This is a genomic window from Arthrobacter sp. SAFR-044 (assembly GCF_051965175.1).
GTDB lineage: Bacteria > Actinomycetota > Actinomycetes > Actinomycetales > Micrococcaceae > Arthrobacter.
The window spans coordinates 1-57,671 of the sequence record NZ_JBQCMK010000002.1 but is presented as its reverse complement, the minus strand read 5'-3'; the positions used below and the strand labels follow the sequence as shown (position 1 = coordinate 57,671).

At 65.1% G+C, this 57,671-nt stretch carries 47 protein-coding genes and 1 pseudogene (1 of these 48 running past the window's edge); 30 read left to right on the top strand and 18 right to left on the bottom strand.

All coding sequences use genetic code 11. From position 1 onward, the window contains the following. The 4 genes from ACTHQS_RS03000 to ACTHQS_RS02985 all read right to left on the bottom strand — a co-directional run. A protein-coding gene (locus ACTHQS_RS03000; RefSeq protein ID WP_440165953.1) for an anti-sigma factor domain-containing protein crosses the window boundary here: on the bottom strand, window positions 1–369 show its 5' portion. Its footprint begins 492 nt before the window's first position; 369 of the gene's 861 nt are visible here — the first part of the coding sequence; its start codon is at window positions 367–369; its stop codon lies beyond the left edge, outside the window. 10 nt (window positions 370–379) lie between these two features. After that, a complete protein-coding gene (locus tag ACTHQS_RS02995; RefSeq protein ID WP_440165950.1) occupies window positions 380–988 on the bottom strand; it encodes a sigma-70 family RNA polymerase sigma factor in 609 nt (202 codons plus the stop codon). A gap of 215 nt (window positions 989–1,203) precedes the next feature. After that, window positions 1,204–1,671, bottom strand: a complete 468-nt coding sequence (locus ACTHQS_RS02990; RefSeq protein WP_440165949.1) for a tRNA (cytidine(34)-2'-O)-methyltransferase — start codon at window positions 1,669–1,671, stop codon at window positions 1,204–1,206. Between the two features lie 22 nt (window positions 1,672–1,693). Continuing rightward, the gene (locus tag ACTHQS_RS02985) at window positions 1,694–2,635 is read right to left on the bottom strand and encodes a J domain-containing protein (protein WP_440165947.1); all 942 of its coding nucleotides are present in this window, start codon (window positions 2,633–2,635) and stop codon (window positions 1,694–1,696) included. A gap of 189 nt (window positions 2,636–2,824) precedes the next feature. On the opposite strand from ACTHQS_RS02985, the gene ACTHQS_RS02980 reads away from it, so the two are divergent. Continuing rightward, the gene (locus tag ACTHQS_RS02980; protein WP_440165945.1) at window positions 2,825–3,526 is read left to right on the top strand and encodes a hypothetical protein; all 702 of its coding nucleotides are present in this window, start codon (window positions 2,825–2,827) and stop codon (window positions 3,524–3,526) included. A gap of 105 nt (window positions 3,527–3,631) precedes the next feature. Here ACTHQS_RS02980 and ACTHQS_RS02975 read toward each other — a convergent pair whose 3' ends face one another. Next, window positions 3,632–4,054: a hypothetical protein gene (locus ACTHQS_RS02975; RefSeq protein WP_440165943.1), complete on the bottom strand. Its 423-nt coding sequence runs from the start codon at window positions 4,052–4,054 to the stop codon at window positions 3,632–3,634. Window positions 4,055–4,143: 89 nt separating this feature from the next. Between ACTHQS_RS02975 and ACTHQS_RS02970 the strand changes: the two genes are divergently transcribed. From ACTHQS_RS02970 to ACTHQS_RS02930, 9 genes are all read left to right on the top strand, one after another. Next, window positions 4,144–4,809 carry a helix-turn-helix transcriptional regulator gene (locus tag ACTHQS_RS02970; RefSeq protein ID WP_440165941.1) on the top strand — a complete coding sequence of 222 codons (666 nt, stop codon included), beginning with the start codon at window positions 4,144–4,146 and terminating at the stop codon, window positions 4,807–4,809. Between the two features lie 47 nt (window positions 4,810–4,856). After that, complete coding sequence (locus tag ACTHQS_RS02965; RefSeq protein ID WP_440165939.1) at window positions 4,857–6,086, top strand: cysteine desulfurase family protein; 1,230 nt, start codon at window positions 4,857–4,859, stop codon at window positions 6,084–6,086. 135 nt (window positions 6,087–6,221) lie between these two features. Further along, complete coding sequence (mnmA, locus tag ACTHQS_RS02960; protein WP_440165937.1) at window positions 6,222–7,352, top strand: tRNA 2-thiouridine(34) synthase MnmA; 1,131 nt, start codon at window positions 6,222–6,224, stop codon at window positions 7,350–7,352. Window positions 7,353–7,601: 249 nt separating this feature from the next. Further along, the gene (locus ACTHQS_RS02955) at window positions 7,602–9,242 is read left to right on the top strand and encodes an ABC transporter substrate-binding protein (protein WP_440165935.1); all 1,641 of its coding nucleotides are present in this window, start codon (window positions 7,602–7,604) and stop codon (window positions 9,240–9,242) included. Between the two features lie 127 nt (window positions 9,243–9,369). Next, complete coding sequence (locus ACTHQS_RS02950) at window positions 9,370–10,461, top strand: ABC transporter permease (RefSeq protein WP_440165933.1); 1,092 nt, start codon at window positions 9,370–9,372, stop codon at window positions 10,459–10,461. 1 nt (window position 10,462) lies between these two features. Then, window positions 10,463–11,482: an ABC transporter permease gene (locus ACTHQS_RS02945; protein WP_440165931.1), complete on the top strand. Its 1,020-nt coding sequence runs from the start codon at window positions 10,463–10,465 to the stop codon at window positions 11,480–11,482. Beyond that, the gene (locus ACTHQS_RS02940; protein ID WP_440165929.1) at window positions 11,479–13,194 is read left to right on the top strand and encodes an ABC transporter ATP-binding protein; all 1,716 of its coding nucleotides are present in this window, start codon (window positions 11,479–11,481) and stop codon (window positions 13,192–13,194) included. The genes ACTHQS_RS02945 and ACTHQS_RS02940 overlap by 4 nt, the downstream gene beginning before the upstream one ends. A gap of 102 nt (window positions 13,195–13,296) precedes the next feature. Next, on the top strand, window positions 13,297–13,704 hold the full coding sequence (locus ACTHQS_RS02935; protein WP_440165927.1) for a chorismate mutase: 408 nt from the start codon (window positions 13,297–13,299) through the stop codon (window positions 13,702–13,704). A gap of 89 nt (window positions 13,705–13,793) precedes the next feature. After that, entirely contained in the window at window positions 13,794–14,786 is a 993-nt protein-coding gene (locus ACTHQS_RS02930; protein WP_440166645.1) for a hypothetical protein, read from the top strand. Here ACTHQS_RS02930 and ACTHQS_RS02925 read toward each other — a convergent pair whose 3' ends face one another. The 6 genes from ACTHQS_RS02925 to ACTHQS_RS02900 are packed head-to-tail and all read right to left on the bottom strand — an operon-like array spanning window position 14,787 to window position 21,322. After that, entirely contained in the window at window positions 14,787–15,500 is a 714-nt protein-coding gene (locus ACTHQS_RS02925) for a DUF4166 domain-containing protein (protein WP_440165925.1), read from the bottom strand. Window positions 15,501–15,546: 46 nt separating this feature from the next. Next, window positions 15,547–16,839, bottom strand: a complete 1,293-nt coding sequence (locus ACTHQS_RS02920) for a DUF58 domain-containing protein (RefSeq protein WP_440165924.1) — start codon at window positions 16,837–16,839, stop codon at window positions 15,547–15,549. After that, a complete protein-coding gene (locus tag ACTHQS_RS02915; RefSeq protein WP_440165922.1) occupies window positions 16,839–17,852 on the bottom strand; it encodes an AAA family ATPase in 1,014 nt (337 codons plus the stop codon). The genes ACTHQS_RS02920 and ACTHQS_RS02915 overlap by 1 nt, the downstream gene beginning before the upstream one ends. Next, window positions 17,849–19,087: a DUF4350 domain-containing protein gene (locus ACTHQS_RS02910; protein WP_440165920.1), complete on the bottom strand. Its 1,239-nt coding sequence runs from the start codon at window positions 19,085–19,087 to the stop codon at window positions 17,849–17,851. Before ACTHQS_RS02910 ends, ACTHQS_RS02915 begins: the two co-directional genes overlap by 4 nt. Further along, window positions 19,084–19,719 (bottom strand): DUF4129 domain-containing protein, encoded by a 636-nt coding sequence (locus tag ACTHQS_RS02905; protein WP_440165918.1) that lies wholly within the window; start codon window positions 19,717–19,719, stop codon window positions 19,084–19,086. Before ACTHQS_RS02905 ends, ACTHQS_RS02910 begins: the two co-directional genes overlap by 4 nt. Further along, window positions 19,709–21,322 (bottom strand): DUF7847 domain-containing protein, encoded by a 1,614-nt coding sequence (locus tag ACTHQS_RS02900; RefSeq protein WP_440165915.1) that lies wholly within the window; start codon window positions 21,320–21,322, stop codon window positions 19,709–19,711. The genes ACTHQS_RS02905 and ACTHQS_RS02900 overlap by 11 nt, the downstream gene beginning before the upstream one ends. A gap of 177 nt (window positions 21,323–21,499) precedes the next feature. Between ACTHQS_RS02900 and mtrA the strand changes: the two genes are divergently transcribed. The 7 genes from mtrA to secA all read left to right on the top strand — a co-directional run bounded on the left by mtrA (window position 21,500) and on the right by secA (window position 31,835). Continuing rightward, window positions 21,500–22,174 carry an MtrAB system response regulator MtrA gene (mtrA, locus tag ACTHQS_RS02895; RefSeq protein ID WP_141159962.1) on the top strand — a complete coding sequence of 225 codons (675 nt, stop codon included), beginning with the start codon at window positions 21,500–21,502 and terminating at the stop codon, window positions 22,172–22,174. A gap of 160 nt (window positions 22,175–22,334) precedes the next feature. Then, window positions 22,335–24,107: an MtrAB system histidine kinase MtrB gene (gene mtrB / locus ACTHQS_RS02890; RefSeq protein ID WP_440166643.1), complete on the top strand. Its 1,773-nt coding sequence runs from the start codon at window positions 22,335–22,337 to the stop codon at window positions 24,105–24,107. Next, entirely contained in the window at window positions 24,104–25,819 is a 1,716-nt protein-coding gene (locus ACTHQS_RS02885; RefSeq protein ID WP_440165913.1) for an LpqB family beta-propeller domain-containing protein, read from the top strand. The genes mtrB and ACTHQS_RS02885 overlap by 4 nt, the downstream gene beginning before the upstream one ends. 134 nt (window positions 25,820–25,953) lie before the next feature. Further along, window positions 25,954–26,883 carry a ComF family protein gene (locus ACTHQS_RS02880; protein ID WP_440165911.1) on the top strand — a complete coding sequence of 310 codons (930 nt, stop codon included), beginning with the start codon at window positions 25,954–25,956 and terminating at the stop codon, window positions 26,881–26,883. Between the two features lie 144 nt (window positions 26,884–27,027). Further along, window positions 27,028–27,753, top strand: a complete 726-nt coding sequence (gene hpf, locus ACTHQS_RS02875) for a ribosome hibernation-promoting factor, HPF/YfiA family (RefSeq protein WP_440165909.1) — start codon at window positions 27,028–27,030, stop codon at window positions 27,751–27,753. A gap of 29 nt (window positions 27,754–27,782) precedes the next feature. Continuing rightward, on the top strand, window positions 27,783–29,051 hold the full coding sequence (locus tag ACTHQS_RS02870) for a winged helix-turn-helix domain-containing protein (protein ID WP_440165907.1): 1,269 nt from the start codon (window positions 27,783–27,785) through the stop codon (window positions 29,049–29,051). 42 nt (window positions 29,052–29,093) lie between these two features. Continuing rightward, window positions 29,094–31,835 (top strand): preprotein translocase subunit SecA, encoded by a 2,742-nt coding sequence (gene secA, locus ACTHQS_RS02865; RefSeq protein WP_440165905.1) that lies wholly within the window; start codon window positions 29,094–29,096, stop codon window positions 31,833–31,835. A 116-nt stretch (window positions 31,836–31,951) separates the two neighbouring features. Here the strand turns inward: secA and ACTHQS_RS02860 are convergent, their stop codons facing one another. Beyond that, window positions 31,952–32,458, bottom strand: coding sequence for an Rv3235 family protein (locus tag ACTHQS_RS02860; protein ID WP_440165903.1), 507 nt, complete (start codon window positions 32,456–32,458; stop codon window positions 31,952–31,954). A gap of 148 nt (window positions 32,459–32,606) precedes the next feature. Beyond that, window positions 32,607–33,488 carry a LysM peptidoglycan-binding domain-containing protein gene (locus ACTHQS_RS02855; protein WP_440165901.1) on the bottom strand — a complete coding sequence of 294 codons (882 nt, stop codon included), beginning with the start codon at window positions 33,486–33,488 and terminating at the stop codon, window positions 32,607–32,609. A 140-nt stretch (window positions 33,489–33,628) separates the two neighbouring features. Here ACTHQS_RS02855 and ACTHQS_RS02850 point away from each other — a divergent pair, with 140 nt between their 5' ends. Then, window positions 33,629–34,198 (top strand): hypothetical protein, encoded by a 570-nt coding sequence (locus tag ACTHQS_RS02850; RefSeq protein ID WP_440165899.1) that lies wholly within the window; start codon window positions 33,629–33,631, stop codon window positions 34,196–34,198. 5 nt (window positions 34,199–34,203) lie between these two features. Here the strand turns inward: ACTHQS_RS02850 and ACTHQS_RS02845 are convergent, their stop codons facing one another. After that, window positions 34,204–34,419, bottom strand: coding sequence for a helix-turn-helix domain-containing protein (locus tag ACTHQS_RS02845; protein WP_440165897.1), 216 nt, complete (start codon window positions 34,417–34,419; stop codon window positions 34,204–34,206). Between the two features lie 152 nt (window positions 34,420–34,571). On the opposite strand from ACTHQS_RS02845, the gene ACTHQS_RS02840 reads away from it, so the two are divergent. From ACTHQS_RS02840 to ACTHQS_RS02825, 4 genes are read left to right on the top strand one after another with little or no spacing between them, the layout of a single operon-like run. Next, window positions 34,572–35,213 (top strand): hypothetical protein, encoded by a 642-nt coding sequence (locus ACTHQS_RS02840; protein ID WP_440165895.1) that lies wholly within the window; start codon window positions 34,572–34,574, stop codon window positions 35,211–35,213. Then, on the top strand, window positions 35,210–36,514 hold the full coding sequence (locus tag ACTHQS_RS02835; protein ID WP_440165893.1) for an AAA family ATPase: 1,305 nt from the start codon (window positions 35,210–35,212) through the stop codon (window positions 36,512–36,514). The genes ACTHQS_RS02840 and ACTHQS_RS02835 overlap by 4 nt, the downstream gene beginning before the upstream one ends. Before the next feature lie 55 nt (window positions 36,515–36,569). Then, on the top strand, window positions 36,570–41,423 hold the full coding sequence (locus ACTHQS_RS02830; protein ID WP_440165891.1) for an NAD-glutamate dehydrogenase: 4,854 nt from the start codon (window positions 36,570–36,572) through the stop codon (window positions 41,421–41,423). 28 nt (window positions 41,424–41,451) lie between these two features. Further along, complete coding sequence (locus ACTHQS_RS02825) at window positions 41,452–42,918, top strand: sensor histidine kinase (RefSeq protein WP_440165889.1); 1,467 nt, start codon at window positions 41,452–41,454, stop codon at window positions 42,916–42,918. A gap of 133 nt (window positions 42,919–43,051) precedes the next feature. Here the strand turns inward: ACTHQS_RS02825 and ACTHQS_RS02820 are convergent, their stop codons facing one another. Beyond that, entirely contained in the window at window positions 43,052–43,300 is a 249-nt protein-coding gene (locus ACTHQS_RS02820) for a WhiB family transcriptional regulator (protein WP_003804966.1), read from the bottom strand. A 229-nt stretch (window positions 43,301–43,529) separates the two neighbouring features. On the opposite strand from ACTHQS_RS02820, the gene ACTHQS_RS02815 reads away from it, so the two are divergent. Further along, the gene (locus ACTHQS_RS02815; protein WP_440165887.1) at window positions 43,530–44,018 is read left to right on the top strand and encodes a hypothetical protein; all 489 of its coding nucleotides are present in this window, start codon (window positions 43,530–43,532) and stop codon (window positions 44,016–44,018) included. 56 nt (window positions 44,019–44,074) lie between these two features. Here the strand turns inward: ACTHQS_RS02815 and ACTHQS_RS02810 are convergent, their stop codons facing one another. After that, window positions 44,075–48,151 carry an FtsK/SpoIIIE domain-containing protein gene (locus ACTHQS_RS02810; protein ID WP_440165885.1) on the bottom strand — a complete coding sequence of 1,359 codons (4,077 nt, stop codon included), beginning with the start codon at window positions 48,149–48,151 and terminating at the stop codon, window positions 44,075–44,077. Between the two features lie 188 nt (window positions 48,152–48,339). On the opposite strand from ACTHQS_RS02810, the gene ACTHQS_RS02805 reads away from it, so the two are divergent. From ACTHQS_RS02805 to ACTHQS_RS02775, 7 genes are all read left to right on the top strand, one after another. Continuing rightward, the gene (locus ACTHQS_RS02805; protein WP_440165883.1) at window positions 48,340–48,918 is read left to right on the top strand and encodes an acyltransferase; all 579 of its coding nucleotides are present in this window, start codon (window positions 48,340–48,342) and stop codon (window positions 48,916–48,918) included. Between the two features lie 124 nt (window positions 48,919–49,042). Further along, window positions 49,043–50,230, top strand: coding sequence for a UDP-galactopyranose mutase (gene glf, locus ACTHQS_RS02800; RefSeq protein ID WP_440165881.1), 1,188 nt, complete (start codon window positions 49,043–49,045; stop codon window positions 50,228–50,230). Continuing rightward, window positions 50,227–52,248, top strand: coding sequence for a glycosyltransferase (locus ACTHQS_RS02795; RefSeq protein WP_440165879.1), 2,022 nt, complete (start codon window positions 50,227–50,229; stop codon window positions 52,246–52,248). Before glf ends, ACTHQS_RS02795 begins: the two co-directional genes overlap by 4 nt. After that, complete coding sequence (locus tag ACTHQS_RS02790) at window positions 52,245–53,126, top strand: ABC transporter permease (RefSeq protein ID WP_440165877.1); 882 nt, start codon at window positions 52,245–52,247, stop codon at window positions 53,124–53,126. The genes ACTHQS_RS02795 and ACTHQS_RS02790 overlap by 4 nt, the downstream gene beginning before the upstream one ends. Continuing rightward, window positions 53,127–53,855: an ABC transporter ATP-binding protein gene (locus ACTHQS_RS02785; protein WP_440165875.1), complete on the top strand. Its 729-nt coding sequence runs from the start codon at window positions 53,127–53,129 to the stop codon at window positions 53,853–53,855. It abuts the gene before it with no gap. Between the two features lie 33 nt (window positions 53,856–53,888). Further along, entirely contained in the window at window positions 53,889–55,862 is a 1,974-nt protein-coding gene (locus ACTHQS_RS02780) for a DUF6541 family protein (RefSeq protein ID WP_440165873.1), read from the top strand. Window positions 55,863–55,962: 100 nt separating this feature from the next. Further along, on the top strand, window positions 55,963–56,292 hold the full coding sequence (locus ACTHQS_RS02775; RefSeq protein ID WP_440165871.1) for a hypothetical protein: 330 nt from the start codon (window positions 55,963–55,965) through the stop codon (window positions 56,290–56,292). Window positions 56,293–56,409: 117 nt separating this feature from the next. Here ACTHQS_RS02775 and istB read toward each other — a convergent pair whose 3' ends face one another. Beyond that, window positions 56,410–57,189: an IS21-like element helper ATPase IstB gene (istB, locus tag ACTHQS_RS02770; protein ID WP_440165869.1), complete on the bottom strand. Its 780-nt coding sequence runs from the start codon at window positions 57,187–57,189 to the stop codon at window positions 56,410–56,412. Then, window positions 57,186–57,671, bottom strand: a pseudogene (locus ACTHQS_RS02765) (IS21 family transposase); the annotation flags it as partial. The pseudogene ACTHQS_RS02765 and the gene istB, both read right to left, overlap by 4 nt.

Here is a 57,671-nt window from a genome sequence, read left to right as displayed (position 1 = left end):
CGATCCCTGCAGGGGAGCCGGTGCCGTGCTTCCGGCCGAGGCCTGCGCGCCTCCACCCGTTATTCCGTCCTTGCCCGGGAGTTGGGCGGGAAGCTGGGCAACAATCCGCTGGAACAGGTCCGACGGCGGTTCCTCCTCTGCACGGAACGTGCGGACCAGTGCCTCCCGGGACTGCCGGACACGCTCAAGGAAAGCCCGGCGTTCGGTTTCCGGGGCCGTCGAGATGTAACGGTCGATGGCGTCGCGTTCCTGCTCCGTCACAGCATCCAGGGCGTAGAGTTCAGCAAGGTCGACGGCGCGGCCGGACGCGAGGTCCATGGCCACGGTGTCCCCGAAGGCCCGCGAGCGGCCGTCGCGGCTTTCATCCATTCCGTTCATCTCAACTCACCCCCAGACAGGTCTTCAATCGGATCAGTCCATCGCGGATGCGGGACTTGATAGTGGGCACTGCGGCATTCAGCCGTTCTGCGACTTCCCGGTAGGTGAGGCCGCCGTAGTAGGCCAGGCGCACGGATTCCTGCTGTGTTTCGGTCAGCGTCCCCAGGCAGCGGACCACCGCCTCGGCCTCCAGCCTGCTGCCCACTTCATCGGAAACGGTGTCGTGGTCGATCTCCTGCGTGCTGGCCCCGTACTTGGCTTCCCTGTCCGTGGAGGACTGTGATGACCGGACCTTGTCCACCGCACGGCGATGGGAGATGGTCATCAGCCAGGACAGCGGGCTCCCTGCCTGCGGATCGAACTTCGCGGCGTTCTGCCAGACCTGGAGGAAGACTTCCTGCGTTGTGTCTTCACTGAGTTCGGGATCGATCAGGACGCGGCGCGCCATGCCAAAGACCCTGCGCGATGTTAGTTGGTAGAACTCGGCGAACGCCGCCTGGTCCCCACGGGCGATGGCCGCCAGAAGGGCCGAGAGGCGTTGGCTGAGGTCTGCAGGTGGGTCAGTCACCGCGGCGGAGCCTTCGGAGTTCGGCGCGTTGGGAGTTTCCATTACGTTCAAGCATAAGTCTCCGGGCGCCGGATCCTCAGCAGTGCCGTGCCGGATGCGGTTGTCCGGCCGGGAAGCTGCCTCCAGTAGAGTCACCTGCCGCTCCTAGCTCCGCTTGAATGTCTTCAAGAGCCATTCGGCGCCGCGGGCAGGGTGGATGGGGTGGCCGGCAAGTTTTTTCATCTCGGGGCGGCCTTAGGCCGGCCGCGGGCGGCGTGCTAGATTTTGGCGCCGGCGAAGCCCTGCTGGCGCCACGCCTCATACACTGCAATGGAGGCGGCATTGGCCAGGTTCAGGGACCGGAGGGCCGGCAACATGGGCAGGCGCACCGTGGCGGTCACGTGGGGATCGGTTTTCAGCTCCGGCGGCAGGCCCACCGATTCGCGGCCGAACAGCAGGACGTCTCCGGGCCGGTAGTCGATATCCGTGTAGCTGGTGGTGCCGTCCGAGGTGAACGCGTAGACGCGTTCGGGCTGCAGCTGCTGCCAAGCGTCCCCGATGGTCTCGTGCACGGTGACGACGGCGAGGTCGTGGTAATCGAGCCCTGCCCGGCGCAGTTTTGCGTCCGAGAAGTCGAAGCCCAGGGGTTCCACGAGGTGCAGTTCGGCGCCGGTGATGGCGGCAAGACGGATGGCATTGCCGGTATTGCCGGGGATTTCTGGTTCATGGAAAAGGATGCGGAACACCTCCCCATCCTAGCCACCGCCGTCAGTGCATGCCGCGCAGCAGCCTGGCCAGGACCGGGACGTTCACGGTATTGGGAGCCGGGCCGGATACCAGGAATTCCTTCAGGCCACGCACCATTCCTGCCGCGTTGACGATCTGGACTGTCTCCAGCGCACCTGCGGGGCGGCGGTGGTGGTCGATCACGGGCTCGTGGAGGTTGCCGTCGGGGCTATGCACCACCGTCCATCCCGTGACGTTGAGCTCGGGAAAGATGTCCTGCATGGCCCATACGACGCGGGCCAGCTGCGGGGGTGCCACCGCGCGGCCTCCGTGGTTGAGGGTCCGGCCGTCCCAGGCGTAGGCGCCCTTGGGCAGGAGCATCGAGTTGACCAGGGCGAGCCGGTAGCCGGAAAGGACAGCGTGGTCGATGTGGCTGTTGTCCGCCGGCGACTGCAGGCCGTTGACCAGCCGCGCGGCGGGGATGGCCGGCAGCACCTGCCTGGTCAGCAGCTGCACCGTGCGCATCTCACGCTGGATGCGCGCCTCTGCCCCGAAAATTCCCCGCTTTCTCGGTATCCCGTGCACCTGCTGCCGCGCTTGTGCCAGGGGGATGAGCGGAGCGTCATTTCCCTCATAGGGCGGAACATAGACGGGCGGGTCCCCGGCTGTATTCCTACCGCTGGCCGGCCTGCGGACGGTGGCGGATGCCCTGCTTCCGGCGGCCGGAGCATCAAAGTGGGCGCCGTCGTCGGACGAGGCGTCCCGGAGCGTGCCCGCGCCATAGGAGCGGTCGTAGGCCTTCCTGCGCTGCGGATCGATCAGGGTCTCATAGGCAGCGGTAACGCGGCGGAAGGTTGCGGCGTCACCCCCGTGGTCCGGATGGGCCTTCCTGGCCGCACGCCGGTAGGCCACCTTGATTTCTTTCTCGGTGGCGGTGACGGCCACCCGAAGGACCTGGTAATGGGAGCTGCTGCTCTCGGTCAAGCAATCTTCCTTCTCTTGGTGCGCGGCTTCCCCGTTTCCGGCCGGAAAGTGGAGTGCCCGCCCAGTCTAGCCAGCATGGATGGTGCGCCTGCGGTGACAACGAACGTCCCGGGCCTGCGGGTTCCCGGGAGCCCGGAGTCTAGACTCGTGCCTGCGCGGCGGAACACCGGCTGAAGGGGATGCAACGGAGTGGAGAAGAAAATGCCGACGACGGCGGGACGGGCCGGCAAGACATGGCGCCGGGGAGTGCCACTCGTGGTTGGCTGCCTGGGCGCCGTGCTCCTGGGCGGATGCAGTGTGGACGTGCGGGATCCTTCCGTCACCGCAGCTCCCGCCGGTACTCCGGTGGTGGCCACGCCAACCATCACTCCCGGCCACGATGCCGCGGCGGTGGCGGGCCGGGATATGCCCTTCGCTGCCGGTGGCGATCTGGCTCCAGGGGTGCCCGTGGGAATCTCGGATGACCTCAAAGGCGCGCCGGGCTGGAAGCTGGTGAAGGACAACGTGGCCGGTGCCAGCCAGTATGCCAAGGCCGATGGCTGCATGGTTGCCGCAAGGGCCAGCACCGGCCAGGCAGCGCTGGTCCGCGGAGACGACCGGGAGTCCACCGTTGCCCTGTTCCAGTACCTTGACGCAACCGTCCAGCCCTCCTACTTGAAGACGGCAACCCTGCAGTGGGGCGGCAGCCCGGATGCTCCCGGCCGGCACGTGGAAGTGCTGGCCCTGGAGCAGGCGGCTCCCGGCGGACGGTCCGTCGCGGTGCTGGCAAGGGTCTTTGGTGCTGCCGGTTCATCGGCTTACGTCTCAGTGTCCTGCCCGGATGCGGCAACACTGGGCGCGGCCCGCCAGGACGTGGTCCGCTACCTGCCCTTGGTGCCGCCGTCTGCCTGAGTCCTGCCAGGTCCTGGAACACCAAAACCGCCGGCGGCTGGAGGGCTCAGCTGCCGGCGGAGATGTTTGGCCGCGGTGTCCACGCGCCCGGTAGTGCCCGTGGAATCACGCGGTGGTTCGGGCCGTTCCCACTGACAGCCGGTTGAGGGCCAGGGCACCCACCAGCAGACCGAAGTCACGCAGTGCGACGTCGTAGAAGCTTCCCAGCAGGAGCAGGTTGACGATGATTCCGGCCAGCCACGCGGCCACGATCAGCGAACCGTATTTTGGCCGTACTGCCACCGCCACGCCTGCAATGATTTCCACGACTCCCACGATGTACATGAAGGTCTGGGGCTGCAGCGGCACGATGGCCGTGGCCTGGGGGGCAAGGTAGACGGTCCAGTGCGTAAGGATATTGGTGAATTTGTCCAGTCCGAAGAGGATCGGTGCGACCGTGAATACGGTCCGCAGCAGCAGGAACGCCTGCCGTGCCGGCGGCACGGTGGCTGGTGCATGCTGGGCCCGCATTGCCGATGCTGATTTCATGGTGTTCTCCTTCTAAAAGTAGGTATGCCAATTTTAGAGACGGCCGAGGTCTATAATCAATAGATCTTGACTTTGGAATTGGAGGCATCATGTACCGACTTCCCTGGGCGGACAGGATTGCTGCCGTTGCGTCGCTGACCGACGCCAAGAGGCTGCAGCTGTTTGAACTGGTCGCTGCTTCGCCCCGGCCCGTGGGGCGCGACGAGGTGGCCGAGGCCGCCGGTATGGCGCGCAGCACCGTTTCCTTCCATCTGGACAGGCTGGTCCAGGACGGGCTGCTGGCGGTGGAGTTCCACAAGCCTGCGGGCAGGACGGGGCCGGGGTCCGGACGCCCCGCCAAGATGTACCGGCCAGTGGGGAGCGAAGTGGGAGCATCCGTGCCGGACCGGAATTACGACCTCGCCGGGGAGCTGATGGCTGCGGCGATTGAGGCCACCCAGGCCGACGGTGCGCCGGTGGGGGAATCGTTGCGCGCCGTCGCTTTCCGGAAAGGCCGGGAACTGGCAGAAGGTTCCGAAGGCCTGGAAGAGTTCCTGGCGGAAGCGGGCTATCAGCCGGAGCCCGACGGGGATGGCGGCTACCTGCTCGCCAACTGCCCCTTCCACCGGCTCTCCCGGGACCATACGGCAGTGGTGTGCGACATGAACGGCGCCTTCCTGCGAGGGGCGGCGGTTGGCTGCGGCGGCCCGGAAGACCGGGTCGTCCCTGCTGCCGGGCCCGGCCACTGCTGCGCGAGGATTACGGCCGGGAGCTGACGGCTCCGCGCCGTGGGCGCGGCAGCCGGCCGCGATAGAATTTGAGGATGCCCGCCTACCTCGACCATGCCGCCACCACGCCGCTTTCCGGTGCCGCGCTCGCCGCCTTGACGCGTGAACTGGCGCGGACCGGCAACCCCTCATCACTGCACGGATCCGGACGAAGGGCGCGCCGTGCCGTCGAGGACGCGCGGGAAACGATTGCCGCGGCGGCAGGCGCCCACCCCTCGGAAGTCATCTTCACCTCCGGAGGTACCGAGGCGGACAACCTCGCCGTGAAGGGCATGTACTGGTCCCGGTTGGCAGAAGACCCAAAGCGGCGCCGCATCCTGTGCTCCGCCGTCGAACACCACGCAGTGCTGGACACCGTGGAGTGGCTCGAACGGCACGAGGGCGCCGAAGTGGCCTGGCTGCCCGTGGACAGCGAAGGTGTTGCGGACCTTGAGGTCCTCGAATCGGAACTCTCCCGCGACCCCGGCACCGTCGCGCTGGTGACTGTCATGTGGGCCAACAACGAGGTTGGCACCATCCAGCCCATCAAGCAGGTCGTGGAACTGGCCCATGCCGCCGGGGTCCCGGTGCACTCCGACGCCGTCCAGGCGTTCGGCTCGGTGCCGGTGCATTTCAAGGATTCCGGCCTGGATGCCATGTCCGTTTCCGGGCACAAAATCGGCGGCCCGGTGGGTGTCGGTGCGCTCCTGCTGGGGCGGGCGGTCAAGCTGACGCCGGTGCAGCACGGCGGCGGGCAGGAGCGTGACGTCCGCTCCGGCACGCTGGACACTGCCTCCATCGCTGCTTTTGCGGCCGCTGCGGAGGCGGTTGCTGCTTCGCTGCCCGTTGAAGCGGCGCGGATCGCTGCCCTGCGCGACCGGCTGATCAACGGTGTCCGCGAACGCGTTGCGGAGGCGGTCCTGCGCGGCGCAACCGGTGACCGCCGGCTTCCGGGCAATGCGCACTTCACCTTCCCGGGCTGCGAAGGGGACTCATTGCTGTTCCTCCTTGACCTGGCCGGCATCGAATCGTCCACCGGTTCGGCGTGCACGGCAGGCGTTCCCCGCCCCTCCCACGTGCTGCTGGCCATGGGCCTGGACGAACAGACAGCGCGCGGCGCCCAGCGGTTCAGCCTGGGTCACGCCTCCACGGAGGCCGACGTCGACGCCCTCCTTGCGGCGCTGCCCGAAGCTTATTCACGGGCGCGCCAAGCCGGCATGGCAGGGCACGAGTCCTCCATCCAGACTGCCGGCACCGAGGCGCGGCGGGCCGTCCGCGGCGCCTGAGGGCCCGTGGCGGCACACTCTGCGGGCGGCGGATTTGCCTGCCGCCGTAGAATGGATAGGCGAAGATCGTTTCCGCCGCCGATGCGCCGAGCACGGCCCCGGAAAGACAGCAACCATCCCCAACAGAAAGCCAGCATGCGAGTACTAGCAGCCATGAGCGGCGGAGTTGACTCCGCCGTTGCCGCCGCCCGGGCGGTGGAGGCCGGACACGACGTCGTCGGCGTCCACCTGGCCCTTTCGCGCATGCCGGGCACACTGCGCACGGGCAGCCGCGGCTGCTGCACCATCGAGGACTCGCGGGACGCCTGGCGGGCCTGCGATGTGCTGGGCATTCCCTACTACGTGTGGGATTTCTCCGAGCGCTTCAAGGAAGACGTCGTCCAGGACTTCATCGACGAATACGCCGCCGGCCGGACGCCCAACCCCTGCATGCGCTGCAACGAACGCATCAAGTTCGCCGCCCTGCTGGAAAAGGCCATTGCCCTTGGCTTCGACGCCGTCTGCACTGGCCACTACGCCAAGGTCATCGAGGACGCCGACGGCAACCGGGAACTGCACCGCGCGGCCGACTGGGCCAAGGACCAGAGCTACGTCCTGGGCGTCCTCACCCACGAACAGCTCAAGCATTCGATGTTCCCACTGGCGGACACCCCCTCCAAGGCCGAGGTGCGGGCCGAAGCGGAGCGGCGCGGCCTCTCCGTCGCCAACAAGCCGGACAGCCACGACATCTGCTTCATTCCCGACGGGGACACCGCGGGCTGGCTCGCTGAAAAGATCGACATGGCCAACGGCGACATCGTGGACGAGACCGGGGCCAAGGTAGGTGAGCACCCTGGAGCCAACGCCTTCACCGTGGGCCAGCGGCGCGGGCTCAAGCTTGGCACGCCTGCTGCCGACGGAAAGCCCCGCTTCGTGCTGGAAATCCGGCCCAAGGAAAACAAGGTTGTAGTGGGTCCGGAGGCGCTGCTGGCCATCGACGAGATCCGCGGCATCAAGGTCTCCTGGGCGGGCCTGCCCATCGCCGAAGTGGAAACCGGAGCCGAATTCGACTGCCATGCACAGGTCCGGGCGCATGGGGATCCGGTTCCCGCCTCTGCCCTTGTGGAGCCCGCAGACGGCACGGCCGGCAGCCGGCTGGTGGTCCGGCTGGTGACGCCGCTGCGCGGCGTGGCCCCGGGCCAGACGATAGTGCTGTACCAGGGCAGCCGGGTGCTGGGCCAGGCGACCATTGACGCCGCCCGCTCACTGCAGCGCGCCGCACTCTGAATCCCCGCTTAAAGCACCGTCCCGGTTGTCGCCGGGGCGGTGTTTTGTTGTGCCCGGTATCCTCCGTGACGGTGCTGCCCGGCCTGCCGGGTAACTTTTAGGAAAAGTTTGTGTTCGAACTCACAGAAACGGCCGTCCCGAGGGCTGACTCTCTGATTCAATCTAGGGATCAGCACTGCACGCCGGCGTCTGGGGCTATGAGCCTGCGACCGCGGGCGTGCGCGTACTCATCGGACAGAAAGTTCACAGATGATCAAGAGCACACAGGCCCTGCACCGCGCCATCGCGCTTGCAGGCATCTCCGCCCTGGCCCTGACGGCCTGCACCGGACCCTCGGGCGGCGGCGGCGGAACGGCCAGCGGCGGCAGCGCCGGTGGCGGTGCCATCACTTTCGGAACGACGGACAAAGTCGTCACCCTCGACCCCGCCGGCTCCTACGACGCAGGATCGTTCCTGGTCATGAACCAGGTCTATCCCTTCCTGATGAACTCCAAGCCCGGTTCCGCCGAGGTCAGCCCGGACATAGCGGAGTCCGCCTCCTTCACGGCGCCCACCGAGTTCACCGTGAAGATGAAGCCCAACCTCAAGTTCGCCAATGGCCATGCCTTGACAGCCTCCGACGTGAAGTTCTCCTACGACCGCGTCGTCAAGATCGACGACCCCAATGGCCCTGCATCCCTGCTGTCCAACCTCAAGTCAGTTGAGGCCAAGGACGACACCACCGTGGTTTTCACGCTCAAGCAGGCCAACGACCAGGTGTTCCCCAGCGTCCTGGGTACCAACACGGGCCCCATCATCGACGAGGAAGTCTTCCCGGCCGACAAGGTGATGAGCGATGAGGACATCGTCGCCGGCAAGCCCTTCGCGGGCCCGTACACCATCGACTCGTACAAGAAGAACGAACTTGTCAGCCTCAAGGCCAACGCGGACTACAACGGGCTGCTGGGCAAGCCGGCCAACGACAGTGCCGTCATCAAGTACTACGCCGACTCCAACAACCTCAAGCTTGACGTCCAGGGCGGCAACATCGACGTTGCCGGCCGCAGCCTGACCGCCACCGACGCCGCGGACCTGGATAAGGACTCGAAGGTCAAGGTCTACAAGGGACCGGGCGGTGAACTCCGGTACATCGTCTTCAACTTCGACACCATGCCGTTCGGTGCCAAGACTCCGGAGGCCAATCCGGCCAAGGCCCTGGCGGTGCGGCAGGCCATGGCCGACATCGTGGACCGCCAGGCCATCTCCGACCAGGTCTACAAGGGCACCTACGTCCCGGCGTACTCCGTGGTGCCGGACGGCCTGCCCGGAGCAACCCAGCCCATGAAGGAGCTGTACGGCGACGGCAACGGCAAGCCGAGCCTGGACAAGGCCAAGAAGGTCCTGGCGGATGCCGGAGTCACCGGGCCGGTCAACGTAAAGCTGCAATACAATCCGGACCACTACGGCAAGTCCTCCGGCGATGAATATGCCATGGTCAAGGAGCAGCTGGAGAAGTCGGGCCTGTTTACCGTGGACCTGCAGTCCACCGAGTGGGTGACCTACTCCAAGGCGCGGACCGCTGACGCCTACCCGGTCTACCAGCTGGGCTGGTTCCCGGATTACTCGGACGCGGACAATTACCTCACGCCGTTCTTCATCCCCGGCAACTTCCTGAAGAACCACTACGAGAACCCGGCTGTCACGGACCTCGTGCAGAAGCAGCTGACCACCCCGGACAAGACCGAGCGCCAGAAGCTGATCGGCGACGTCCAGACGGCTGTTGCCAAGGACCTCTCCACGCTGCCGCTCCTCCAGGGCTCGCAGCTGCTCGTGGCAGGGAAAGACGTCAAGGGTGTCGAGAAGACCCTTGACCCCTCCTTCAAGACCCGCCTTGGCGTCCTGTCCAAGTAAGCACTCCACCCCCATCGGGCTCTGACGGCCCAGAGGCGGGACGCCGCAACGGCGTCCCGCCTTTCGCCCGTCACCAGCCAGCACCGAGGGGAATGCTGGCTCCCGGTCACCACGAATCCAGGTACCGATGACAACTTTGATTGACGCGCCACCCAGTGACGCGGACGCACTCCTTCCGCCCAAGAAAAAGCAGGGAGGCGGAGGGCTGGGCCAGTACATCCTGGTCCGTTTCCTGCTGATCTTCCCCACTATCCTCATCCTCGTCACCATGGTGTTCTTCCTGATGCGGATCACTGGTGACCCCATCACCGCCGCCATGGGCGGCCGGCTCCCTCCTGAACAGCTCCAGGAAAGGATCCATGCCGCCGGTTACGACCGGCCACTGCTCGTGCAGTACTTCGAATACCTGGGCCAGCTGGTCACAGGAAACTTTGGCACCACCCTCTCGGACAACCGCAAGGTCACCGAGATGCTCACCACCTACGGGTCCGCCACGCTGGAGCTGGCCATCAACGCCCTCATCGTGGCGCTGCTGGTTGGCATACCGCTGGGCATGGTCGCGGCCCACCGCCGCGACCACCTGCCGGATGCGGTTCTCCGGATCCTGGCCATCCTGTTCTACGCCACCCCCGTCTTCTTCGCAGGAATGCTGCTCAAGCTGGTGTTCTCCGTGTGGCTGGGCTGGCTTCCGGTGGCAGGCCGCGCGGGCACCAGGACCGAGCTGTCCCTCACCGCGCTCGAGGCCCCCACCGGGATCTACTGGCTGGACGCCCTGCGCAGCGGCAACATGGCCGCCTTCAGCGACGTCATGTCCCACGCGGTCCTTCCCGCCATAGCACTTGGTTTCCTGACGGCCGGCGTCTTCCTGCGCCTGGTCCGGACCAACGTCATCGGCACGCTCGGCAAGGACTACGTGGAAGCCGGCCGCTCACGGGGCGTCAGCGAGTTCCGGCTGGTCACCAAGCACGCCTACAAGCCGGCGCTGATTCCGATCATCACGGTCATGGGCCTGCAGATCGCCGTTCTGCTTGGCGGCGCCGTGCTGACGGAGACCACGTTTGAGTGGAAAGGCCTCGGTTTCCAGCTGGCCAACTACCTCACGGCCCGCGACTTCGTAGCCGTCCAAGGCATCGTGGTGCTGCTGGCCGTCATCGTCGCCGTCACCAACTTCATCGTGGACATCATCGCCGCGCTGATCGACCCCCGCGTGAGGTACTGAAATGTCCGCCAATGCCACTCTCGAGCCCGTCACCAACCCGCGGGCCTCCATGTTCCGGCGGCTGCCGGTTGTTTCGCACTTCAACAAAAGCGTCGGCCTGCAGCGCTTCATGCTGGTGGTGGGGCTCGTTCTTACCGGCATCTTCCTGCTCACCGCGCTGGCCGCACCGCTGCTGGCGCCCTACGGATTCGCGCAGCTGTCCGATGCCGACGGCGCCTTCCCCACCCAGCAGGCTCCCGGCGGCAAGCACCTCCTGGGCACCACCGTGGGCGGTTATGACGTCCTGTCGCGCGTGATCTGGGGTACGCAGACAGCACTCCTGGTCATCATCGTGGCAGTAGTCCTCTCCATCTTCGCCGGCGTCATCCTCGGCCTGGTGAGCGGGTACATCGGGGGGTGGCTGGACCGCGTCCTGGTGGTCGTCGCTGACGCCATCTATGCCTTCCCGTCACTGCTGGTTGCCATCGTCATGGCAATCGTCATCAGCGGTGGACAATCCAGCCTGTTCGGCGGGATCCTGGCCGCCGCCATCTCCATCACCGTGGTGTTCATCCCGCAGTATTTCCGCGTGATCCGGGCCGAGACCATCCGTCTCAAGGCAGAACCCTTCGTCGAATCGGCCAAGGTGGTGGGCGCATCGAACATCCGCATCATGACCCGGCACATCTACCGGAATGCCACCCGTACGCTGCCGCTGATCTTCACCCTCAACGCGTCGGAAGCGATCTTGACCCTGGCCGGTTTGGGCTTCCTGGGCTTCGGCATCGAACCCAGCTCGGCAGCTGAGTGGGGATTCGACCTGAACAAGGCCCTTGCCGACACCACATCAGGCATCTGGTGGACGGGGCTGTTCCCCGGGCTCGCCATTGTCTGGACAGTCCTGGGCCTGACCCTGGTGGGCGAAAGTATCAACGACCTCAACGATCCGCGGCTCCGCGGCCGCAAGCGTTCAGGTCGAAAAGATGACGGTGGCCCCTCCGCTGCGCAAGCGGCAATTGAACTGGAAGTGAGAGCACAATGACCACCAATAGTGATCCCGTGCCCAGCCGGCAGGACCAGGACCGGAAAACAGTCCTCGACATCGACCACCTGAAGGTCACCTTCGCCACGGACGGGGGCGACGTATACGCCGTCAAGGATGTCAGCCTGGACGTCAAAGCAGGCGAGGTCCTGGCCATCGTGGGGGAGTCCGGTTCCGGCAAGACGGTCACCGCCAAGACCATCCTGGGCCTGCTCCCGGAAACGGCGGTGAGTTCCGGCGCGGTGCTGATCAACGGCGCCAACGTCATCAGCCTCAGCCCCGGCCGGCTGCGCCAGATCCGCGGCCGGGACGTAGCCATGGTGTTCCAGGAACCATCCACCGCCCTGAACCCCGTGTTCACCGTCGGATGGCAGATCACCGAGGGCATCCGCGCCCACGCCAATGCCAACGGCGGGGGGCGGGTATCCGCGAAGGAAGCCAAGGCCCGTGCCATCGAGGCCCTGGGCAAAGTAGGCATTCCGGACCCCGCGCACCGGGTCAATTACTACCCGCACCAGTTTTCCGGCGGCCAAAAACAGCGCGTGGTGATCGCCGCAGCCCTGGCCCTGAATCCAGGGCTCATTGTGGCCGACGAACCCACCACCGCCCTGGATGTCACCGTGCAGGCGGAAATCCTTGAGCTCCTCCGGGACCTGCGGGACAAGTACGGCACGTCCATCGTGCTGATCACGCACAACATGGGCGTGGTGGCAGACCTGGCAGACAGGGTGGTGGTGATGTACCAGGGCGACATCGTCGAGGAAGCGACGGCGAAGACGTTGTTCGCCGAACCCAAACAGGACTACACCCGGAACCTCCTTGCCGCGGTGCCGCACCTGGGCCGCAATTCGGCGTCGGAAGGCCTGACTGAGCGGCGACACCAGGATGAGGAAGTGCTGGTAGCTGCCGACAACCTCGTAATCGAGTACCCGGGACGGCTCGGGACACCGCCCTTCAAAGCCGTGGACGGGGTCAGCTTCACCTTGTCCAGGGGTGAGGTCTTTGGCCTGGTGGGGGAGTCGGGTTCCGGGAAGACCACCATTGGCCGCGCCATCGCCGGGCTCAACCGGACTACCGGCGGCAGCCTCAAGGTGCTGGGCTACGAGATGCTGAACCTTCGGGAGCGCACTTTCAAACCGCTCCGCAAGGATATTGGCTTCGTGTTCCAGGACCCGGCAGCCTCCTTCAACCCGCAGCTGACCATCGGCGACTGCATCGCCGAGCCCATGCTCATCCACACCAGGCCCAGCGACGCCCAGGCGCGCAAACGCGTCGGTGAGCTGCTGGAATCAGTCCAGCTGCCGGCGTCGTACGCGGGACGGTACCCGCACGAACTGTCCGGTGGCCAGCGCCAGCGGGCGTCGTTGGCGCGGGCCCTGAGCCTGAACCCCCGGCTGCTGATCGCGGATGAGCCGACGTCGGCCCTGGACGTATCGGTGCAGGCGAAGGTCCTGGAGCTGTTCCGGGACATCCAGGAGGAGTTTGGTTTTGGCTGCCTTTTCATCAGCCACGACCTGGCGGTGGTGGACATCCTGTCATCCTGGGTGGGCGTGCTGTACAAGGGCAAACTGGTGGAACAGGGGATCGGCAGCCAGGTCATGGGCAACCCGCAGCATGACTACACGCGGCGGCTGATCGCCTCCCTGCCGGTGCCGGACCCGGCCGAACAGGCCAAACGGCGCGAGGAGCACCGGGCACTCCTGGGCATCTGACCCCGCCCGGATTCCCACAGCATGGAGCGCCGGTGCCGGCAGGCGGCCGGCACCGGCGCTTCACACCCGCGGTGACTCCCTCGACTCCCATAGACTGGAGCCATGACGCAGCACAACCCCAGCGCCCCTGGCTCCGACGATTTTGATCCCTCCGCAAGCTCGCTCGCAGGCCACGTGGACGAATCGGTGATGGCTGAACTGCTGTCCATCCGCTCCAGCATCGACAACATTGATGCCACCCTGGTGTACCTTCTCGCCGAGCGCTTCAAGGCGACGCAAAAGGTGGGCTTCCTGAAGGCAACCCACCGACTCCCCGCCGGCGACCCCGGACGTGAAGCCGCGCAGATCGCCCGGCTGCGCCGCCTTGCCGAAGACGCCCACCTTGACCCGGCGTTCGCGGAGAAATTCCTTAACTTCATCATCGGCGAGGTGATCCGGCACCACGAGGCCATCGCCGAGGACCACCAGGCCTCGTCCGGCCAGCAGCCGCAGACCTCCGCACTGGCGTGAGCCGGGAACAGCAGCAACCGGGGGGCAGCACGCTCCCGGCCTCGGGGCTTCACCAGGACCGAACGGCCACGGAAGTCACCGCCACCGGCCTGGGACCATGGCCGGGCGACGATCCGCTCGAAGCCACCCGGATCATCCGCGGCGAGCTTGGCAACCCGCACCTTCCCTTCCTGGCTGAACTGCCCGACCGCGGCGTCGGGTCAGACGCCTTGGGCCGCACCGCCTCCCTCCTGGTGGAACTCGCGGTGGATGTCCAGCCACACGGCTGGCGGCTCGTGGACCGCCCCGGCAAGGACATGCGCCGCGCAGCGTCGGCGCTGTCCACCGACCTGCACGTCCTGGCCGATGTGGCCGGGGCAGAGGACATTTCTGCCGCGGAATTGAAGGTGCAGCTTGTGGGACCGCTGAGCCTTGCCGCCGGCCTCTACCTGCACAACGGTGAACGCGCCCTGCTGGACCACGGAGCCCGCCGGGACCTGGCCGCTTCCCTGGCAGCGGGAGTGGGCAGTTACCTCACCCGGGCGGCTGCGGCCGTTCCTGGCACCCGGTTGGTGGTGCAGGTGGACGAGCCCGCCATTGCCGCCGTGCTGGCCGGAACCATCCCCACGGGCAGCGGCTACCGCACCCTTCGCTCGGTGGCAGCAACGGAGGCCCGCGAGTCATGGCGCCTGGTCCTGGACGCACTGCGTGCAGCCGGTGCAAATGAGGTTGTGGTGTCGTTCCCCGAAATCGAAGCCCCAATCGAGCTGGCCCTCAGCGCAGGGGCTGACGGTGTCGCATTGCCGCTGAAAGCGCTCACCAACCGCCAGTGGGAGCAGGTGGCCGGAGCGGTGGAGGCTGGAAAACAATTCTGGGCCGGCGCCCTGGATGTTCCCGCCGGCGGTCCGCTGCCCAAAGTTGCCCACTGCGTGGACTCGGTGTGGCGTCCCTGGCGCCAGCTGGGCCTGCCGCCTTCATTGCTGCGCGCAATCCGGGTGACGCCCGCCGCAGGGCTGGCGGGCCACACACCTGCCCAAGCCACAGCCGTCCTGCACCGGCTCACCCAGGTGGCCGACGGCCTGAACCAGCAGGCGCTGGGCTAGCTAGACCCTGTTCTCCCAGCGGTCCGGCTGGGCGTAGCGGGGCAGGTAGCTTTGCGCGGAACCGCCGCCGCTGTAGGGGCGCAGACGGTAATCAAATGTCCCCGCGTACACCAGGACCAGTCCAATCTGTGGCTGGATGACTTTCACCTGGATGCGGTGCCGCCCATTGCTGCCTTCGGCCGGATCCCACCACTGCTCGGCATAGGCCTTGGCGTCCAGCGCTGCCGGAAGCGGTACGCGGAGAGGGCCCACGAAGAGCCGCGACGCCTCCGAAACGCCGCGCAGCCTGCCTTCGGCAGTGACGCCCAGGTTCAGGTCCGTCACCAGGCGCCGGTAGCGTCCCACGTAGTCCACCAGTTGGGGGCTGCCCTCCCGGCTGGTGACGCTGGTGGTGTCCTGGAAAAGCCGGGTGCGGTCCGGGAAACGGATTTCACGGCGGGCCGTGAGGCTGGAACGGCCGAATGGATCCTGGTGGGCGTGGTTCTCGATCCGGAACGGGATGTTCTCACCGTATTCAGGGAAAAAGGCCTCTTCGCCCCCAGCCAGCCGCAGCAAAGGGCGCAGCCACCGCTGGCGACACCCCACGACGTCGAACGTTCCTTCCCCCACCCCGTACTGTCCGGAACCCGGCGCCAGCGAGAAGTACTCCTGGAGTTCGGGCTGCAGCCGGGAGTACCCGGCGCCCAGGGCCTGCCGGTAGATGGGGACGCTCATGACGTGGACCTCCTGTTGCCTGCGGCGGCGCTGTCGGCCTCCAGCTTCACAATCTACCGGCAGCCTTGAGCCGGATGTACATGTCCGCGAGCCGGGGCGGCAGGTCATGGGGCTCGGCGTCCACCACCTCGACGCCGTAGCGGCGCAGTTCGGCGGTGACCGCCGCGCGCTGCAGGAGGGCGCGCTCGGCGGCGGCCGCACGGAACACGCCGGTGGCGTCGTTGCGTTCCCGGAGCATGGTGCCCAGCTGGGGGTCGCGGACGGCCGCCACCACCACGACGTGCTGGCTGGCCAGCCGCTCCGCCACCGGGAGGAGGCCTTCTTCGGGTGCTCCGCTGTCCAGTGTTGTCAGCAGCACCACGAGTGACCGGTGCGCGGAGACGGCGCGGACCTGTGCCGGCACGGCTGGCCAGTCCATCTCGATCAGCTCCGCTTCGAGGGGAGCCATGGCCTGGACCAGCCGGCCCAGGATGTCGCCCTGGCCTGCAGAACCTGCCCGCGCCCGGGTCCTGCGGTCAAAGGCCAGGAAGTCCACCCTGTCGCCGCCCCGTTCGGCAAGGACGCCCAGGAGGAGTGCAGCCTCGATCCCGGTGTCCAGCCGGGTTTCGTCAGCGATCCTCGCCGCGGAGGTTCGGGAGGTATCGAGGACCATGACCACCCGGCGGTCCCGTTCCGGCCGCCAGGTGCGGACCACGACCGAGGAGCGCCGGGCTGTGGCGCGCCAGTCGATGGACCGCACGTCATCACCGCGGACGTAGTCGCGCAGGGAATCGAACTCTGTGCCGGCACCGCGGATCTGGACGGCGGCCTTCCCATCGAGTTCGCGCAGCTTCCGCAGCTTTGAGGGCAGGTGCCGGCGCGAATGGAAGGGCGGCAGTACCCGCACCGAGCCGGGGCACCCGATGGTCCGCTGCCGGGCTGCCAGGCTGAGCGGACCATAGGAGCGGATTGTCACGTGTGGCGCCTTGAGGTCCCCCCGCCGGGCAGGCCGGAGCCTGACCGCGAACCGCCTGCTTTCGCCGGCGGGGACGTCGATGTCCTGGACAGGGTCCTGCGCCCCGGCGGAAGGTTGCCACCCGTCCCTGAACGAGCCCCGGAGCCTGCGGGAACCTCCGTTGCGGAGCGTGAGGACTGCCTCCACCGCGTTATTGAGCGTGACGTTCTCCGGCTCCGCACGTACCGCACTCACCAGTCTGGGGGATCCAGCAAACAGCAGGTCAGCGCCCAGCAGGGCCGCGAGGACGGCAGCCACGGCGAGTACGGTCAGCCATCCCGGGAACAGCAGCACCGGCACCACGCCCAGCAGCACCACCGCCACGAAGCGCCCCGAGATGGCCATCAGCGCGGAACGGGGACGGAGGCCAGGATGCTGCCCAGGACGTCGTCCACCCGGACCCCGTCCATCTGGGCTTCGGGCTGCAGGGCCACCCGATGCCGCAGGCAGGGCAGGGCCAGCGCCTTGACGTCGTCCGGGGTGACGAAAGGACGCCCGGAGAGCCAGGCCCAGGACCTGGAGGTATTGAGCAGGGCAGTGGCGCCGCGCGGTGAGACGCCAAGCTGGAACGAGGGGGCGGCCCTGGTGGCGCGCACCAGGTCAACGATGTAGCCGATGATTTCCGGTTCCACGGCCACCCGGGCCACTGCTTCGCGGGCCCGTTCCAGGTCCTCCGCGCCTGCCACCGGCCGGACGCCTGCTGCTGCCAGGTCGCGGGGATCGAAGCCGGCAGCATGCCGGCGGATCACCTCGATTTCCTCACCGCGCCCGGGCAGGGGCATGGTGAGCTTGAGCAGGAACCGGTCCAGTTGCGCCTCCGGCAGGGAATAGGTCCCCTCGTACTCCACCGGGTTCTGGGTGGCTGCCACCAGGAACGGCGCCGGCAGCCGCCTGGACACTCCGTCCACGGACACCTGCCGCTCTTCCATGGCCTCGAGAAGGGAGGCCTGGGTCTTGGGCGGGGTCCGGTTGATCTCGTCGGCCAGCAGGAGGTTGGTAAAGACGGGCCCCTCCCGAAAGCTGAACTCTGACGTATGGGAGTCGTAGACCAACGAGCCGGTGACGTCGCCCGGCATGAGGTCGGGAGTGAACTGCACCCGCTTGGTGTCCATGCTCAGGGCGGAGGAAAGCGCCCTGACCAGCAGGGTCTTGGCAACACCGGGTACTCCTTCCAGCAGCACATGTCCCTGCGAAAGCAGGGCAATCAGCAGGCCCGTGACCGTGGCGTCCTGCCCCACCACCGCCTTTGCCACCTCGCGGCGGACGGCCAGCAGCGCCTGCCGCGCGCCGTCGTCGTCCATCCTGTTGTTGGCGTCCAGGGGGTTAAGGACCCCCGGCCCACTGCTCTGTTCACTCATCGGGTCATGACCTCTTTCTCAAGTTTGTCCAGCGCCTGCGACCAGGCCACCAGCCGGGCTTCGGTTGTGGGGCGTTCGTTGACCAACGTGCGGACGCCGGCTGCATCCCTGCCGAGCAGCCGGGCCGCCGCGGCAATGGTGTCCTCGGCGGTTGCGCCTGGGCCCGGCCTCAGTTTTCCGGCGAGCCGCACCAGCAGGCCGGCCCGAAGGTTGTCCCGGGCCTGTTCAAGGGCACGTGAGTCCTGGTAAAGCCGGGCACGTCCTTCTGCAGTTTCAACAGCCTTGACCACCACCGGCAACGGCTCGAACACCAACGGGCCGTGGCGGCGGCCGCGCCACATGATGGCAGCGAACGCCACCACCAGCAGCCAGGGGCCCAGGAAGCGGGCCCAGCCCGGTGCAAGGTCATCGAGGGTTTTCCCGGATCCGCCCGCCGCTGCGTCTTCGATCGAGGGCAGGTACCAGACGAGGTCCGGCGACGTGCCAAGCAGCCGGACCGCCAGCGCGGCGTTTCCCAGCTCGTCCAGTTTGTCGTTGCCCAGGACTGCCGTGCTGCCCAGTACGGCCAGCCCGCCGTCGTCGCTGACGGCAAGCATCCCCGCGGTTCCTGCCGCCCGGTAGCAGGTGGTCCCGCCGTCGTACACGTATCCCTGCCGGCCGGTGACCTGTCCGGCTGCTTCCGGGTCCGGCTCGGCACAACCGGGGTCCAGGACAGGGGAGGAATCAGGGACGACGCCGGCCTGGTGGATGCCGCTCTCCAGGTCAGCGAGGGTTTCCAGCCTGGGGGTGACCACCACGACGCGGTCAGCGGCAGCCACAAGGCCGGCCAGCTGCTGCCCGTCCAGGACGCCGTTCCGGTCGTAGAGCAGGAGGGTGGGGGAGGAGCCCGAGCGAAGGTCATCCAGGGCGGCGTCGAACCGGCCGGGGGTATGGACCGAAACTCCGTGCCGGCCCAGGATTTCCGCCAGTGCCCTGGCGCCCTCGGGTCCGGCATTGTGGACTGAGAGACGGACGGTGTCACCCTTGGGCGCGAGCTGCGTGGCGATGACCAGGGCCAGCGCAGCCGCCACCACCGTTGCCGCTGCTGCGACGCCCTTGTGGCGCCGCAGCCAGGTCAGAAACTTGCCGGCGGAGAGTTTCCCGCGCGGCGTCGGAGGTCCGGGGGACTGGCGCGTTTTGTGTGCAGAATCCGTGTCCTTGCCAGGCTCCGTGCCCGCCATGGTCGCCCCGCTCATAACTGCAACACCGGGCTGCCGGCCGCGGGCTTCATGGCGTCCAGTGCCGCGTCAAGCGCCACCATTTCCTGGTAGTCCGCAGTGCCTGCTGCCCTGTTTCCGTAGCGGATGCCGTCAAAAGTGGCCGCTGCCCTGGCCAGGCGCCCGGACTCGCCGGAGAACGGCACTGACAATGCCTGCGCGGCCTCGTCGGCGGTCCTGCCTGGCTGGGGATCGAGGATGGTCCTGTTCTCTGCGCTGCGGACCACGGCTCGGAAACGGTCGACGACGGCGTCCCCCCACAGTCCGGCGTCGGCGGCGGCTTCCGCGCGGTTCCGGTAGTCCGCAGCGGCCAGGGCGGTTTCCCTTTCGAAGACGTCCTTGGCCTGCCGGGCCCGCGCGTTCAGCCGGGGGCGGGCAAGGAGGACGGCGGCCGCGATGATGGCAGCAATGACGAGGGCAATGACGGGGCTGGGTACCAGAGCGGCGTCCCCCTGGGAGCCGTCCAGGGACTGCAGCCAGTCAAGGAAGTTCCGCCACAGGGTGTCCAGCCAGGACGGGGCGGCGTCCCGGTATTCAGGTTTGGCCAGCTCTTCTGCCGCCCATCGCCGTGCCTCGTCGGCGCCGGGGAGCACTGGCGGTTCAGCGGCCATACGGCCATGCCCCTGGCGCCGTTCCATGCCCGGGGTACGGAGTGCGCCCGGCCTCGGCGTTCCGGCCGGGGATGCCGTCGGGATCCGCTCCGGTCTCCAGGCCGCGCAGGAGCGCGATATCCAGTCCATCCTTGCGCATCCGCAGGTCCATGTAGAGCAACGCCATGACAGACGTTTGGAAGGCGTAGCCCACTGCGCCCACCAAGGCTCCGACTACCGCGGTAATGATGCCGATGGCCACAGTCAGCGTTGCGTCCTGTCCGCTGCCGCCGTGCGGCGAGACGACTCCGGACAGGACCGTGGGGAGGAGGCTTGCAGGGATCAACACCACCTGGGTGATAACTGCCACCAGGATTCCCACTACCAGGGTGATGCCAAGGATGCGCCACCAGTTGGCCCGGGTGAGGGCCCACGAGCGGCTAAGTCCCGCAATGGCGCCGAGTTCTTCGATGACGACGGCGGCAGGCGCCACCATGAGCTTGACCGCCACCCAGAGGAACAGCACGACGAAGCCCATCATCAGGGGGATGACCAGCAGTGAGGCCGCGCCGCGGACATTGGAGAGCAGGAGCACGATGAGGGTGAAGAATAGCGCCATGGCGGCCACGGCAGCGGCCACCAGCACCGCGGCCAGCCGAATCAGCGCCCCGATCCGTGACCGCACCAGCGACACCATGCGCCGGAAGCCGGTAGGCCGGTTCAGGACCGACCGCGCTACGGGGACCACCATGGCGCCCTGGAGGACCACGGACATGAACACGGACAGGATGGACAGCACGGCGAACCCGGCTATCAGCCCAATCCCCAGCGACGCGACGTCAGTCCTGCTGGCCGTCTTCGCCCAGGCTTCAATGGACCCGGATGACGTCGCGACCACTCCCGTGAGCACTGCGGCGAGGATAGCCGACAGGGACTGCGCCAGGAGGCCTGCGCCCAGCATCGCCTTGGCGTTGCGCCGGAGGGCCTGGAACGAGCCATCCAGGATTTCCCCGAACATCAGCGGCCGCAGGGGAATGATGCCCGGCTTGGGCGGGGCGACATAGCGCGGCTGTCCGTAAGGGGAGGCGCCGTAGGGGGAGGCCCCGTACGGAGCGGCGCCGGCGGACGGGGAAGGATACGGCGGACTCCCGTAAGGGGAGCCAGTGTAGGACGGTCCATTGTGGGGAGAACCGTTGTAGGGCTGCCCACCGTAGGGAGTGCCGGACGGTGTGCTTCCGCGGTAGGGAACGTTCCCGTTCGGGTACGGTCCGCGCTCTTGCCACGGCTGCGGTTGCGGCGGCGACTGCTGTTGCCACGCCCGCCGCTCCTCCCACCAGGGTGCCTGCTGCCCCGGCTGTCCTGCGGCCCACTCCTGCGCCGCATTCTTATGCTGCGGGCTGCCCGTTTGTTGCGCCGTATCCTTTTGCTGCGCGGTGTCTTCTTGCTGTGCGGTGTCTTCTTGCTGTGCGGCGTCCGTTACCTGCCCTGCCGGGGGCGCCCACGGCCGATCCCAGGCAGGCGGCACCTGGCCGGGTCCCTCGGCAGCCGCGGTCCCGCCGTCGTCATGGCCTTTGCCCGGCCACTCCGGCGTTGGATCCCCGCGCTGCGGCTCCTGTGGTGACACTGATTTCCTCCCCCATATCAGTCCGCCTGCCCCGCAGCCGGCCCGCCCAAAGGGGCGCGCCGGCAAAGCAGGGCGTGACCCCAAGACTATAGTTCCGGCGTCGGGCGGCCTAGTGTCCCGCCATGCCGGGAGGCCGCTCAACAGGACAAACCCATCCCGATAAGGGAATATATAGCTATGAAGGCACGCATTCTGGTGGTAGACGATGACGAAGCGCTGGCCGAGATGATTGGAATTGTCCTCCGTAACGACGGCTTCGAGCCGGTCTTTTGCGCTGACGGCGCCCAGGCCCTCGACATTTTCCGTTCATCGCGGCCGGATCTTGTCCTGCTCGACCTTATGCTTCCCGGCATGGATGGCATCGAAGTCTGCCGCCAGATTCGGGGCGAGTCCGATGTTCCCATCGTCATGCTGACCGCCAAATCTGATACCTCCGACGTCGTCCGCGGACTGGAATCCGGTGCTGACGACTACGTGCCGAAGCCGTTCAAGCCCGCCGAACTGGTGGCACGCGTGCGCGCCCGCCTCCGCCCGGGGGACCAGAAGGCACCCGAAACGCTCAAGATCGCGGACATCACCATCGACGTCGCCGGGCACACCGTCAGCAGGGGCAGCGAGCGGATCTCCCTGACGCCGCTGGAATTCGACCTCCTGGTGGCCCTGGCCCGCAAGCCCTGGCAGGTCTTCACCCGGGAACTGCTGCTGGAGCAGGTGTGGGGCTACCGCCACGCCGCCGATACCCGCCTGGTCAACGTCCATGTCCAGCGCCTGCGGTCCAAGATCGAGCAGGACCCGGAAGCTCCGGAAGTTGTATTGACGGTGCGTGGTGTCGGCTACAAAGCAGGGGTCTGACCCCGCCGCGCAGGACGGGGAACCGGACCGGCGCGCAACGCCGCATTCCGCGGATCAAGGCTTGAGCCAGGACGACGGCGGGCAGGGCAGTACTGTCCAGCGCAGTGAAGAGACCGACGCGCCCGGACCCGGCAATACCGGAACTCCCGGTCTGCGGCATATCGCCTTCCGCGCACGGATCTGGCAGCGGCGCGCCTTAATCGTGGCGCTCCGCGTGGCACGGCTGGTGCGGACCGGTGTCCGCCGCTTCCTTCCGGGGCTGCGGTACCTGGGCCGGGCACTGCAGCAGCGCTGGCGCCGGTCCCTGCAGTTCCGCACCGTTCTCACCACCCTGATGCTGGCCGTGACCTCCTTCGCGGTCGTCGGCGCCTACCTGTCCAACCAGATCGCCAACAACCTGTTCCAGGAGCGGCTGACGCAGGCAGAGTCGGAGACGCGCTACAACGTCAAGCAGGTGCAGGAGACGTTCGACGGCGCCCAGGTCACCGACCAGTCCAGCGTCATCACCCTGGTATCAGACACGCTCAGCGCCGTCGAAGGGCGGGGCTCGGTCATCCAACGGCGCTACGTCTTCGAGGCGATGCCCAACCAGACCAAACCCCGCAACCGCTGGGTGGAGTCCCGCGCGTCGGACCAGCTGACGGTCAGCGTCATTCCCCCTGACCTGCGGAAGGCAGTCCAGGAGTCCGGAAAGGACCAGTACTGGGCATCCACCGTTATCCCCGTGGGGACCGAGGACCGGCCGGGAATCGCCGTCGGGAACAAAGTGACCTTCAACGGCACCGTCTATGAGCTCTACCTGATCTACGACCTCAACACGGCACAGCAGACACTGAATGAGATCCAAAGCGTCCTCTGGGCCGGCGGTGCGGTACTGGTCCTGCTGATCGGCGCCGTCGCCTGGTACGTCACGCGCAACGTGGTCAGCCCGGTGAGCCACGCCGCCATGGTTTCCGAGAAGCTCGCAGCCGGGCAGCTGCAGGAGCGGATGGTGGTGAAAGGCGAGGACGAAGTGGCCCGCCTTGGTGCCTCCTTCAACCACATGGCGGCCAGCCTGCAGGAGCAGATCACCCAGTTGGCAACGCTCTCGCAGATGCAGCAGCGCTTTGTCTCCGACGTCTCGCACGAGCTGCGGACGCCGCTGACCACCGTCCGCATGGCCGCAGAAGTCCTGTACGACGCGCGTGACGATTTCGACCCCATCAACAAGCGCTCGGCAGAGCTGCTCTACAACCAGGTGGAGCGGTTCCAGTCCCTCCTCTCGGACCTCCTCGAAATCAGCCGCTTCGATGCAGGCGTGGCGGTCCTGGATGCTGAACCGGAGGATCTCCTCCAGGTGATCGCCCACGTCATTGAGGGGGCGGCGCCGGTAGCGGCGGAGTATGGGTCGGAAATCCTTTACACGGCCCCCGCGGATGCCGTGATCGTTGAAATGGACGCGCGGAGGATCGACAGGATCCTGCGCAACCTGATCCTGAACGCGGTGGAGCACGGCGAGGGCAAACCGGTGACCGTCACGGTTGCGGCCAACGAGACGGCAGTGGGCGTTGCCGTCAGGGACCATGGGATAGGAATGGACCAGGCCCAGGCTGCCCGGGTCTTCGACAGATTCTGGCGTGCCGACCCAGCGCGCGCACGCACCACCGGAGGCAGCGGCCTGGGGCTGTCCATCGCCATGGAGGACACCAAGCTGCACCATGGATGGCTGCAGGCCTGGGGCAGGAAGGGCGACGGCGCCAACTTCCGGCTGACCCTTCCACTGCGCCAGGATGGCGAAATCACGGAGTCGCCCGTACAGCTGGAACCGAAGGACGCCACGATGCCCGGAGCACCGGGGAGCATACCTGCCGAACAGGACTACAAGAACATGGTGCTGTTGCAGACCGGTGGAGCCAGGCCTGCTGCACCCCGGGCCCCCGAGGAGACACCATGAGGGCCACCATGCGCCACTCCAGGTACCCGGCGGCACTGCTCGCCCTGCTGATCGTCCTCCTGTCGGGCTGCGCGAGGATCCCCACATCCGGCCCGGTGGGGAAGAGCAGCGAAAGCAGCGCAGGCAACGTCAACGCACCCGTCTTCCTTCCGGCCGCGCCCCAGCCCGGTGCGTCACCTGAGACCATCATCGACTACTTCTACCGGGCCGGCAGCGGCTACGAGGACGACTACGCGGTGGCCCGCCAGTACCTGACGCAGGCATCGGCCGTGTCCTGGAAACCGGACAAACGCGCGCTGGTCTACCGGGAAGCACGCGTTGTCCCCACGGGCACCGAAAACGTCTTCAACTACGAGCTGGATGTCTCCTACACGGTGGACGCCGACGGCATCGCCACCCAGTCCCCACCGGGCACAGTGGAACGCATTCCCGTGACGGTGACCCAGGTGGACGGCGAGTGGCGGATATCCGCAATTCCGGACGGGACCGCCATCGCGGAGGAAACGTTCAAGGTGATCTACGGCGCGTACCCCATCTACTTTTACGACCCCACGTTCACCTACGCCATCCCGGACGTCCGCTGGTTCCTGAAGAACAAGACCGTCAAGGCCATGACCAGCGCACTGCTGGCGGGCCCCGCTCCCTATCTCCGTGGCGCCGTCGCCAGCGCGTTTCCCTCGGGGATCAAGCTGGCCCGTGAATCCGTCCCGGTGGTGTCCGGGGCCGCGCAGGTGGATCTGACGGCGAAGGAGCTGACGGAAACCTCGGCGGAGGACCGGCTGCGCATGCAGATGCAACTGACCTTGACCTTCCGCAGCCAGCCTGATGTGGTCAACGTGGAGCTGCGTGCCAACCAGGACCTGGTCCGGGTGGAGGATAACGGATCTGTCCTTCCTCCGGTCCTGGACAAAACCGTGCCTTCCCGCCAGATCGCCATCAGTGGCAACGAGCTGGTGCGCTACGAAAACAACCGTGTTTCGCCGCTGCCCGACATGCAGCCGGTTTCGGCGCTCAACCCGCGCTACCCTGCCGAATCATCGGTGTCGCAGGCTGCGGCCTTCCTCAATGACGGCCGCACCACCCTGTACAGCATCACTCCCGGCCAGCCTGCGCGCGCCCTGACCACCCGGAGCACCCTCAGCCGGCCGTCGTTCAGTGTCAACGACTGGGTGTGGACGGCCGGGCCGGGTGCCGCGGGTGCCACCGAAGTCGTCGCGTTCCACCCCACCGGGGTGGCCGAGGGCGCGCCTGTGCCATCCGTGACACTCGCACCGTCATGGCTTGCCGGCCGGACCGTGAAGGAACTCCGCATTTCACGGGACGGCGTGCGCGCGCTGGTCATTTCCGAGCAGAACGGGAAGTCCAAGGTGCAGGTGACCGGCGTGATCCGGGCCGGTGACGGCACGCCGCGCGAACTGACCACGCCCATCACTCTGGTCAGTGCCGGCGATCCCGACCAGGGGGTGTGGGTGAACGGGACCACCGTTGCCGTCATGAAGGCGGCAGCCGGTGCAAACGTCACACCGGAGCTGTTGTCCCTCACCTCCGGTCAACCGCAGCAGCTGGCCCCATGGCCCGGCCTGGTGGCCATCAGTGCAGGCAATGGTGCCGACGACATCTACGTCCAGTCCGCAGAGGGCATCTTCCAGCGCCTGGGCAACGGCTGGTCGCCCCAAATCAAGGGCCCCATCGACCCTGCGTTTCCGGGCTGACGCGGCCGTCCGCCTTATCCACATAGCCCAAGCGGTGCCCCCGCTTGTGCCGGGGTCTGATGCATGCTGGGGGAATGAACGGCAGCTCCGGCGAAAGAGGCGCAACTGGTCCTGGCCGTCGACGGACCTGGAGAATGGACCCGGACCTTCAACCGCCGCCGCCCTGGCAGGCTCTGCACAGGGGCGAACACCCGGTTGCCCTCCTGCGTCTTGCTGACTGGTTGTCCGGCGCAGCGGCAGACCTCGTTGCCCTGGCAGTGCCGGTGGACTGCGTCTGCTGCGGGGCCGAGGACCGGACGCTTTGCGCGCCATGCGGCAGCCGCATCCGCCAACTGACCAGGCAACCTTTCCGGGCGGAAAGCGGAGCGCCGGCGCTGATGGATGTCGACGGGACCGTCATGCTCCCCGTGGTGGCAGCTGGTGTGTACCGGGACGAGCTGGCACAGGGCCTGCTGTCGTTCAAACGGTACGGCCAACACCAGCTTGGCAGGAGCCTTGGCCGGGCACTCGCCGTGGCAGTCAGGGCAGCAGCCCAAGGCGGCAATGGGTTCCTGCTGGTTCCGGTGCCCACCGGCACAGCGGCATATGTCACCCGGGGGTTCAGCCCGGTCCACGTGCTCCTGAAAGAGGCGGCACGGCAGCTTCCAGGCCTCGACGTCGCAGATGTCCTGGGCAAAAAGCCGGCTGCCAACTCCTGGTGGCCCGGCAGCCACAAAAGCCCTGGCAACCACCAGGGTTTGGCTGGCCAAAAAGGACCGGGTGGCCAAAAAGGCCTGGGTAGGGGAGCCCGCTCGCAACGCGTCCGGGGCTCCATGCAGATCAAATCCGGAGCCGGCGCAAAGGTCCTGGGACGGCCCTGCATCATCGTCGACGACGTCCTGACAACCGGCGCCACCCTTGGAGAAGCGGCCCGTGCCCTGCACCGAGCCGGCGCCCGGGTAAGGGGCGCCGTCGTGCTTGCGGCGACACGCCCGCCCGACGCCGCGGACCCCGGCGCTCCGGCCCCCCGACCGCACGGGAGACACCACGACTTAGAAAAAAATAAACCGGGAAAGGATGAATAACGGGTGGCTATGAACTAACGTCGGTGGTGGGTACCAAGAACAGAATGTACCTTTCGATGGCGGCTCGGAGAGGGGCTCGACTGTCAGGCAGCCCGGCCCAAGGAAGCGCCGCCGTCGTGTCACCGAAGTCATTTGGAGGGCACCATGGAGTTTATGATCAGCGGACGAAATCTGACAGTTTCAGACCGGTTCCGCGAATATGCCGGGGAAAAGATCGCAAAGATCGAATCGCTTGGTGACAAGATCCAGCGGGTCGATACCAAAGTCTCCAAGGAGACCAACGCCCGGCAGACCGGCGACCAGTTGACCGTCGAGGTGACAGTCCTGGGCCGGGGCCCTGTAATCCGTGCCGAAGCGAGTGCCGCAGACAAATTTGCCGCCTTTGACCTCGCCTACAACAAACTGCTTGAGCGGCTCCGGCGCGCGAAGGACCGTAAGAAGGTCCACCATGGCCGTCACACCCCCAAGGCTGTCCGTGAAGCAACCGCCACACTCGAGCCCGCCAGCGCGCACGAACCGCTGTACCTTGAGGCCAACCGCAGGAGCGAAACCGGCCTGGCAACGGAAGAAAAATCCCCCTACGATGTCGAAAATGACATCCCGGCCGGGAAATCGCCGGTATTGATCCGGCGCAAGGTCTTTCCCGCTGCTTCCATGACGCTTGACGACGCCGTGGACAATATGGAACTCGTGGGCCACGACTTCTATCTCTTCGTGGACAAGGCCACCAACACGCCCTCCGTCGTTTACCGCCGCCGCGGCTGGACCTATGGCGTCATTACCCTGGACCACGAATGCGAACCAGGGGACACTGTCGTGGAGGAAAAGATCCTTGCCTACCGCTCGGATGACGCCCCCGCCAACGCTTAACGTGGAATCACCCACCGGAGAGGACTGAATTGCCGGCATCGCTGAGCCTTAACCAGGCACGGCGGATCGCGCTGGCAGCGCAGGGACTCCACAAAGGACGGCCCACCGGCCCCGTGACAGCACGGACGGTGGGCCGTACCTTTGCCCGTCTCCAGCTCGTCCAGATCGATTCCGTGAATGTCCTGGTCCGCAGCCACTTCCTGCCCTTCTACTCCCGCCTTGGCAACTACGACCGCGACATCCTGCAACGCATGTCCGGACGCCATCCGCGCCGGATGCTTGAATACTGGGCGCACGAGGCAAGCTACATACGGCCGGAGCATTACCAGGACCTTCTCCTATGGCAAAAGCGGGCCTGGGTGGGCGCCTCCCGCCTGGACCCCGTGCTCCGCAACGACGTTGCGGCCAGAATCCTGGCGGTCCTCGCCCGGTCCCGGCCCATGACGGCATCGGAACTGACGGCACGGATTGGGCATGTCGAGGAAAAGCAGGCGGACAACTGGGGGTGGAACTGGAACGCCGTAAAGCGGGTCCTTGAACACCTCTTCGAAGAAGGACTGGTATCGGCAGCCTCCAGGACCGGGCAGTTCGAGCGCAGGTACACGCTGACCGCCAAGGTCCTCCCATACCCGGCCCCCGCGGCACGGGAAGAGGATCCAGTGGCCGCACTGCGCCGCCTGACGGACGCGGCCGCACAGGCCCACGGAATCGGCAGCGTCCGCTGCTTCGCCGACTACTTCCGGATTCCGGTCAAGGCTACAGCGCTGGCCGTTGAGCACCTCGTGGAGCAAGGCAGGCTGGAACCGGTCAACGTGGCGGGCTGGGAGCGGAAGATCTACCGGCATGTGGACTCGGTGCTGCCGCAGCGCGCCACCGGCCGGGCGTTGTTGAGCCCGTTCGATTCCCTGGTCTTTGAGCGGCGGCGGCTGTCCGAACTTTTCGGTTTCCACTACCGGATCGAGATCTACACTCCAGAGCCCAAGAGGCGGTTCGGCTACTACGTGCTGCCTTTCCTGCTGCGCGACAGCATCGTGGCCCGGGTGGATTTGAAAGCGGACCGGGCAAGCGGCCGGTTGCTGGTGAGGTCCGCGTTCGCCGAGCCTGACGCACCGCCTGATACCGCCGTCGAACTCGCTGCCGAACTGGTGCTCATGGCCCAATGGCTTGGCCTGCCGGAGGTGGAAGTGGGGCAGGGAGGGGACCTGGCCGCAGGTCTGTCCCTGGAGCTGGCACCGCTCCAGGGAGTATCCGCTCTCAGGGAAAAGGGGCACCGGCTGCGTGTGTCTCCCGTAGACTGAACACGCCAGAATTCGGCGGCATCAGACTGGGAGCATCTTCACGTGGCATCACTTATCGAAAAAATTCTCCGCACGGGTGACAAGAAAACACTCCGGCAGTTGCGGAACTATGCCGATTCCATCAACGCCCTCGAAGACTCCTTTAAGACCTTTACCGACGCTGAACTGCGTGAGGAGACGGACCGCCTCCGGGCTCGCCACCAGGATGGCGAGAAGCTTGACGACCTGCTTCCCGAAGCCTTCGCAGCAGTGCGCGAGGCGTCCTCCCGCACATTGGGGATGCGGCACTTCGACGTCCAGCTGATGGGTGGCGCTGCCCTCCACCTGGGCAACATCGCTGAAATGAAGACCGGTGAAGGCAAGACCCTGGTGGCGACCGCTCCCGCTTACCTCAATGCCCTCACCGGCAAGGGTGTCCACGTCGTCACGGTCAACGACTACCTCGCCGAATACCAGTCCGAACTCATGGGCCGCGTCTACCGGTTCCTGGGCCTGACCAGCGGCGTCATCCTCGCCAACCAGGATCCGGCCGTTCGCCGCCAGCAGTATGCCGCCGACATCACCTACGGGACCAACAACGAGTTTGGTTTCGACTACCTGCGGGACAACATGGCGTGGGACCGGACCGAACTGGTCCAGCGCGGCCACAACTTCGCCATCGTCGACGAAGTTGACTCCATCCTCATTGATGAGGCACGCACGCCATTGATCATCTCCGGCCCTGCGCAGGGGGACACCAACCGCTGGTACAGCGAATTCGCAAAAGTGGTGCTCCGGCTTCAGTCCGAAAAGGACTACGAGGTCGACGAAAAGAAGCGCACGGTGGGCGTCCTGGAGAGCGGGATCGAAAAGGTCGAGGACTACCTTGGCATTTCCAACCTGTACGAATCCGCCAATACTCCGCTGATCGGGTTCCTGAACAATGCCATCAAGGCCAAGGAACTGTTCAAGCGGGACAAGGATTACGTCATCCTGGACGGCGAAGTGCTGATCGTTGACGAGCACACGGGCCGCATCCTGGCGGGCCGGCGCTACAACGAAGGCATGCACCAGGCGATCGAGGCCAAGGAAGGCGTCGAGATCAAAGCGGAAAACCAGACCCTGGCCACCGTGACGCTGCAGAACTACTTCCGTATGTACGGCAAACTGTCGGGAATGACGGGTACCGCCGAGACTGAGGCGGCCGAGTTCATGAGCACTTATAAGCTCGGCGTCGTGGCCATCCCCACCAACAGGGACATGCAGCGGATTGACCAGTCGGACCTCGTGTTCAAGAACGAGGTTGTAAAGTTCGACGCCGTGGTGCGCGACATCGCCGAACGGCACGAAAAAGGCCAGCCCGTCCTCGTGGGCACCACCAGCGTGGAGAAGAGCGAGTACCTGTCCAAGCTGCTCGCCAAGGAAGGCATCCGCCACGAGGTCCTGAACGCCAAGAACCACGCCCGGGAAGCTGCCATCGTCGCCCAGGCAGGCCGGAAGGGTGCCGTCACCGTGGCCACCAACATGGCCGGCCGCGGCACTGACATCATGCTGGGCGGTAACGCCGAATTCACGGCCGTCGCCGAACTCGCCAAGCGCGGGCTGGATCCGGAGGAGAACTCCGAACAGTACGAAGCCGCGTGGCCCACGGCGCTCGAGGCAGCCAAGCAGTCCGTCAAGGATGAACACGAGGAAGTCCTGGACCTCGGCGGCCTGTACGTCCTGGGCACCGAACGCCACGAATCACGCCGCATCGACAACCAGCTCCGCGGCCGGTCCGGCCGCCAGGGCGACCCCGGTGAGTCCCGGTTCTACCTGTCGCTGACCGATGACCTCATGCGCCTCTTCAACTCCGGGGCTGCGGAACGGCTCATGAACAGCTCCGTGCCGGACGACGTTGCGCTCGAATCAAAGCTGGTATCCCGGGCCATCGCCTCTGCCCAGGGACAGGTGGAAGGCCGCAACGCCGAGCAGCGCAAGAACGTGCTGAAGTACGACGACGTCCTCAACCGCCAGCGCGAAGCCATCTACAGTGACCGCCGTCGCATCCTCGAAGGCGATGACCTGCACGAGAAGGTGCAGTACTTCATCGAGGACACCATCACTGCGCTGATCGACGCCGCCACCGCGGAAGGAAACGGCGACGACTGGGACTTCCACCAGCTGTGGACGAACCTCAAGACGCTCTATCCTGTCAGCGTTACTCCCGAGGAAATCATCGAAGAGGCCGGCGGGAAGTCCAGGATCACCGTTGAGCTGCTCAAGGAGGAGATCCTCTCCGACGCCCGCCTGGTGTACCGGGCCCGCGAGGAGGTCATCGGATCCGAAAGCATGCGGGAGCTTGAACGCCGCGTGGTCCTTTCCGTCATTGGCCGCAAGTGGCAGGAACACCTCTACGAGATGGATTACCTCAAGGAGGGCATCGGCCTGCGGGCCATGGCGCAGCGTGATCCGCTGGTGGAGTACCAGCGCGAAGGTTTCGCCATGTTCCAAAGCATGATGGAAGCCATCCGGGAGGAAAGCGTGGGCTTCCTCTACAACCTCGAGGTGGAAGTAACCCCGGCCCAGGACGTCGTGGTCCAGGATGCTGCCGGCGGACACACCGAGCACGTGGACCCGCAGGTCCATGCCGCCGGGCTTGAGGCCCCCGAGCAGCCGGCGCAGCTGCAATACACGGCTCCCAGCGAGAGCGGCGGAACCCAGACCCGGGTGGAAACCCGGGCCGGCAGCGGACGCTCCGGCAACCCCGCCAAGGCAGCCGCACAGGATGCTGCCAAGCGCCCGGCAAAAAAGAAAAAGCGCTAGCAGCACAGCCGTAGACGCCCAAGGGCGGTGGTGAGCAGGGCAGGGACCAAGGCGTCCCTGCCCTGTTTGCGTGGTGCACTGTGCGGATCTTCCGGCGCCCGGGCGTTTCCACTGGGTCAGCCGATGACGAGTTCAACGATTCGCCAGACCTGCTTGTTGCGCTCAAGCCGGACGGCAACGGCACGGGCCCGTACGTCATCCACCACCACGGCACTTGCCTCGTAGATCCCCTCAGCCACCTCGCACACCCGTACGGAGCGGACCGTGGAGTTCCGGTGGAGCCGGGCCAGTGCGGGATTGCCTGTCCTGGTAAGTTCGCGCCGGATCAGCGCCGCCCGGTGCTGCAACGACGCCAGGCACCGCGGATCGAGCCGCCGCGCCAACTGGTGGACAGGACGGATGCCGGCCAGGACCTCCATGGCAGCCTGGACCGTCCCCCGGGTAATGGCCCTGACTTCCGCCGCTTCGCTTACGGACCGCAGGGACGGTGGGTTCGCGCCGTGCGACTGACCCGCCGGCGCCGCCGTCCTTGGCGGTGACACATTTTCCCCGCGGGCCCTCCCGCCGTCTACGGTGTTGGCAGCCGGGTCCTGGACGGCCCGGACAGGTGTCGCAGCGGTCATTGTGGTTCCCCTTTTGTTCGAATAGCTGATGGTCCAATGGGCCGGCGCGGAGTTGACGTTGGGCACTCCGGTCCGGCTCGGTGGCACGCTGATGGGATCTTCTGTATGGCCGGACCCCGGAAGCCCCACGGCAAGGTGTCGGCAGCGGCTACGGCGCCGGGGCGTGGAGGATTTGACCTGGAAGCAGGACGTCCGGGCTCGCGCCGATCAGGCCCCGGTTCGCTGCATACCACCGCGGCCACTCAAGGGCTATGGCCACGTCCGATGCTTCCGGGCCCAATTGGGCCGCGACGATGTCCCATAGGGTGTCTCCGGCGAGTACTGTCACCACACCGGCCCCGCCACCCGTTTCGCTCCCGCCCGCCTCCGGACCGGCCGTGGCCCTGGTTTGCGGAGCGGCGAGCAGTCCGGGTTCCAGCACAGGGGAAGCCGGCTGCCATCCTGGGTTGACCGTGGCGGCGGTGGGCTGGGCTGCGGCGGGTTGCCATGCCGGCGATGCACCGTCACGAACCGCCGTTGGCACTTCCGCCGGGACCTGTTGGACCGGGGTATGCATGTCCGGGCCATCGCCCTGGCCGGGCGCCGGGACAGCGTCCATGGTTGCAGGGTTGGAGGGAGCCGCTGAGGACTGGTTCTGTAGTGGAGTCCACTCGGGCCCCGGAGCGGTGGCGGCATGTGCCGCAGCCCCGGCCACCAGCTGGATCGAAAGGGCGGCAACAACTGCCCTTTGCATGAACGCGGGTGAGAGCCTGCGGGCCACCGCCGCAGCCCGACGACGTCCCGACCGCTGCAGCAGGACAGCGGCTCCTGCGCTCAACAGCGCAAAAGCCCACCACAGCAATAGCCCGATGCCGGCAGCTGTTGCGGCGGCCGCCAGGAGGACCTCCACGGACAAGTCCTGCCGGCGGGCGGCACCGTCCTGCCATTGGGCAACCAGGCCAGTCCCCAGGATGCAAAGCACAACCCCAAGCCCCAGCAGAGCCAACGCCATGGCGGCATCGGACCATCCTGTCTTTCGGGAGTATCCCATGATCCGCCACCTTGATGTCTTTTGATGCAGTTTGATGCTGATTGAGACAGTCTGAACCCGATAACGAACTTTTGTCCAGACGTTGGAGTGAATTAAAGATGCGCGTTGACGGGTTGGATGCGGCACCCTACGCTGGCGGAATGCGCTGGGATGCACTCTTCAACGACATGGAAAGCCAGCTTGCGGAGGCTGACCGGCTTGCGCTCGACAGCGAGATCAACGAGCGGACCCGGGCAGAGATGGTTGGCCTGCGCCTCGAAGACCGGCTGCGGGCCGCCGTGGGTTACAGGATCGGGGTCCACCTGCTGTGCGGCGAATCGGCACAGGGGGAGCTGACCCACGTCGGGGCTGATGCCCTGGTCCTGGATGAAGAACGGCACCAAGGACTGATTCCCTTCGCGGCCGCAGCGCGGTACGTGGGCCTGGGCAGGCATGTGCAGGCGGAGAACTCACCAGTCCGCCGGTCGATCGGACTGGCCCACTCCCTGCGGGCCCTAGCCCGGGATCGGACCGAAGTAACCGTCACGATTGGTGGGGGATCCGGGGCCGCACGGCTGGACGGCGTCATTGACCGGGTTGGCCGGGACTACATAGACCTGGCGGCGGTGATTCCGGGCGAAGCACGGAGGACCCAAAGCGTTGGCCAGGTTTCAGCGGTACCTTTCACGGCACTGGCGATCATCAGGTCACGCAAAGCCCGCGGAGCGTAGCGGCGTCACACTGACTTGGCGCGTGACTCCTGGATCATGCGGCTGGCCTCGGCATAGCGTTCCTCGATGTACTGCTCCAGCATTTTCTCTTCGACCCGCCACTGCCCGCGGCCCCCCACCTGAATGGCCTTCAGCTCACCGCTGCGGACCAAGGCGTACGCGGCAGGTGAGTTGATCTGGAGCTGCTCGGCGACGTCCGCGAGCGTGAGGAACCTTGGCATGCACCCATTTTGCCATCACATGACGTTGTTTGTGCCCGTTTTCCACAGATAGCCGGTATTTAGGTAAATGACTTTTGTTCCGGGTGCCTTGCAGTAACAATGAGGAGTCCGGCCAGAGCGGGCAGGCCCGGTATACCTAGGGGGAGAACGGTATGGTTCCTGATGCAAGCGCCGCTGCACCGCGGCTGAAGCGCCCATCGTGGAAGGATCCGCGGTTGCTGGTGGGCGTCCTCCTGGTCCTCGTGTCTGTTGCGGGGGTTACGTTCCTGGTCGGCAGTGCGGACCGCACCACCGAGGTCTTTGCGGCACGGGACGGCATCGCTGTGGGTGAACGCCTGACGCCGGAGAACGTGGTCCGCGCCAAGGTCCGCCTGGGTGATACGGAGCAGCACTACATCACTGTGGAAGACGGCCTGCCCCAGGATGTCGTCGCCGTGCAGCGGATCGCCAAGGACCAGTTGGTTCCCAAGGCCAGCCTTGGCGAGGTGGACCAGCTGGATCGGAAACCCGTAGCCCTCAACATCGCGCAGACCTTGCCCTCCCAGGCAGTTGCCGGTGCGCGGGTGGACGTCTGGGTGGCCCAGCCGGACGCCAGGAACGGATTCAGCGAGCCGAAGCTCATCCTTCCCGGAGCTGAAATTGCCGAGGTCACCACGGGGTCCACTGCCCTCGGCTCGTCAAAGACCACTGTGCTGATGGTCATGGTAGAGGACAAGCAGATGCCTGCGCTGCTGGGTGCCCAGGCCAACGACGCAAAAATATCCGTCGTGTGGAATCCCGGCGGCATGCGATGAGCATCCCGGTTGTCACCGTGGGCCAAAGCCGGGAGGATCTGGTGGGCGGCCTCGAAAGGCTCCACGGGCCGGTGACCGTGGTTAGAAGGTGCACTGAACTTCCCGAACTTCTCGCTGCTTGCCAGAGCGGCCTGGCAAGGGCTGCAGTGGTGGCTGAGGGGTCCGAGGGCTTGACTGCTTCCCTTATCGACCGGCTTGGAGCTGTTGGAGTGGCAGTCGTTGCGCTGACAGACAATGCAGAAGAGGCAGCCAGGCTCCGCAAAATCGGTGTGGCCTCGGCGGTGACGGGGATCGAGTCCGCCGAGCTCTCGGACAGGATTGCCGATGCCGTCGCCCAGCTGACGGGTGCTGCCCGGCCTGCCGGCCTGAGCGCTGCCGCCGACACAGGGGCTGCACTGGCCCTTGATCCCGTGCAGCCGGAGCCTGACGAGGAGGACCACCCAGCCGGGAAGCTCATCGTTGTCTGGGGACCGGCCGGGTCACCCGGCAGGACCACCATCGCGGTGAACATCGCCGGCGAGATGGCTGCGGACGGCCGGGACGTCCTGCTGGTCGACGCCGACACCTACGGTGCCAGCGTCGCGGCGGTGCTGGGTCTCCTGGATGAGTCAGCCGGGGTTGCCCAGGCGTGCAGGCTCGCTGACCAGGGCCTGCTGGACCCGGATGCCCTCCGGAAGGTTGCCGCCACGGTCGCCACGTCGTCCGGAGCGTTCCGGGTGCTCACGGGCATAACCCGCGCGGACAGATGGACAGAGTTGCGCGCCCCTGCCCTGGCGCTGGTTCTTGAACGGGCCCGCCAGATCGCGGAGGTTGTGGTGGTCGATACCGGGTTCTGCCTGGAGGCCGATGAGGAACTGAGCTTCGACACCATGGCGCCGCGACGCAACGCCGCCACACTGCGTCCGCTGGAAGTGGCTGACGAGGTCTATGCCGTTGGTGCTGCTGATCCCGTGGGCGTACCCCGGATGGTGCGTGCGCTCGCCGAACTGGAAGGGGCTGTGCCGCAGGCGTCACCTACTGTCGTGATGAACAAGGTGCGGTCCTCCTCCGTGGGCAGAGACCCCGAGCGGCAGTTGCGGGATGCCTGGGAGCGGTACGGCCCCGCTTCAGAGCTCAAAGCGTTCCTGCCCTACGACCCGGCCGCCGCCGATGCAGCCCTCCTGGCAGGCTCGCTGCTGCTCGAAGCTTCCCCGGACTCTGCGCTCCGGCACGCCATCCGGGGGCTCGTTTGTGCACAAGGCCAGCGAAAAGCCAAAGCCTCTGTGTTTTCTTCCACACCACGGCGCAGGGCAAAGGACTAGGCTCGCCATAAGAGCTGCAAAGGTGCAGCGAATATCTCTGATGGAGGCGTTGTCGATGTCGTCTGGATCCAGTGTGGAGGACCAGCCCCTCTCCATTGAAGGCCTTGAAGGTTTCATGGGGGACTACTACCAGCACCTGGCTGAGGAGGATGCCCGAAGCTACCCCCGGGATGTTTTGGAAGCCCGAGCCGAGGAGCACCGCCGGGCAGCATCCGTACGGCAGCCGGGGCAGGCCAATATATCGATCATCGACGAAGAGGACAGCAGCGTCATCTTTGTTGTCACCGACGACATGCCGTTCCTTGTCGACTCCGTCAACGCCGAACTCGTCCGGCAGCATGCAGCCATCAGACTCGTGGTCCACCCGCTATTCGTGGCCACCAGGAACCGGGAAACCGGCGAACTGGTCAAGGTCAACAGGGTTCCGGCACACTTGGGCATTTCCAGCGGCGACACAGCGGCAATGCCCAACCTTTCCCACCTCATTGCGCAAGGTGAAAATGCCTCGCACATGGAGTCGTGGATCGCCGTCGAAATCCACCGCGTTTCCGACGACGCGAAGGCTTCCCTGCTATCGGGCCTCACGCGCGTCCTGAACGATGTCAGGGCCGCCGTCGAGGATTGGCCCAGGATGCGCCAAAAAGCGCGGGAAATCGCCGAAAGCCTGGACAAGGTGGCCAACTCCGCGCAGATTGCCGAATTGAGGCAGGCCAAGGACCTGCTGCGCTGGCTTGACGACGGGAACTTCACGTTCCTGGGCTACCGCGAATACGACCTGCTCAACGTTGACGGCGAAGACGTCCTGGAACTGCGCGAGGACAGCGGCCTTGGGCTGCTCCGCGCGGCTGCTGACTCCCCGCACATCCAGCACCTCACCGACACGGGCCGCAAGAAGGCGCGGGAAAAGCGTGCCCTCGTCATCACCAAGGCCAATTCACGGTCGACGGTGCACCGTTCGGCCTACCTGGACTACATCGGCATCAAAAGCTTTGACGCCGCGGGCAACGTCAACGGCGAGCGCCGTTTCATCGGCCTCTTTGCCACCAGCGCCTACGCCGGCTCCGTCCGCGACATTCCCATCGTCCGGGAAAAGGTGGACGCCGTGCTTCAGAACGCAGGCTTCCCGCCGGACTCGCACTCGGGCAAGGACCTCCTGGGAATCCTGGAGACGTACCCCCGCGATGAGCTGTTCCAGATCGAAATCCCCGATCTCGCCGCGACCGCTCTCGGAATCCAGAAACTGCAGGAGCGGCGGCGCACCCGGCTGTTCCTGAGGCCGGATATTTACGGGCGTTTCATGTCCGCCGTCGTCTACCTGCCCCGCGACCGCTACACCACCAACGTCAGGCTCCGGATCGAACAGGAACTGCGGGAGACCTTCCAGGCAGTCTCGATTGATTACGAAGCCCGGATGACCGAATCGGCACTCGCGCGCCTGTTCTTCCGCATTCGGCTGCCCAAGGACGCCGACGTCAGCCACGTCAACAGCGACGAACTGGAAAAGCGGCTGGTCCGGGCGGCGAGGTCCTGGAGTGAAGGCATCGCCGAGGTCCTGCGCGAAGGCCGGGACCCAGCCGAGGCCAAGGAACTCGCTGCCACCTGGGCTGAGGCTTTCCCCGCCAGCTACCGCGTGGACTACGAAGTAGAGGACGCCCTCGAAGACATTGCGCGGTTCGAAAAGTACGGGGCCGCCGCCGAGAGGAGTGCCGGCGCACGGCAGGACCGTCCCGGCGTGCACGTGTACCTTCCCGAAGGGGCCGGTGCGACACTGGAGGAGGATGCCCGGGTAAAGCTCTACATGCTGGAGCCCAAGAGCCTGAGCCAGATCCTGCCCTACTTCCACAACCTCGGACTCGAGGTCCTGGATGAGCGTCCCTTTGAGATCGAAACAGCGGACCACCGGGACTTCTTCCTGTACGACCTGGGCCTGAAGTACCCGGCCGGAGTGGACCCGCTGTCCACGGGCGGGCTTCTTGCCGACTCCTTTGGCGCAGCCGTCACCGGCGCTGCGGAATCGGACAACTTTGACCGCCTGGTGTTGCGGGAAGGGCTGCAATGGCGGCAGATCACGGTGCTGCGTGCCTACGCCCGGTACATGCGCCAGATGGGCAACAGCAGTTCCTTCGGCTTTATGGCGGACACCCTCCTGGCCAACCCGGATGTGACCAGGGGGCTGAGCGCACTCTTCGCGGCCCGCTTCGATCCCTCCATCAGCGACGGCGAGCGCGCTGAGGCGCAGGCTTCCGTGCGGCAGGACCTGGCGGCTTCGATCGAAAAGGTTGCCACTCTCGATGCCGACCGCGTGCTGCGCACCTTCGCCAACCTCATCGAGGCCACCCTCCGCACCAACTTTTACCAGAACAAGCCGCACCTGAGCTTCAAGCTGGATCCCGCCCGCATCGATGGGCTGCCGTTCCCGCGGCCCATGTTCGAAATCTGGGTTTACTCCCCCCGCGTCGAAGGTGTGCACCTGCGGTTCGGTAAGGTGGCCCGCGGCGGGCTCCGCTGGTCCGACAGGCGGGAAGACTTCCGCACCGAGGTCCTGGGCCTGGTCAAGGCGCAGACGGTGAAGAACGCCGTCATCGTCCCCACCGGCGCCAAGGGCGGCTTCTTCGCGAAGCAGCTTCCGGACCCCGCCACCGACCGCGCGGCCTGGATGGCAGAAGGCGTTGAGAGCTACAAGACATTCATCCGAGGCCTGCTGGATCTCACTGACAATCTCCTGACTGAAGGCGATGCTGAGCGGCTTGTGCCGCCGTCGAACGTTGTCCGGCATGACGACGACGACTCGTACCTTGTGGTCGCGGCGGACAAGGGAACGGCTACTTTCTCAGACATAGCCAACGGACTGTCCGAGGAATATGGCTTCTGGCTGGGCGACGCGTTCGCCTCCGGCGGTTCCGTGGGCTACGACCACAAGGCCATGGGCATCACCGCACGGGGCGCGTGGGAATCGGTGAAGCGCCACTTCAGCGAGCTGGACCTGGACACGCAGACCGAACCTTTCACCGTAGTTGGCGTGGGGGACATGTCCGGCGACGTGTTCGGCAACGGCATGCTGCTGTCCCGGCACATCCGCCTGCTCGCGGCATTTGACCACCGGCACATCTTCCTTGACCCCAACCCGGATGAAGAATCCTCGTTCACGGAGCGGCAGAGGCTGTTCGACCTGCCCAGGTCCTCCTGGGACGACTACGACAAGTCGCTGATCAGCGAAGGCGGCGGTGTCTTCGCCCGCCAGGCCAAATCCATCCCCGTGTCCCCGGAGGTGCGGGCCGCCCTGGGGCTCCCGTCGGAAACCACCGAGCTCAGCCCGCCCGAACTCCTGCGGGCCATCCTGCTGGCACCCGCCGACCTGCTCTACAACGGCGGAATCGGGACCTACGTCAAGGCGTCCTCCGAGTCCAACGCCTCGGTGGGCGACAAAGCCAACGATGCCATCCGGGTCAACGGCCGCGACCTGCGGGTCAAGGTAGTGGGCGAAGGCGGAAACCTGGGAATGACCCAGCGCGGCCGCATCGAGGCAGCCCTGCAGGGGGTCATCCTCAACACCGATGCCATCGACAACTCCGCCGGTGTGGACTGCTCCGACCACGAAGTCAACATTAAGATCTTTGTTGACCGGATGGTCGCCGCCGGCAAGCTGGCCGCGGCGGAACGCGCAGATTTCCTTGCGTCCATGACCGATGAAGTGGGCCGCCTGGTCCTCGAAGACAATATCGACCAGAACATCCTGCTCCTGAACGACCGGACCCGGGTGGCGGAATGGAGCCCGAGTTACGAACGGCTCATGGACTGGCTGGAGAAGAGTGCCGACCTGAAGCGCGACCTGGAGGCGCTGCCCACCACGGAAACGCTGCGGGAACGGCTGCAGCAGGGGCAGGGGCTGACATCTCCGGAGTTGTCAGTGCTGGCCGCCTACGCGAAGATCGAGCTGGCGTCGGCCCTGCGGGACAGCGACCTTGCCGATGACCCCTGGTTCCGGGACACGCTGCGTTCCTACTTCCCGCATCAGCTGCGTGAACGTTTTGACGCCGAGCTGGACACGCATCCGCTGCGCCGCGAGATCATCGCCACGGTGGTGGCCAACGACATGATCAACCTTGGCGGCATCACTTTCGCCTTCCGGGTGATGGAGGAAACATCCGCCAGCGAAGTTGCCGTGGCCAAGGCCTTTGTCGCGCTGCGCGAAGTGTATGAGCTGGATGCGATGGTCGGGGAGCTGAACAGCCTGCCTGCCTCCTTCCCCACGGAGCACTGGAGCACGGTGCACCTGGACATCCGGCGGCTCCTGGACCGGGCAGTCCGCTGGCTGCTGAGCCAGGAAAGTGTTTCCCGCCCCATCGCCGAGGTGGTGGCAGAGTTCAAGCCGCTGATGGATCCCATGCGTGCCCGCCTCCTGGATTACCTTCGCGGCGACGACCGTGAGCGGGTGGCGGGGTGGCTGGCGAAGGGCCGCGAGTGGGAACTCCCGGAGGGCCTTGCGCTGCGCTGGGCCGAGCTGTTCGAGAGCTTCGTGCTGCTGGACATCGCCAAGATCGCCCGCTCACGGAAGGACAGGGTGGAGGAGATCGCAGCCGTTTACTACACCGTGTTCAACCGGTTCCACGCCGACTCGCTGCTGGAACGCATCAGCAGCCTCCCCCGGCAGGACCGGTGGCAGGCACTGGCGCGGGCAGCCCTGCGCGATGACCTGTACTCAACAGTGTCGGATATGACGACGGCGGTGCTGGACGCCACGTCCGAGACCGGGTCGCCGGATGCGCGGCTCAAGGACTGGGAGGCACAGAATGCCGAGCAGTTGGGCAGGGCAAAGAGCATGTTCGACGAGGTGAACGCACTGGAAGCCGACGACATGGCCTCACTGTCGGTAGCATTGAGGCTCTTGAGGTCAATCGTCCGGCGCTAGGAATTCCGCGCCGCAAAATGGAGGTGCAGTGGCAATCTTTACGGACCCCATCAGGGAACATGCTGATTTCGGGCCGGGCGATGCCGAATGGCTGCACCTCCTGGTGGGGGACTGGCAGATGGTCGCGGACCTTGCGTTCGCCGACCTGGCGCTGTGGTTCCCCCACCCAGAGCTTGGCTATATTGCCTTGGCACACGTGCGTCCTTCCACCACGCACACGGCCTTCCACAGTGACTTCGTGGGCGAGGGTATCCGCTCCGACCTGCAGCCGCTCGTGGACAAGGCGTGGAACAGCCGGTCCATTGAGCGCTCCAGCGAGACGAACTGGAACAGCGAGATGGCCCTGCGGGTCGAGGCAGTTCCCATGGTGCGTAACGGCCGGACGCTGGCGGTGGTTACCACGCACATGGACCTCTCCAGTTCGCGGATGCCGTCCCGGCTCGAGTTGACCTACCGGCAGTGCGCCTACGATCTCCTGCGGATGGGAACGCTGGGGCTCTGGCCGGACTTTGCCTCACCCACAGGCTCCCGCCGCGGCGCCCCCCGTGTGGGCGACGGGCTGATCAGGCTGGATGCGGACGGCGTGGTGCAGTACGCGAGCCCCAACGGAGTTTCGGCCTTCCGCCGGCTGGGGGACGGCGAATCCCTGGAGGGACGCTCGCTCGCTGAAGTCACCGCGGGCCTGCTCAAGGACCGCCGCCTGGTGGATGAGACCCTGCCGCTCGTCGTCACCGGCCGCATGCCGTGGCGCAGCGAGATTGAGTCCAGGGGAGTGAGCCTGTCACTGCGTGCCATTCCGCTCCGGGATGAGCAGCAGCGGTTCGGCGCGCTGGTCCTCTGCCGTGATGTTTCGGAGCTGCGCCGCCGCGAGATGGAGCTGGTGACAAAAGACGCGACCATCCGCGAAATCCACCACCGGGTCAAGAACAATCTCCAGACCGTGGCCGCGCTCCTGCGGATGCAGTCCCGCCGCATGGTGAGCGACGAAGCAAAGCAGGGCCTGGAGCAGGCGATGCGCCGTGTCGCCACTATCGCCCTGGTCCACGAGACGTTGTCTCAGGGGCTGACGCAGAGCGTGGATTTCGACGAACTGATCGGGCGCCAGTTCCGGCTGTCCGCGGAAGTGGCTTCCCCTTCGCAGCAGGTCAGGACGGAACGCTCCGGCAGCTTCGGGGAACTCCCCAGCGATCTCGCCACCCCGCTTGCCCTGGTCATCAACGAACTGGTGACCAACGCCGTGGAGCACGGCCTCGAGGGGAGGGCGGGAACAGTGTGGCTCGTTGCCGACCGGTCCGAAGGGGACGACGGCGAAGAGCTGACGGTCACCATTGCCGACGACGGCGTGGGCCTTCCGCAGACTCCCCATGTGGAGGGCCTCGGCCTGCAGATTGTGCGGACGCTCGTCACCAGTGAGCTGGGCGGCACCATCGCCTGGGAACGCCGCGAGGGCGGCGGGACCGAGGTCAAGATCCGGCTTAGCCTGGCCGGCAAGTAGGAGCCGGCGTCCGGCCAGTGGTCGCCGCAGGCGGAATGGGCGTGAAACTGACAGAGGCCCCGGGAGAATCCATTTTCGGATTCTCCCGGGGCCTCTTTTTCGCCGGTTGGGTCGTCGCCGGTGCTGTGGGTTTTTAGGAAGCGCGGCGTGCGCGGGCGGCGCGCCGTTTGAGGGCGCGGCGCTCGTCTTCGCTCATGCCGCCCCAAACACCGGCGTCCTGGCCGGATTCGAGGGCCCACTGCAGGCAGGTGTCGACAACGGGGCACCGGCGGCAGACGCTCTTGGCTTCCTCGATTTGCAGCAGGGCCGGTCCCGTATTCCCGACGGGAAAGAACAGTTCCGGGTCCTTGTCGAGGCACGCTGCGCGGTTACGCCAATCCATGCTGATCAGTTGCTCCATTTCTGGGAAGTGCCTTTGTGAAATTATTCACTAGTGGCTACAAAGGAAAAGGGCCCTCTGGGCCCCCTTGGTCATCTGCATCAAGCCTGTCATGTTAACGCTGTGTAAACAAGGGGTAATAACGGCTGATATCCCCTGAAACCTGAGCGATGCATCACAGTGGCGGCTCTGGCCCTCACCAGTGTCCGACTATGTCCGGTAGGGTGCCAGTGTGTCAAGACCCCCGGTAAACCCAGCAGGTACCCCGTCCTCTTCCGATGATTCCGGCAGCGGACCCGGGCACGTGGCTAACGGGCGGAGGGTCCCCGTGCCGTGGGCGGCCAGGACGGTGGCGATTGTTGCGGCTGCCGAGGCTACCGCCCTCCTGGGGGCGGCCGGGTGGTATGCCTACGAACTGTTCAGCGGCAGTCCCGTATTGTCCTTCTGGGGTGCTGTCTTCACCTTGGGTCTCCTCTTGGCTTTTTCCGCCTGGCTGTACGCAGTGGCATTCTTCCTCTACCGGGGCTACCGCTGGACCAGGGCGGCCGCGCTGGTGGCCCAGTTATTCGTCCTCACCATCGGTGTGCCCACCCTAACCAGCGGCCTGGTCGTGGCCGGGCTGGTGATGCTGGTCCCCGCGGCCACCGCCATCGTTCTCCTGTTTACCACCAAGGTTGTCAGCCACGCCTCCCGCACGGGGAGTGCGCCTCCGGCCCTCTGACCTTGCTCTTCCCGTATAACTGCCCGCCATGTGCATTCCGTTGAGGCGCACTCCTGTCATCCTTCTGCTCCAGCCCACGCCACCTGGAGGGGTACGGAACCGCCGCCGGAGATGAGGGCACCGCGTCCCGGCGGGGGATTGGACTCGGTCTCGAACCGCACCCCGAAAAGATCGCCGTCAGCCATTGAACGCGGGCCGAGCAGAATCCCGGCGCCGGATGCCCTGGCATTCATGAACAGCGGAGCACGCTGGAGAAGCGCCGGACTGTAACCCGCGGTTACTACCAGGGAATAACCCAGGGCATTAAGTTGGCCCAGGCCCCTCAACGCCGATGGGGCGAGGTGGTCGGCGTCGTCAACCAGCAGCATTGTCTCCCGCGGCAAGGAGCCACTCTCGGCCTGCACCAGCATGTCCGCCCAAAAATCATCCGCGGCCCGGAGCGGCCCTTGACACCGGCACCACTGTTGCCCGGGGTTGAGTGCCTCCAAGGCGCGCAGCGTATTGCTTTTGCCGCTTCCCGGGTTGCCGAGAACTGCAACCACCCCGCTGACGGGAATATGGAGGGACGCTGCGGTGAGCTCGTCACCGGCTACTCCCAGGCAGACTTCGCCTTGCCTTGCGGGGGTTGCTGGCCGCCCGGTCCCAGGTTCGTTCGCTGGTGGTTCCTTGCTTGGGCGGGGTTGGACTGATGGAGCCTGAGCCGGTGCTGTCATTGCCGCAACTTCCCTGACCGTGATGTGCACAGGGAGGGGTGCCACCCGGAATGGTGGCACGTTGGCGGGCGGATACCCTTCACCGCCTTTGCCAGAGGATTTCGGGACTGGGCCGCGGTAGAACTGGCAAGCGGCCGGGCCGCCGTTGGAGACAGGGCCAAAGGCGGCAGCCCTCCCTTCGACGGCAGGCATGGGATGCATCCGCGGCCACATGGCGCGGCCTTCCTCCGTGGATCCGGCCGGAAAGTAGAAACGGTTGGGAACGGCGCCGAAGAACCTGGCAGTGACAAGCTCGCGCTCCCCGGAAAGCAGCAGCGTGATTCCCGCCTTGGCGCCGTCGCGGACGAGGTCATGCACCAGGTCCTCTGCCCAGGCCAGCGGTCCCGAACGGAAAGCCGAAATCCAGGAACCCCAGCCGGAGACGACGAGGACAAGAGGCACCGTGTAGGAGGCTGGATGGCCCCGCCGCTGGCCAAGCTCCCGGACCAGCCGCTCCAGGATCCGCACTCCACGCCGCAGGTCGTCAAGCCCGGCATGCGCGGCCATCCGGCCCGCGGTGACCAGCGGGAGAAAACTTCCCGCGGCGTCGAGTACATAGAAGTGGGTCTCCCCGGGACCGGTCATCAGCTTGTGGACGGCCAGTTCAAGGGCCGCCCCGGACCCGGATGCAGGACTGCCGATAAACGCTGCGTGGCCGTGGCGGACAGGGCTCCACATCAGGGCGTCCACCCGTTGCTTTTCGGGCACATCCATGAGGCCGAGGCAAACCTCGCCCGTCAGGTTCATGGGTTCCAGGAGGGAGGAACCTGGAACCGCGGAACCTGGGGATGGGCCCCCGGGGGCGGGTTCTTCCAGATCCTCCGGCAGGGGAGGGGCGACAGGCCTCCTCGGGACCTCCCTCTCCTGCTGGGTGCAGAGCCTCCGCACCATGGCCGCGAGCGGCTCCACCGCCTGCGCAGGGGTTGGCACTGGATCCGGGCCCTTGCCCGGTCCTGCTACCTGGCCGGCGAGGAAATCCGTCGTCCTGTGGACGGTCACGGCTTCGGAGTGTCCGCCTGCTGCCACTGACGCGAGGGAGGCGCCTTGGAACTCTTCGGCGGCCTCGGTCCCACGTGCCAGGAATGCCCGGCCTGGAGCGTCAACGCTGATGGCCGCAGCGCTCCTGCAATTGACGATGTCGACTGACTCCATGTCGGACTGCACGCGAAGGGCGATGCTGGATGTAACGTTTGCGCGGATGTCGGCTGTAAGCGCTCCCTGCGGCCTCTGCGTTGCCATGATCAGGTGGATTCCCAGGGAACGCCCTATAGACGCTATCCGCAGCAACTCACGCAGCACTTCCGGGGCGTCGTCAACCAGCATCCTGAACTCATCGATGACGATGACAAGGTGGGGGAGGACAAAGTCCTCCGCGTCCTTACTGGAGCGATATGCGGAAATGTCCGGTACGCGGGCCGCGGCAAGGCACCTCTCCCTGAGTTGCAGTTCGGCACGAAGTGAGCTCAGCGTCCGTTCCATTTCGGAGCTGGAAAGGTCGGTCTGCAGTCCCACGCAGTGAACGAGATCACTCAGGGGGCCAAGCCCTGAACCGCCCTTGAAATCGATGAAGAAGAAGTTGACCCGGTCCGGAGGATAGCTCAGGGCGAGTGCGACCGTGAGGCTCCGGAGCAGTTCCGATTTCCCCGAGCCGGTCGTGCCCGCTACCAGCAGGTGCGGCCCGTCGTGCTGCAGATCGATGGTCTTGGTTCCGGCACTGCTGAGGCCCAGGGGCACGGCCAGCCCGTCCTTTTGCCCGCTGGAACCCCAGCGGTGGGCGGTCGCCGCAGGACTTAACGGCAGGACGTCGTCAAGGTTGCACGCAGCAGGAACGGATCCCGACTGTTCCTTGTCCTGACGCCGCGCGCCCGCCATGCGCCGGCAGAAACCAGTGAAGACGTCCTCCGGCACGAGGTCAGGAACAAAGACGGTTTCGCAGGGATCCTGAAACAGGACCGACCCGCGTTCGGAAAGAAAGACGTCGGGCGTGCGACATTTCCCGTCGTCAGCCGTGAAGTGGAGCACTTGCCATCCCCGTTGGATCGCAGCGTCCCGTATGAAGGCGTCAGCGGCACTCGCAGAGCTTTCCCCCCGCAGCAACAAGACTGCGCGCTCGCAGCCGTGGGGATGATTGCTGTTCACAACACTGAGGGCGGCCTGCGGTGTTGCAGTGAGTGTCACCCTGGGCAGATACCGGGCGGCGAGGGGCACGCTTGCCGGGTTTCCATGAAGGAGGACGTGCGTCGTGCCTGCGCTTGGATACGCAGCCAGCTGCATAAGAAGCGAGCGGATGGCACCCTCAGTGGCGGACCGCGGACCGCCAACGGTGGTGAGCCTGCGGTCCGGGTCGAGGACGACGGGCACCCGTCCTGCCGGTGGAACCGCTGGACCGGCGCCGGCCGGTTCAATCCTGACATTGGCAGCCTGGTCAGCCTGGCCCAGCCGCAACCAGACGCCTCCGGCGGGGCCAGGAGCGGACGTTTCCTTGGCTCGTGGTGCTGCCAATGCTACGAGGGACAGGGGCGGGGCACTCTGGCGTCGCCGTTCCCTGTCTTCCGCAACCGCGGCCTCCAGGGCGCCTGACAATTCACGTCGCTGCCGCCGTCCGCTGGCAACCGGAACCAGGATAGAGAATGCGGAAGCTGCGGAAAAGGCAAGGAACATCCACATCCCCGTGAGAACGGCCAACAGCACCCCGAGTGCCAGCGGAAGAACCGCGGTCAGAACCAGTACTGCCCGGTTCCCGGCGTCAACGCGGGCGGCCACGACGATGGGCTCCGATACGGACTGTCCTGCGTCTGCAAGTGCCCGGCCGGGTGGGTCTGCAAAAACCAGCGACAGGTTCGATTGCCCGCATCTGATGCTGGAAGCTGTGGAGATGACCTTTGCGCGGATCCTTTCGCCGTCGACATAGGTGCCGTTGGCACTGTCCAGGTCAATCAACAGGATGTCGGTGTCCGTGACCACCACCCGTGCGTGTTCACGCGACAGCTCCGGGTCCGGGATGACGATCCGGGTGCCGCTTCTGCCGATGCTGTAGTTGCCGCGCCGTAACGGGACCACTGTTCCCGCTGCTGCCCCGCTGTCGATCGCGAGAGCCAGGGGAGCTGCAGCTTCCTGTGCGGGCCGGAGGCGCGGACGTCGACCCGAAGGGGTGGTGCCGCCGTCGACAAGGATCGCTCCCTCGACAAGCGGCGGTACTCCGAGGTTCAGGGAACGGAGGTCTTCCCCAGCTACGGTGATGACGCCCGCAGAGAACTTCCGCACCAACTGCTCGTGGATTTCGGCGCCTGCAGTAGTGGCCGGGGCGTCGATGGACAGTTCCACGGGCAGCCGGTCTCCTGAAGATCCCGGGCCGCCAACCAGCGTGCAGTTGAGTGTCATGGGTGATGATCCTTCGTGCATGTCTTCACACGCTAGGCACGGCAGGCAGCCTCGGGCAGGCTCTTCACGAGCTATGTGGATAAAGGTGTGGTTTCCCGGGCTGCAGGGAACGGGGCAGCCCGGTTACGATCACTACATCCTGGGCCTGGTCAGGTGGTCCGACAGCAGCGGAGGAATCCCCTTTGAACATGATCGCTGACAGCGCGGACGTCGATGCCGCCGCTCATATCGGGTTTGGCAGCAAGGTATGGCATCTCGCCCAGATCAGGGAGGGGGCGCGCCTGGGGGAGAACTGCGTAATAGGCCGCGGCGCGTACATCGGGCCGGGCGTCGTGCTGGGGGAGAACTGTAAGGTCCAGAACTATGCACTGGTGTACGAGCCCGCAGTCTTGGAGGCGGGAGTCTTCATCGGCCCGGCGGTGGTATTGACCAACGATGTTTTTCCCCGTGCCGTAACACCCGAGGGCAGCCTGAAGACGGAGGAGGACTGGAACAAAGTGGGCGTCACCATCCGGCAGGGAGCCGCCATCGGCGCCCGGGCCGTCTGCATAGCACCCGTGACTATCGGGGCGTGGGCGATGGTGGCGGCAGGCGCCGTCGTCAGCAAGGATGTGCCGGACTATGCCCTCATGGCGGGGGTGCCAGCCCGACGAATCGGATGGGTCGGGAAGGCGGGCAGGCCTCTCAAGCAGGAGGGCAGGCAGTGGATCTGCCCGGAAACGGGGGAGGCCTACCTCGAGGGCGGCGGAGTGCTGCGCCCCTCCTGACGGCGGCCTGTGTGCCGCCTCACAGCGTGCAGGATGATTCGACGGGCCCTGCGGTCCCTCGGGTAGGCTGGAGCAGCAGACAATGCGCATCTTTGCGCTGCCCGCATTCGAACCAGGAGATTTTGTGACCGCTGACCTCGTCATCGTAGGGTCCGGCTTTTTTGGCCTGACAATCGCAGAACAGGCCGCCACCGAGCTCGGCCTGAAGGTCGTCGTCATCGACCGCCGCCACCACATCGGCGGCAACGCGTACAGTGAAAAGGAAGAACAGACCGGGATTGAGATCCACCGGTACGGCGCCCACCTTTTCCATACCTCCAATGAGCGGGTGTGGGAGTACGTCAACAGGTTCACCACCTTCACGGACTACGTGCACAAGGTCTATGGCGTCCACAAGGGCGAGGTCTACTCACTGCCCATCAACCTGGCCACCATCAACCAGTTCTTCCGGGCCAACCTCACACCGGGCCAGGCCAGGGACCTCATCCAGGAACAGGCCGGTGAGCTGGCGGGAACCGACCCCCAGAACCTGAACGACAAGGGCATCCAGCTGATCGGCCGCCCACTCTACGAGGCCTTCATCAAGCACTACACCGGCAAACAGTGGCAGACGGACCCCAAGGACCTGCCGGCAGGTATCATCTCCAGGCTGCCCGTGCGCTACAACTACGACAACCGGTACTTCAACGACAAGTACGAGGGCCTGCCCACCAACGGCTACACTGCCTGGATTGAGCAGATGGCAGCGCACCCCAACATCGAGGTGCGGCTGAACACCGACTTCTTCGATGAGTCCCATGAGTACAGCAAGGACAAAGTGGTGGGCAACATTCCCGTTGTCTACACCGGGCCGGTTGACCGGTATTTCGACTATGCCGAAGGTGACCTCTCCTGGCGCACCATCGACTTCGAGCAAGAAGTCCTTGAGGTGGGCGACTTCCAGGGCACGTCAGTAGTGAACTACAACGACGACGACGTCACCTACACCCGCATTATCGAGCCTCGCCACTTCCACCCTGAGCGTGACTACCAGACCGAAAAGACGGTCATCATGCGCGAGTTCTCGCGTTTCGCGGAAAAGGGCGATGAGCCCTACTACCCGGTCAACACCTCTGCTGACAGGGAGCGACTGCTCAAGTACCGCGACTTGGCGGCGGCGGAAAAGGACGTTCTCTTCGGCGGCCGGCTGGGCACCTACAAGTACCTGGACATGCACATGGCCATCGGGTCCGCGCTGAGCATGTTCGACAACAAGATCCGGCCGCACTTCGAAAGCGGCGTACAGCTTGAAAGCGGAGGCGTGGACGCATGAGCGTTTCGACTAAAAACCAGAAGAAGGTTGCGGCCGTGGTGAATGAAAGCTCTTCGGGTAGCTGGGACACCCTGCAGCGCGTGATCCTCCCCAGCGCCAGCCAGATGGACACCGTGCCGCTGTACATGGACATGGGGACGGCGACGGGTATCCAACTGCCAACTGCAGGGGATGGGGACGGGAAAGCCGGTAAGGGCCGAACTATCAGCAGCCCCACCAAAGAAGCCCACGTGGAGGATTTTCTTTCCCGGCATTCAACTTCGGTCCGCTCTGGTGAACGGGTGTCCTTTGGTACATACTTCAATGCCTTCCCGGCCAGCTACTGGCGACGGTGGACCACCGTGAACAAAGTCCGGTTGCAGGTGCGGACCCAGGGCGCCGGCTCGGTCATCGTATATAAGTCGAACGCGCGCGGGTCCCTGCAGCGTGTGGACACCCGACGGGTTGAGGGCACAACAGAGAGCACATTTGAACTTTCGCTCGCGCCCTTTGGCGATGGCGGATGGTATTGGTTTGATTTGCTCGCCGGCACGGAGCCGCTGATCATGCTCGACGCCGAGTGGCAGGGCGCTGCGGTCAAAACAACGCCGGGGTCCGTTACGCTCCAAATCACCACTCTGAACAAGACGGACTTCTGCCTGAACAACCTGCGGCTCCTGGCGGAAAGCGCAGAAGCTCTCGCTCATGTGCAGGAGATCCTGATTGTCGACCAAGGGACGCAGAAACTTGCCGACGCTGATGGGTTCGATGAGGTTAAGGGATCTCTGAACGGCAAGCTGCGCATCATCAACCAGTCCAACCTCGGCGGGTCCGGCGGCTTTGCCCGCGGCATGTTCGAAGCTGTTGAGAACGGCAGCGATTACGCCTTGCTCATGGACGATGACGTGGTGGTCGAACCGGAGAGCATTATCCGCCTGCTGACTTTCGCGGACCGGTGCAAGACGCCCACGCTCGTGGGCGGTCACATGTTCGACCTTTACAACCGTACTGTCCTGCACACCTTCGGTGAAGTCGTGAACCCGTACAGGTTCCAGCCGTCCCTGCCCAGCGAAGACATGATCCTGGGCCATGACTTCCTGTCATCAAACCTGCGGCAGACCCCGTGGCTGCATAGGCGTTGTGACGTCGATTACAACGGTTGGTGGATGTGCCTTATCCCCACTCAGGTAATCCGTGAAATCGGACTGTCACTCCCTCTCTTCATTAAGTGGGATGATTCCGAGTACGGGTTGCGGGCCAAGGCGGCAGGCTATCCCACAGTATCCTTGCCCGGCTCAGCTGTCTGGCATGTTTCCTGGATTGACAAGGACGACCTTGTCGGTTGGCAGGCTTACTTCCATGCCCGGAACAGGGTAGTGGCCGCGCTACTTCACAGCCCTTACGAGTTCGGCGGCCGAGTCATCAAAGAGTCGCAATACGCCGACGTCAAACACCTGGTTTCGATGCAGTACGCCACGGCGCAGGGCCGGCAGTGGGCTTTGGAGGATGTGCTGAGGGGTCCGGACGCCCTTCCTGGGCTGCTGTCAGCGAAGCTGCCCGAGATCCGCGAGATGATGTCCGCGCACTCGGACGCTGTGTTCCGTCCTGATCCCGAGGACTTCCCGGCTCCAAAGATGGACAAGCCGCCCCGGCGTGGACACGGTCCGTCGCAGCCTGGAAAGCTGACTCTTCTTCCGTGGGCGGCCAAGACAGTTGTCCGGCAGCTGGCAAGCCCGGTCAAGGGCACCAGCGCAGAGCGGCCGCAGACGACCATTGCGCATCAGGACAACCGCTGGTGGCGCATGGCGCAGTTTGACAGCGCTGTTGTGTCCAATGCCGAAGGCACAGGGGCATCGTGGTACCGCCGCGATCCCAAGCGGCTGAGGAAGATGCTGGCCGAGAGCACACGGCTTCACTCTGCCCTGCTCAAGGAGTGGCCCGCACTTAGCAAAAAATACAAAGCGGCCGTCTCGGAACTCACCTCTATGGAGTCCTGGAGGAAGACCTTCGAGCAACACACCCAGAACGAGATCAAGTGAGCGCAATCGCATCCGGCGAGTTGACCACCCCTGGACTCGGAGGGGGCCTGCGGGACATCAGGCAGTCGGGCTTCCTGCTCAAACTGCTGGTTCGGAAAGAACTCAAGGTCCGCTACCGCGGCTCCGTGCTTGGTCTGCTTTGGTCGTACGTGAAACCGGGCGTGCAGTTCATCGTCTTTTACGTGGCTTTGGGAGTTTTTCTCGGTCTTGAGCGAAGTGCACGGAACCCGGAGGGGTTGGCAAACTATGCCGTATACCTTTTCTCCGGCATAGTGCTGATCAACTTCTTTTCGGAAGCTTTGGGCAACGCCGCAAGATCCATCGTGAATAACGGGAACCTCATCAAGAAAATCTATCTTCCCCGTGAGCTCTTCCCCGTAGCTTCCGTATGGGTTTCGGCGGTCCACTTCTTCCCCCAGTTGGTTGTGCTTGTCGTGGGGTGTGTCTTCGCCGGCTGGCACCCCAACCTTCTCCAGCTCCTCGCAGCGGTGGCCGGCTTTGCAATCGTGGCACTGCTTGCCACTGGACTTGGCCTCCTGTTTGGCGCGGCCAACGTCTACTTCCGCGATTCAGAGAACCTCGTGGACATGTTACTGATGGTGGCCACGTGGGCGTCTCCCGTGATGTACGCCTGGTCGATGGTCCAGGAGAAGCTCGGTTCGGGCTGGTTTGCCATCTATCAGGCAAACCCCATCACTATCGGAGTGGAATTGTTCCACTACGCGTTTTGGTTCCCAACAACCGATGGATCGGTTGCAATGCCGCCGAACCTCTTTGGCCTCTGGCTTCCCGTCGGGCTCGGCGTTGCCCTGGCCATCCTCATGTTGGGCCAATACACCTTTCGGCGCCTTGAGGGCCGTTTTGCGCAGGAGTTGTAAGTGCCAAAGGCAATAGAAGTTTCTGAAATCAGCAAGCAGTTCGTCCTACGCCATACCCGTTCCATCAAAGAAGCTGTCGTTTGGCTGCTCAAAGGACGCAAGGGTGACTTGTCTGAAAAGTTCCACGCTCTGAAGAACGTGTCCTTGGATGTTCAGGCCGGAGAAACCGTGGCGCTTTTGGGCCTCAACGGTTCAGGCAAGTCCACGCTGCTCAAGCACATTTCGGGGGTCATGCTCCCTGACACGGGGACGGTGAAGACGAGGGGAAGAGTTGCAGGTCTGATAGAAGTTGGAGCTGGCTTCCACCCCGATCTGTCCGGACGGGACAACGTGTTCCTCAACGGAGCCATTTTGGGCATGACCGAGCAACAGATTAAAGACCGGTTTGATGACATCGTCGAGTTCTCCGAAATCGGGCAGTTCATAGACACAGAGGTGAAGTTCTACTCCTCCGGAATGTACCTTCGGCTGGCCTTTTCGGTTGCCGTGCATACAGACCCTGAAGTCTTCCTGATTGATGAGATCCTCGCTGTCGGTGACGAGCCATTTCAGCGGAAATGCATTGATAGGATTCAAGAGCTTGCCCGCGAGGGAAAAACCCTGGTTGTAGTTAGCCACGATTTAGAGCTAGTATCTCGAATTTGTGAACGAGGCATTTTGCTAGAGCACGGAAGGGTCGCGTTCGACGGCGCCATAAGGGAAGCAGTTAACTTGTTGAGGGCTGGATAAACCCACGCTCCTCCCGATTAGCAGTAAGCAGGTGTGATTTTGGCAGTCTGGAATGCTGCGGTGGTGCCGTTTTTAGCGGCGATTCTTATTCTTTTGGTGCCGGGCCTTGTGGTAGCGATTATTGGAGGTTTCAGAGGGCTAGGTGCTGCTGCTTTGGCACCTTTGATTGGAATCGGCGTGCTCAGCGTGTCTGCGCTTGTCGCCCCCTTCCTAGGCATCCGATGGGGAATATTGGCGGCCGTACTGGGGACCGCGCTGACGGCCTTGGCCACGCTTATTTTACGAATGATGTTGGCTCGGCGATTTGACTGCAAGATCTCGGCGATCTCGACTGGATTTGGGGTAACGCCTGCAGCCGTGATTGGACTGGCCGTCGGCGGATCAGTGATCCTTTATCGTCTGCTGCGGATTTTTGGGAGCCCGGATTTCGTATCGCAAACCGCCGATAATGTATTTCACCTGAACGCTGTTCGCTACATTATTGACACAGGGAATGCTTCGTCACTGAGCCTCGGAGCTGCAGGGGGCAGTGCACCATCCTTCTACCCAGGTGCTTGGCACGGGTTGGCGGCCCTCATAGCCGTCGTATCCGGGTTTTCGATCTCGGCCTCCGTGGCAAGTTTGAACTTGGTAATAGGGGCGGTTGTGTGGCCCCTTTCGATGTGGTACCTATGCCGAACCCTCTTTGGCGGCTCAACCATCATGAATATTGGTTTTAGCGTCCTCGTCTCTGCCTTTTCCGCTTTTCCATATTTGTTGATTGATTGGGGCGTTTTATACCCCAACTACCTAGGGATGGCCGTTTTACCAGCGGCAACGGCCTTAGTACTAACCATCGTGCGGAATGGTCTTCCTGTGAAGCCGCATAGCGTCATGTTCGCATGGGTAGCGCTCGTAGGATTAGCAGGAGCCAGTCTGGCCCATCCCAACACCATCATCTGCTTAATCGCGACTCTAGTGCCTTTCCTTTTGGGCCGCATACTGAGGCCGTCAGTCATACGCGCGGTACGCGAGAGGTCGATTCAGCGACCTGGCCTCAAAATTGCTCTGACACTGTTGCTGTCATTAGTTCTGGCGGCCCTTTGGCTGGTCCTGCGCCCCTTTCCGATTACCTCTTACCAAATAACGTGGCAACCCTACCAAAGCACTGCCCAGGCAGTGGGTGAGGCTTTCCTTGCAGCCCATTCGGCCAAAGGAGCCTCTTGGGCCTCCGGCGTCCTCCTGGTTATGGGACTTGTAGCTGCCATAAAACATCGAAGTCATCGTTGGCTGCTCGTCGCCTTTGCCGGTTGGACTTTGCTGTTCGTCGCCGTCACCGGTTGGGCGCCGTCGATGCTTCGCGCCTTCCTGACCGGCGGATGGTTCGACGATTACAAGAGGATTGCCGCCGGCCTGGTGATGGTGGTCATGCCGCTGTCGCTTCTTGGCTTCATAGTGGTCGCGCGGCGCCTTGATAGGGCTTTCGCTAAATTCAACCTACGAAGGTCGACCGTCTGGACTTTATCGGCTGCTTTGCTCGTCGCCGTTCCTACACTTTATGTCTCACAGACTGGCCCAATACGGGATGCGGCGATCTCAGCAAAGACCAACTACAGCCTTCGTCCGGGATCTCCAATAATGTCTCTAGACGAATTTAAGCTCTACAGCGAGCTCCCTGAACTGGTGCCAGCCGATTCCGTTATAGCCGGAAATCCGTGGGACGGTAGCGCATGGGCATACTTCGTCTCCGGACGGCATGTGCTGTATCCGCACGTGCTGGCCGCAATGAATGACGATAAAGAGCTAATCGCAAAGTCATTCCGCGATGCCTCCGTAAACCCCGCGGTTTGCGCGGCAGCCGAGCGTCTGCATGTCGACTACGCCATTAATTCCGATGAACTTATCTACCTCCCAGGAAACCCAAATAATCAAGCCTATCCAGGGCTCGCGCACCTGGAGCAAGCACCCGGCTTTCAGCTAGTGGCGCAAGTGGGTTCCAATCGACTCTATAAGTTGACGGCCTGCTGAGGAGCAAAATGTCGGGCATGCCCTTGCCGTGGGCAGGTGGTGTTCGGTATTGGCGCGCCTTGCCCGCGGAAGCTGCGTTTGAATGGGGGCAGGAAGCCTGGTGAGGGGGCTCTTGGCGGTTGGTGGGGAATCCCCGCGAACCGCGAAGAGCCGGTTATCGTTCTTTGAATCCACGCCGCAGGTCCCGCGCCGGGCCCCCTCCACCAGCCGGCTGCGGGACCAGCTCGTGGACGCCGTGATCCGCTCCGGCCGGGCCGTGTCGGAGACCGCCGCCGGCTACGCCGTGTCCTGGTGGATGGTCCGGGCCGCCGTCCCCGAAGCGTGCCTGCTGCGGCTGGCCGACCTGGACAAACTCACCCGCGGATGCTCGGCATCGACGAACACCGGTTCCGGTCCGTGCGCTACTTCCAGGACTGTCAATGGCCATTAGTTTCTGCCCACTGACGGTCAGTTAATGTGCCCGCTGGTGGCCAGTAAAACTGCCCGGTGATGGCCAACAGATCTGCCCACTGAGGGTTTCGGCGGGTGTTGGCCATCTTGGGGGTTGTTAGTTCAGTTGGGTGACTCCTTTCCCGGCGAGGGCTTGGGTGAGGCGGATGGAGTCGCCGGTGGTTTGGCAGACGTGGGCGTGGTGCAGGAGCCGGTCCACTGTTGCCGTGGCTAGGGTTTTGGGCATGAGTTCGTCGAAGCCTGCCGGGTGGAGGTTCGAGGAGATCGCGACGGAGCGTTTTTCGTAGGCTGCGTCCACGACCCGGTAGAGGCCTTCGGCGGCGTCGGTGGCCACCGGGAGCAAACCGATGTCATCGATCACGACGAGTTCGGCGCGCAGTATCCGGGCGACGGCCTTGGTGACGCTGTCGTCGGTGCGGTGGGCTCTGATCAGGGCGCCGAGGTCCTCGAGCCGGAACCAGGCCACGCGCATGCCGGCTTCGACGGCTTGCTGACCGAGCGCTTTGAGGAAGAAGGTTTTCCCGGTGCCGGAGGGTCCGCAGACAACGAGATTTTCCCGTCGTCCGATCCATTCCAGGGTGCGCAGGGCCTGCTGGGTCGGCGCCGGAATGGAGGAGACGCCGGGGTCCCAGGCGTCGAAGGTTTTCCCTGTCGGGAAGCCTGCTGCCTTGCGGCGGGTGGCGAGCATGGACCGGGCCCGGCCGGCGGTTTCTTCGGTGAAGAGGGCCTTGATGATCTCGGTCGGTTCCCAGCGTTGGGCTCGCGCCGTCGCGATTAGTTCCGGAGCCAGCGCCCGGGCGTGGGGCATTTTCAGCTGCCGCATGAGCGCTTCGAGTTCTGCCGGCAGCGGCGGGGCGGTGGTGGTGACGGGGCTCATCGGTTCTGCTCCTTCACAACGGCGGGTTTAGTGCCCAGGCCGGCCCAGGCGCTGGTGCCCTGGGTCAGGGACCGGGTCTCGTCCGCGGCGTGGGTGGTGGTGCGCCGGATGTTCGCGTTCAGGATCGAGGGTAGGTCACCGTGGGCGAAGCGGCCATGCAGCGCGGCGTCGCCCAGGGCCCGGTCCACCGCCTCGGTGCCGGCGATCTTGGCCAGGGTCACGGCCTCAGCCATTTTCACGTTCATCCTGCCCGTTCCTGCCGCGGCGGCCTCGACGAGCCAGGTTCTGGCCCCGGTTCCGATGGCCAGGAACTCGGCCTCCCCGGCGGTGCGTGCCTTCACGGCGTAATCGCCCGGGATCCTGGTCCTGGTTCCGGGGAAGTGCTCGTCGTTGATGGCAGGGCTGCCGGGCCTGGCCCGGTGATGTCGGGCGACCTCGACGGGGCCGGCGGGGCCGTGGTGGACGATGATGACCTGTTCGTC

Bases quoted from the DNA above. Each gene is read 5' to 3' on its own strand.
- ACTHQS_RS02995 (WP_440165950.1), bottom strand. From the start codon at position 988: ATGGAAACTCCCAACGCGCCGAACTCCGAAGGCTCCGCCGCGGTGACT.
- ACTHQS_RS02975 (WP_440165943.1), bottom strand. From the start codon at position 4,054: ATGAAATCAGCATCGGCAATGCGGGCCCAGCATGCACCAGCCACCGTG.
- ACTHQS_RS02970 (WP_440165941.1), top strand. From the start codon at position 4,144: ATGTACCGACTTCCCTGGGCGGACAGGATTGCTGCCGTTGCGTCGCTG.
- ACTHQS_RS02965 (WP_440165939.1), top strand. From the start codon at position 4,857: ATGCCCGCCTACCTCGACCATGCCGCCACCACGCCGCTTTCCGGTGCC.
- mnmA (WP_440165937.1), top strand. From the start codon at position 6,222: ATGCGAGTACTAGCAGCCATGAGCGGCGGAGTTGACTCCGCCGTTGCC.
- ACTHQS_RS02955 (WP_440165935.1), top strand. From the start codon at position 7,602: ATGATCAAGAGCACACAGGCCCTGCACCGCGCCATCGCGCTTGCAGGC.
- ACTHQS_RS02950 (WP_440165933.1), top strand. From the start codon at position 9,370: ATGACAACTTTGATTGACGCGCCACCCAGTGACGCGGACGCACTCCTT.
- ACTHQS_RS02945 (WP_440165931.1), top strand. From the start codon at position 10,463: ATGTCCGCCAATGCCACTCTCGAGCCCGTCACCAACCCGCGGGCCTCC.
- ACTHQS_RS02940 (WP_440165929.1), top strand. From the start codon at position 11,479: ATGACCACCAATAGTGATCCCGTGCCCAGCCGGCAGGACCAGGACCGG.
- ACTHQS_RS02935 (WP_440165927.1), top strand. From the start codon at position 13,297: ATGACGCAGCACAACCCCAGCGCCCCTGGCTCCGACGATTTTGATCCC.
- ACTHQS_RS02925 (WP_440165925.1), bottom strand. From the start codon at position 15,500: ATGAGCGTCCCCATCTACCGGCAGGCCCTGGGCGCCGGGTACTCCCGG.
- ACTHQS_RS02920 (WP_440165924.1), bottom strand. From the start codon at position 16,839: ATGGCCATCTCGGGGCGCTTCGTGGCGGTGGTGCTGCTGGGCGTGGTG.
- ACTHQS_RS02915 (WP_440165922.1), bottom strand. From the start codon at position 17,852: ATGAGTGAACAGAGCAGTGGGCCGGGGGTCCTTAACCCCCTGGACGCC.
- ACTHQS_RS02910 (WP_440165920.1), bottom strand. From the start codon at position 19,087: ATGAGCGGGGCGACCATGGCGGGCACGGAGCCTGGCAAGGACACGGAT.
- ACTHQS_RS02905 (WP_440165918.1), bottom strand. From the start codon at position 19,719: ATGGCCGCTGAACCGCCAGTGCTCCCCGGCGCCGACGAGGCACGGCGA.
- mtrA (WP_141159962.1), top strand. From the start codon at position 21,500: ATGAAGGCACGCATTCTGGTGGTAGACGATGACGAAGCGCTGGCCGAG.
- ACTHQS_RS02885 (WP_440165913.1), top strand. From the start codon at position 24,104: ATGAGGGCCACCATGCGCCACTCCAGGTACCCGGCGGCACTGCTCGCC.
- ACTHQS_RS02880 (WP_440165911.1), top strand. From the start codon at position 25,954: ATGGACCCGGACCTTCAACCGCCGCCGCCCTGGCAGGCTCTGCACAGG.
- hpf (WP_440165909.1), top strand. From the start codon at position 27,028: ATGGAGTTTATGATCAGCGGACGAAATCTGACAGTTTCAGACCGGTTC.
- ACTHQS_RS02860 (WP_440165903.1), bottom strand. From the start codon at position 32,458: ATGACCGCTGCGACACCTGTCCGGGCCGTCCAGGACCCGGCTGCCAAC.
- ACTHQS_RS02855 (WP_440165901.1), bottom strand. From the start codon at position 33,488: ATGGGATACTCCCGAAAGACAGGATGGTCCGATGCCGCCATGGCGTTG.
- ACTHQS_RS02850 (WP_440165899.1), top strand. From the start codon at position 33,629: ATGCGCTGGGATGCACTCTTCAACGACATGGAAAGCCAGCTTGCGGAG.
- ACTHQS_RS02845 (WP_440165897.1), bottom strand. From the start codon at position 34,419: ATGCCAAGGTTCCTCACGCTCGCGGACGTCGCCGAGCAGCTCCAGATC.
- ACTHQS_RS02840 (WP_440165895.1), top strand. From the start codon at position 34,572: ATGGTTCCTGATGCAAGCGCCGCTGCACCGCGGCTGAAGCGCCCATCG.
- ACTHQS_RS02835 (WP_440165893.1), top strand. From the start codon at position 35,210: ATGAGCATCCCGGTTGTCACCGTGGGCCAAAGCCGGGAGGATCTGGTG.
- ACTHQS_RS02830 (WP_440165891.1), top strand. From the start codon at position 36,570: ATGTCGTCTGGATCCAGTGTGGAGGACCAGCCCCTCTCCATTGAAGGC.
- ACTHQS_RS02820 (WP_003804966.1), bottom strand. From the start codon at position 43,300: ATGGATTGGCGTAACCGCGCAGCGTGCCTCGACAAGGACCCGGAACTG.
- ACTHQS_RS02810 (WP_440165885.1), bottom strand. From the start codon at position 48,151: ATGACACTCAACTGCACGCTGGTTGGCGGCCCGGGATCTTCAGGAGAC.
- ACTHQS_RS02805 (WP_440165883.1), top strand. From the start codon at position 48,340: ATGATCGCTGACAGCGCGGACGTCGATGCCGCCGCTCATATCGGGTTT.
- ACTHQS_RS02795 (WP_440165879.1), top strand. From the start codon at position 50,227: ATGAGCGTTTCGACTAAAAACCAGAAGAAGGTTGCGGCCGTGGTGAAT.
- istB (WP_440165869.1), bottom strand. From the start codon at position 57,189: ATGAGCCCCGTCACCACCACCGCCCCGCCGCTGCCGGCAGAACTCGAA.